This is a genomic window from Moorena bouillonii PNG (assembly GCF_001942495.1).
Taxonomy (GTDB): domain Bacteria; phylum Cyanobacteriota; class Cyanobacteriia; order Cyanobacteriales; family Coleofasciculaceae; genus Moorena; species Moorena bouillonii.
Map to the genome: position 1 here is coordinate 5478008 of NZ_MKZS01000001.1, position 43320 is coordinate 5521327.

At 44.2% G+C, this 43320-nt stretch carries 33 protein-coding genes and 1 tRNA gene; 18 read left to right on the forward strand and 16 right to left on the reverse strand.

Annotation, left to right across the window (positions count from 1 at the left end; genetic code table 11):
• Positions 1 to 52: 52 nt before the first annotated feature.
• The 5 genes from BJP37_RS22295 to BJP37_RS22315 all read right to left on the reverse strand — a co-directional run bounded on the left by BJP37_RS22295 (position 53) and on the right by BJP37_RS22315 (position 6342).
• Positions 53 to 823 (reverse strand): hypothetical protein, encoded by a 771-nt coding sequence (locus BJP37_RS22295; protein ID WP_075902060.1) that lies wholly within the window; start codon positions 821 to 823, stop codon positions 53 to 55.
• Between the two features lie 60 nt (positions 824 to 883).
• Positions 884 to 1261 carry a Mo-dependent nitrogenase C-terminal domain-containing protein gene (locus tag BJP37_RS22300; RefSeq protein ID WP_075902062.1) on the reverse strand — a complete coding sequence of 126 codons (378 nt, stop codon included), beginning with the start codon at positions 1259 to 1261 and terminating at the stop codon, positions 884 to 886.
• 913 nt (positions 1262 to 2174) lie between these two features.
• Positions 2175 to 3935 (reverse strand): ribonuclease J, encoded by a 1761-nt coding sequence (locus tag BJP37_RS22305; protein ID WP_075902064.1) that lies wholly within the window; start codon positions 3933 to 3935, stop codon positions 2175 to 2177.
• A gap of 370 nt (positions 3936 to 4305) precedes the next feature.
• A complete protein-coding gene (gene dapA / locus BJP37_RS22310; protein WP_075902066.1) occupies positions 4306 to 5190 on the reverse strand; it encodes a 4-hydroxy-tetrahydrodipicolinate synthase in 885 nt (294 codons plus the stop codon).
• Positions 5191 to 5304: 114 nt separating this feature from the next.
• The gene (locus BJP37_RS22315; protein ID WP_075902068.1) at positions 5305 to 6342 is read right to left on the reverse strand and encodes an aspartate-semialdehyde dehydrogenase; all 1038 of its coding nucleotides are present in this window, start codon (positions 6340 to 6342) and stop codon (positions 5305 to 5307) included.
• 925 nt (positions 6343 to 7267) lie between these two features.
• On the opposite strand from BJP37_RS22315, the gene tig reads away from it, so the two are divergent.
• The 9 genes from tig (at position 7268) to BJP37_RS22365 (ending at position 16842) form a co-directional block, all read left to right on the forward strand.
• Positions 7268 to 8701 (forward strand): trigger factor, encoded by a 1434-nt coding sequence (gene tig / locus BJP37_RS22320; RefSeq protein ID WP_075902070.1) that lies wholly within the window; start codon positions 7268 to 7270, stop codon positions 8699 to 8701.
• Positions 8702 to 9023: 322 nt separating this feature from the next.
• Entirely contained in the window at positions 9024 to 9713 is a 690-nt protein-coding gene (gene clpP, locus BJP37_RS22325) for an ATP-dependent Clp endopeptidase proteolytic subunit ClpP (RefSeq protein ID WP_070396835.1), read from the forward strand.
• A gap of 13 nt (positions 9714 to 9726) precedes the next feature.
• The gene (gene clpX, locus BJP37_RS22330) at positions 9727 to 11073 is read left to right on the forward strand and encodes an ATP-dependent protease ATP-binding subunit ClpX (protein ID WP_070394328.1); all 1347 of its coding nucleotides are present in this window, start codon (positions 9727 to 9729) and stop codon (positions 11071 to 11073) included.
• A gap of 130 nt (positions 11074 to 11203) precedes the next feature.
• Complete coding sequence (locus tag BJP37_RS22335) at positions 11204 to 12043, forward strand: alpha/beta fold hydrolase (RefSeq protein ID WP_075906352.1); 840 nt, start codon at positions 11204 to 11206, stop codon at positions 12041 to 12043.
• Between the two features lie 506 nt (positions 12044 to 12549).
• On the forward strand, positions 12550 to 13662 hold the full coding sequence (locus tag BJP37_RS22340) for a tetratricopeptide repeat protein (protein WP_158069713.1): 1113 nt from the start codon (positions 12550 to 12552) through the stop codon (positions 13660 to 13662).
• 273 nt (positions 13663 to 13935) lie between these two features.
• The gene (locus tag BJP37_RS22345; protein WP_070394331.1) at positions 13936 to 14292 is read left to right on the forward strand and encodes a HesB/IscA family protein; all 357 of its coding nucleotides are present in this window, start codon (positions 13936 to 13938) and stop codon (positions 14290 to 14292) included.
• Between the two features lie 223 nt (positions 14293 to 14515).
• Positions 14516 to 15385, forward strand: a complete 870-nt coding sequence (locus BJP37_RS22350) for a M48 family metallopeptidase (RefSeq protein WP_075902074.1) — start codon at positions 14516 to 14518, stop codon at positions 15383 to 15385.
• Positions 15364 to 15447 (forward strand) — tRNA-Leu (locus BJP37_RS22355). Before BJP37_RS22350 ends, BJP37_RS22355 begins: the two co-directional genes overlap by 22 nt.
• A 747-nt stretch (positions 15448 to 16194) precedes the next feature.
• On the forward strand, positions 16195 to 16842 hold the full coding sequence (locus BJP37_RS22365; RefSeq protein ID WP_075902078.1) for a class I SAM-dependent methyltransferase: 648 nt from the start codon (positions 16195 to 16197) through the stop codon (positions 16840 to 16842).
• 122 nt (positions 16843 to 16964) lie between these two features.
• Here BJP37_RS22365 and BJP37_RS22370 read toward each other — a convergent pair whose 3' ends face one another.
• Positions 16965 to 18059, reverse strand: a complete 1095-nt coding sequence (locus BJP37_RS22370) for a RuBisCO accumulation factor 1 (protein ID WP_075902080.1) — start codon at positions 18057 to 18059, stop codon at positions 16965 to 16967.
• A 475-nt stretch (positions 18060 to 18534) separates the two neighbouring features.
• Between BJP37_RS22370 and BJP37_RS22375 the strand changes: the two genes are divergently transcribed.
• On the forward strand, positions 18535 to 19773 hold the full coding sequence (locus BJP37_RS22375; protein ID WP_198954145.1) for a DUF445 domain-containing protein: 1239 nt from the start codon (positions 18535 to 18537) through the stop codon (positions 19771 to 19773).
• 83 nt (positions 19774 to 19856) lie between these two features.
• On the opposite strand, the gene BJP37_RS22380 is transcribed toward BJP37_RS22375, so the two are convergent.
• Both BJP37_RS22380 and BJP37_RS39785 read right to left on the reverse strand, forming a co-directional pair.
• Complete coding sequence (locus BJP37_RS22380) at positions 19857 to 20864, reverse strand: glycosyltransferase family 2 protein (protein ID WP_075902084.1); 1008 nt, start codon at positions 20862 to 20864, stop codon at positions 19857 to 19859.
• Positions 20861 to 21025, reverse strand: coding sequence for a hypothetical protein (locus tag BJP37_RS39785; RefSeq protein ID WP_158069714.1), 165 nt, complete (start codon positions 21023 to 21025; stop codon positions 20861 to 20863). Before BJP37_RS39785 ends, BJP37_RS22380 begins: the two co-directional genes overlap by 4 nt.
• A gap of 1015 nt (positions 21026 to 22040) precedes the next feature.
• Here BJP37_RS39785 and BJP37_RS22385 point away from each other — a divergent pair.
• Both BJP37_RS22385 and chlP read left to right on the forward strand, forming a co-directional pair.
• Positions 22041 to 23849: a serine/threonine-protein kinase gene (locus BJP37_RS22385; RefSeq protein WP_075902086.1), complete on the forward strand. Its 1809-nt coding sequence runs from the start codon at positions 22041 to 22043 to the stop codon at positions 23847 to 23849.
• Between the two features lie 368 nt (positions 23850 to 24217).
• Positions 24218 to 25453: a geranylgeranyl reductase gene (gene chlP / locus BJP37_RS22390; RefSeq protein WP_198954146.1), complete on the forward strand. Its 1236-nt coding sequence runs from the start codon at positions 24218 to 24220 to the stop codon at positions 25451 to 25453.
• A gap of 135 nt (positions 25454 to 25588) precedes the next feature.
• Here chlP and rpaA read toward each other — a convergent pair whose 3' ends face one another.
• Positions 25589 to 26326 carry a two component system response regulator RpaA gene (rpaA, locus tag BJP37_RS22395; protein WP_070394338.1) on the reverse strand — a complete coding sequence of 246 codons (738 nt, stop codon included), beginning with the start codon at positions 26324 to 26326 and terminating at the stop codon, positions 25589 to 25591.
• A 332-nt stretch (positions 26327 to 26658) separates the two neighbouring features.
• Positions 26659 to 27480 (reverse strand): acyl-CoA desaturase, encoded by an 822-nt coding sequence (locus tag BJP37_RS22400; protein WP_075902088.1) that lies wholly within the window; start codon positions 27478 to 27480, stop codon positions 26659 to 26661.
• Positions 27481 to 27556: 76 nt separating this feature from the next.
• On the opposite strand from BJP37_RS22400, the gene BJP37_RS22405 reads away from it, so the two are divergent.
• Positions 27557 to 28792, forward strand: a complete 1236-nt coding sequence (locus tag BJP37_RS22405; protein ID WP_075902090.1) for a methionine gamma-lyase family protein — start codon at positions 27557 to 27559, stop codon at positions 28790 to 28792.
• A 76-nt stretch (positions 28793 to 28868) separates the two neighbouring features.
• On the opposite strand, the gene BJP37_RS22410 is transcribed toward BJP37_RS22405, so the two are convergent.
• Positions 28869 to 30161: a tetratricopeptide repeat protein gene (locus tag BJP37_RS22410; RefSeq protein WP_229415412.1), complete on the reverse strand. Its 1293-nt coding sequence runs from the start codon at positions 30159 to 30161 to the stop codon at positions 28869 to 28871.
• A 124-nt stretch (positions 30162 to 30285) separates the two neighbouring features.
• A complete protein-coding gene (locus BJP37_RS22415; RefSeq protein WP_075902092.1) occupies positions 30286 to 31965 on the reverse strand; it encodes a S8 family serine peptidase in 1680 nt (559 codons plus the stop codon).
• 318 nt (positions 31966 to 32283) lie between these two features.
• Between BJP37_RS22415 and BJP37_RS43800 the strand changes: the two genes are divergently transcribed.
• The 3 genes from BJP37_RS43800 (at position 32284) to BJP37_RS22425 (ending at position 34226) form a co-directional block, all read left to right on the forward strand.
• Positions 32284 to 32415: a hypothetical protein gene (locus BJP37_RS43800; RefSeq protein ID WP_269087045.1), complete on the forward strand. Its 132-nt coding sequence runs from the start codon at positions 32284 to 32286 to the stop codon at positions 32413 to 32415.
• A gap of 20 nt (positions 32416 to 32435) precedes the next feature.
• Positions 32436 to 33041, forward strand: a complete 606-nt coding sequence (locus BJP37_RS22420; protein ID WP_075906358.1) for a DUF4340 domain-containing protein — start codon at positions 32436 to 32438, stop codon at positions 33039 to 33041.
• 387 nt (positions 33042 to 33428) lie between these two features.
• The gene (locus BJP37_RS22425; RefSeq protein WP_070394341.1) at positions 33429 to 34226 is read left to right on the forward strand and encodes an SPFH domain-containing protein; all 798 of its coding nucleotides are present in this window, start codon (positions 33429 to 33431) and stop codon (positions 34224 to 34226) included.
• Positions 34227 to 34543: 317 nt separating this feature from the next.
• Here the strand turns inward: BJP37_RS22425 and folP are convergent, their stop codons facing one another.
• The 4 genes from folP to BJP37_RS39790 all read right to left on the reverse strand — a co-directional run bounded on the left by folP (position 34544) and on the right by BJP37_RS39790 (position 38865).
• Positions 34544 to 35404, reverse strand: a complete 861-nt coding sequence (gene folP, locus BJP37_RS22430; RefSeq protein ID WP_229415413.1) for a dihydropteroate synthase — start codon at positions 35402 to 35404, stop codon at positions 34544 to 34546.
• Positions 35405 to 35531: 127 nt separating this feature from the next.
• Positions 35532 to 36257 carry a triose-phosphate isomerase gene (gene tpiA / locus BJP37_RS22435; RefSeq protein ID WP_075902094.1) on the reverse strand — a complete coding sequence of 242 codons (726 nt, stop codon included), beginning with the start codon at positions 36255 to 36257 and terminating at the stop codon, positions 35532 to 35534.
• Positions 36258 to 36542: 285 nt separating this feature from the next.
• Positions 36543 to 38693, reverse strand: coding sequence for a polyribonucleotide nucleotidyltransferase (locus tag BJP37_RS22440; protein ID WP_075902096.1), 2151 nt, complete (start codon positions 38691 to 38693; stop codon positions 36543 to 36545).
• Positions 38662 to 38865: a hypothetical protein gene (locus BJP37_RS39790; protein ID WP_158069715.1), complete on the reverse strand. Its 204-nt coding sequence runs from the start codon at positions 38863 to 38865 to the stop codon at positions 38662 to 38664. The genes BJP37_RS22440 and BJP37_RS39790 overlap by 32 nt, the downstream gene beginning before the upstream one ends.
• A gap of 312 nt (positions 38866 to 39177) precedes the next feature.
• On the opposite strand from BJP37_RS39790, the gene BJP37_RS43805 reads away from it, so the two are divergent.
• Complete coding sequence (locus tag BJP37_RS43805) at positions 39178 to 39303, forward strand: hypothetical protein (RefSeq protein ID WP_269087046.1); 126 nt, start codon at positions 39178 to 39180, stop codon at positions 39301 to 39303.
• Positions 39304 to 39489: 186 nt separating this feature from the next.
• Positions 39490 to 42771 (forward strand): sll1366 family intein-prone helicase, encoded by a 3282-nt coding sequence (locus BJP37_RS22445; RefSeq protein ID WP_075902098.1) that lies wholly within the window; start codon positions 39490 to 39492, stop codon positions 42769 to 42771.
• Positions 42772 to 43320: the final 549 nt, after the last annotated feature.

Sequence of the window (43320 nt, forward strand, 5' to 3'; positions counted from 1 at the left end):
GCTCGCGATTGCAAATCTCTCTAACCTAAATTATTGGGTTTGCAGACACGCCCTAGGTTGATAAATTAAACCGTTTCAACAAATTTTCCATCACCGTTGGCAACATTTGGCGCAGTTCCTGTGGATTTTGCCAGATCAGCTGCTGGTAGCTAGGCAGATCAAAAGGGAACTGTCCTGGTAAATCTGGTCGTTCCATCTTCATCAGCAAAATCTGTTCCGTCGGCTTAGCCGTTAAAGCATAGCCGATTTCGACACAAACATAGGGACTAGGGATCAGTAACGGTTTGTTTTCCGTTGCTAGACCAGCCACCGGGGTGCCATCAGCAATGAACACTAGACTTTTGCGGATTTTGCGCATCTGGGTACTCCCCAGGCGCATTGGTTCACCAATTGGGCGTCGGGATTCTTCTAGGGTTAAGGGTAAACGCGATCGCTGATTAAAGGTGTCTAGGGTATCTGATAGGGTGCTACGCAAAGCCTCACTAGAGGCACTGTATTCAGTCTGGTAACTCACAAAGATTATTGGCGACAGTTGTGCCATTACCTCTCGCTTCGTGAAGTAAATCTCGTGAGAAATCAAGTCAATATTGGAAATGGCATAGCCCCCACTACCTTCTATGTAAAACTCGACTGTTTCCCCTGCTAGGTAACGCTTAAACCATTCAGAGTTTTTCACATCCTGGCTATCATCCAAAAAATCTGCTCTTAAGCCTGACTTAAGCAAACTATTTTTGCTTAAACGCAGGTCATGGTGGCGTTTCTCCAATTCTTTGATGGGTTCGTATTTCTGGAGATACCAGGCTTTTAGGGCAATAATGGCCATGATGTTTTCTAATAGGCACGGTTTCCCGACGCCCGCAGCTAAAATTCTCGTTTCGGAATTTTAGCAGTAACAGGTGATATCTTCACCACATTCATCGGCCAGATAAGACAGTGCTCGGAAGCGCAGGGCTACCACTTCATCATAGACAGGATTGAGTTTACACAATGGTGGAATCCGAAGTAGAGTGCGATTGAACAGTTTAATCTGCCGTTCAAAAGGACACTGGGCTGGAATTAGTCGGCAGAGACGGTGGGCGAATTTGGGGTTATCAACCTCAATTTGGTTCAGCCACTCCCGTAATGGCTCCAGCAGATCAAAAGTCTTCCTGGTCTTGCCGGGTAAGGCAGGAATTGTAACCTTGGAGGAATCTGTTCCTGGGTTAATCCAAACCCGGCTTGTAATGATTAGCTTACTTATTGTATAATCAGATACACTCATGTCTTTTACCTGTGATACTACTAGTAGGCGGTAATCCAGTCGCCTGTAATATAACTACACAAGATATCTTTCTCATACCGGATTGACAGAGGATCATTTTTATGTATATCTTGCCAGAGCAAGATAACACCCCCCCTCTGCCTGAGGAGAGCCGATCTTGGTGGTTATTACAGGCATACCGCCTTTTTTTTGTCCTGACCCTATCACTATTGGAATAGGGTCTTTTCGCCGCTGGAAATCAGCAGCTGATCTTAAAATCGAATTAAATATATATAGTCAATCGACACAAACATGGCGCTAGTCAGGAAAAATCCTTCCTATAGATAGCAGTTAGTGTTAACCAGGTAAGGCTAATACCCATTTACGCTACTCAATGGGAGCAACTGGTTTCTATAGTTTCCAGGGACATAAACTGAGCTTTTAGTTTAGTACGACCGCCTCAGCTCCTTCGCACTAAGGAGCATCAGAGTTGATAACTGGCAAGGGCAGCTTTTCAAGTAGCGCGCTTAAAGCATAGTTGACTGTTAACGGTTAAGCATCAACTGCCAACAAGCTGTGATCAATTCCAATAGATCAGTTAAATGTGTACTAGTAAATGTGTACTAGCGTATTTGTTAAATTAGCTGATCAGTGAAATTAACTGCATCTACTGATATGCTGCCAAGATCGGTAATGACCAAGCTTGGTCAGTCTTACGGAACTTTGGCAATTTGGCAATAGGGATTGAGTAATCACACTGATTAGAATAACTCATCATTGATATTAAAATAACTCATCAGTGGCTCTAATGTCATAAAAAAAAAGACTGACTTCAACATTTAGTGGTTTCCTGAGTGTTGAAGTCAGTCTTTTTGGGAATTAAGTACGAAAAGAAGGCAAAAAGGACGCCAAGGGCGAACCTTCACCCTTCTGCTTATGATGCCACCTTGGCAGTAGAGCGCCGACGTCGCGTACCTGTGACCTTAACTGGTGGTTCCTCTGGGGTTTGCAGCAAGAACACCACCAGAGGACGACTCCTGAGTTCCCGGCGAGCTAAACGCTGGAGGTCCGCTTCAATTTGCTTTTGCAAGCCTTCCCAATCAATTTCAGTCGGTTTCTCTGTCAAGGATTTATCAAAATCTGACCAGCGATCGCTTAATGTCCGTTCAATTCTTTTGATCACCAACTGTTGCAGGAGGGATGTTTCTAACGGTGAGACCACACCCCGCAGATGAATTTCTGGCTTGGCAAGGAGTTTGCCATCCCAACTGATTGCTGCAGCTACAGTCACTACTCCATCTCCAGCCAACTGCTGACGTTCTTTCATAACATTGTCATGAACAATACCAGTGCGGTCTACCAGTTCAATACCTGAGGGGACGTTACCTGTAATACTAATGCTGTCCTCAGATAACTCCACCACATCCCCATTGTCGGTAATCACAGTATTTTCCACAGGGATACCCATAGTATGAGCCATCTTGGCATGTTGAACTAGCATCCGATGTTCACCATGCACCGGCATAAAGAATTTTGGTCGTGTTAGAGCCAACATCAGTTTATGGTCTTCCTGAGCACCGTGACCAGAAACATGAATGCCATGCTTACGACCATACACAACATTGGCTCCCAGCTTCATTAACCGATCAATGGTATTCACCACCGCAATTGTATTACCAGGAATGGGGTTGGCAGAGAAGACCACTGTGTCCCCTGCTTGGATTTGAATTTCCCGGTGTTCCCCTTTAGAAATGCGAGTCATTGCCGCTAGCGGTTCCCCTTGAGAACCCGTTGTCAGAATCAGGATTTTTTCTGGTGCTATATTTTTAACGGCTTTTAACGGCTCAAACAAGTTATCTGGGCATTTAATGTAACCCAGGGTCCGAGCGTGGGCAATCACATTCAGCATAGAACGACCCACAATTGCCACCTTCCGGTTTTGTTTTTGGGCGATATCCAGGACTATACTTATCCGGTGAACTGAGGAGGCAAAGGTAGTCACTAGGACTCGTCCTGGTGCTTGGGCAATGGCCCGTTCTAGATTCGGATAAACCGAACGTTCAGATGGAGTATGTCCGGGAACTTCGGCGTTAGTCGAGTCACTCATCAAGCACAAAACCCCTTTTTCCCCATGTTCTGCTAGTCTTTGGAAATCGAATAATTCTCCATCCACAGGGGTATGGTCAACTTTAAAATCACCCGTATGGATAATCACACCCACTGGCGTATGAATGGCAATGGTAAAGCTATCAGCAATCGAGTGAGTGTTGCGAATAAATTCTACAAGGAATGAAGAACCGATACGTACGGTTTCACGGGGCATTACACGTTTCAATTCCGTGTGGTCAGCTACACCAGCTTCTTCTAGCTTGCCTTGAAGTAATGCCATGGCTAAGCGGGGTCCATAAATCACGGGAATATCAAATTGCTTTAAATGATAGGGAATGCCACCAATATGGTCTTCATGACCGTGAGTGACAATCATGCCCTTGATTTTGTGCTGATTTTCCCGTAGATAGGTCATATCGGGGAGGACGATATTAATTCCATGCATCTCATCATTAGGGAAGCCAATCCCAGCATCTAAGAGCAGGATTTCGTCATTGAATTCAAAAACACAAGTGTTCTTGCCAATTTCATGGAGTCCGCCTAGGGGAATAATTTTTAAAGCTGGTTTAGATGTTTGCTTAGTCATTTGAATCCTCTGAGTTTTTTTGCTAGTAAAAACTTGAAAAAAGTGATACCAATTCCCTTTCTTGGGTTCTATATATCAGTCACACAGATAAAGCAATAATAATGTAGAACTTTTTCAGATAAACTAATTATTAGCAAATAAACGTGAAAATAATAGGAAATAAAATAATAGGAAATAAAATAATATGATCAAATTAGGGAGAAAGGAAGCCAAAATTAAATAAACCATTAATAGCTCACTAATCTCCCTCGCAATCCATAACATAGTCTTCGCTAAGCAGTCATTCATCTTTCCTCCCTTACAAAGCGAAGATAGATCTGATGAAATAGATCTGATGAAAGGTAATTGGTACAAAAAAATGAGTACTGATTTAAATTAAATCCAGCTCAATTAGAACCTCCTTTAAACGGGATTTTAATTCAGAGGGTAGCTCGCAAAGCGGTGAGCGAAAACTACCCACCTGCCAACCTTGAAGTTCTAGTGCTGTTTTGATGGGGATAGGATTGGTAGTACAAAAGAGTACTTTAAATAAGGGAAAAAGCTTGAGGTGAATAAGAGTCGCCTCGGTAGTTTTCCCCTTCTCAAAAGCTTTAATCATCTGTTGAATTTGGGAACCAACCATATGACTGGCTACACTAACTACACCTGATCCTCCTAGTGCCAGGGTGGCTAGGGTAAAGGAGTCATCGCCAGAATAGATGGCAAAATCTGGTGGGGTTAAACGCCTAATTTGACTAGTCTGTTCGAAGTCGCTACTAGCCTCTTTAACAGCTACGATATTAGGAATTTGGGCTAAACGAGCAATCGTCTCCGGTTGGAGATTTTGTCCTGTGCGACCCGGTACATTGTAGAGCATCAGGGGAAAGTCAGGACTCGATTTGGCGATCGCTTGGAAATGTTGGTATAGTCCTGACTGTGGGGGCTTATTGTAATACGGTACAACTTGTAATGATCCATCTAACCCTAGTTTAGCAGCTTTTTCAGTAGCAGCGATCGCTTCTTCTGTAGAATTTGAACCCGTTCCAGCAATTACCTTGGCTTTACCTGCAACTGCTTTTTGGACTACTTGGAATAGCTGGTACTCTTCATCCCAGGTAAGGGTAGGAGACTCCCCAGTGGTGCCGCATACCACCAAAGTATCTGTCCCATTGTCAACCAAATGAGCTGCTAAGTGCTCTGCCACAGCATAATTGACGCTGCTATCTTCCCTTAACGGCGTAATCATCGCCGTTAGCACACGTCCAAAATTGACCACCCTTTTCTAACTCCTCATTAATTATTGGTCATTGCTCATTAGCCATTATTCATTAGTCATTGCTCTTTGGTAAAGCTTGCTGTTCCAGAATACTTTTTGCGCTTCTAAAAAGGACTAAGGACTTGGTACTAAGGTCTTTAGCCAATTTTTGGCTACCAATAACTCAGCAATTTGCACTGCATTCAAGGCAGCACCCTTACGAATCTGGTCTCCACTCAACCAAATTTCTAGACCACAAGGGTGAGAAAGGTCTTGTCTAATCCTACCCACTAGTACTTCGTCATTACCGGACGCATCAATAGGCATAGGGAAGTAGTTCGCCTGCCAATCTTCAACTAGTTTTACTCCAGGGGCAGTGGCTAATACTTCTCTTGCCTGAGCCACTGGCATAGGTTGGTCGAATTCTAGGTTAACTGCTTCTGAGTGAGCACGCAGTACGGGAACCCGTACACAGGTAGCACTAATTTTTAACTGTGGAGCATTAAATATTTTGCGGGTTTCATGGACCATCTTCATTTCTTCCTGGCAGTACCCCTGCTCATTTAAGGGGGAGTTGTGGGGGAACAAGTTAAATGCCAGAGGATAAGGAAAGCTTTCTGTTGGTGGCGTTTCTCCTTTCAAAATTGCCTGAGTCTGTAATTTTAATTCTTCCATTGCTTTCATTCCAGCACCACTAGCGGATTGATAAGTAGCTACCACTATGCGTTTTACTGGCTGTACCTGATGTAATGGCCATACTGCCATACCCATTAAAATCGTAGTGCAATTGGGATTGGCAATAATTCCTTGATGATTTGCCGCTGCCTCTGGATTGATTTCCGGAATCACTAGAGGTACTTGTGGATCCATCCGAAAGGCACTGGAGTTATCAATGACCACTGCACCACTTTCTACAGCAATAGCTGCCCAAGCTTTCGACGTTGCACCCCCAGCTGATGCTAAGACCAAATCTACCTGATCAAAAGAGTGCTCTCCCACCGCTTCGACTCGTAACTTTTCTCCCTCAAAGGGGATGACACGACCAGCAGAGCGGGGTGAGGCTAACAGCTTAAGGTCAGCCAGTGGGAAGTTTCGGCTTTGCAAGAGTAACCGTAGTTCTTCACCTACAGCACCAGTTGCGCCTAAGATGGCAACGCGAACTTGACTAGACAAATGACTTTCCTCCACTCATTCAATTCAACATACTTAATGTTTTAATAATTTAATCAGTGCATTCTTTAAGAGTATCTAAATTTTTTTTCCCTTACTAGGTATTTAACCTCTGATAACGGTTCGGTTTAGCAGGGTAAGCGCAATAAAAATTGAGCTAAAATGTGATATTGCGCAAGGATTATGACCAGAATAAGCCTTGATTATCAGTACTATTGCACTTTTTTATCAATATTGTTGATAATAATCCCTCCTTATTGATTCTTGCCCTGACCCTGTTCCCTATAGCCCCTTGGCGTCTTAATAAAATGCCTGGAATGCCCACATATTAATAAACTTATCAATTAGCTCGAGTGTAATCACTTACAATGCCCTATTAAGCCCAGGCCAGAGTCATCGACTGGCGTGTTAGGTAGACTTGAAAAGCTCTGATCGACTAAGAGCTTGCTTAAAGGCTGCAGTAACCACCTATATATAGTTGTCTCTACTGCCATAAAGGAACTGGTAGATGTGCTTCACGCTTAACTGGTTGTTAGGATCAGCATACCATAATTGCTTAATTGCTTTCGATGCTCCTGTCTAGTTCCATCGGAGGTAGAGGTTGTCCATGTGTATCGATACTTGATAACGGTTAGTTTTACCCTCTACTCCTTTGGAGATCGGGGTTTTGAGTCAAACCCCTTGAGAAATTAGTCAAAGGGACTTTGTTGCCAAACCCCTTGATGGCAAAGCGTCGGCTAGGGCAACTAGTGCATGTGGATAAATACCTTGGCTGAAACAATGTAAATCTTTTTGGTGAATTTTGTTGGTCCAAGCAGGCAACACCTAAAGTAATATAGGAGTCCCCAGGTGGAATCTTTGATTAAGCCAGGTTGACTATCCATTGTCCCAACTAATTAAACAATTAACTCTTCACACCCAAGCGTCAATGAAAGTAACTCAGGAAAAACTTCCCGCTAGCCAGGTTGCTCTGGAAATTGAAATTCCGGCTGAAACGACCAAACAAGCCTATGAAAAGGTTTTACAGAACCTTTCCCGCACAGCCAGAATTCCTGGGTTTCGGCCAGGGAAGGTACCCCGTCAGGTTTTGCTACAACGTCTTGGTTCCCAACAGGTAAAAGCTGCTGCCATCGAAGAGTTGCTCGACAGTAGTCTAAAGCAGGCGATTGAGCAAGCCCAAATTGAGGCACTAGGAAACTATAATTTAACCTCTACCTTAGAAGATTTGCTCAGCCAGTTCAAACCAGGAGAACCCCTAACCTTCACCGCATCGGTGGATGTGCCACCAGTGGTCAATTTAGGGGAATACAATGGCTTAAGTGTGAAAGCTGAGGAAACTAAGGTTGAACCGGATGCCGTCGATAATTTTCTCGAACAACGGCGTGTTGATCAGGCTACCCTAGTACCAGTGGAATCACGCCCAGCCCAGATGGGAGATGTGGTCGTGGTGGATTATGTCGGTCGATTTACTAGTGATAGCGAAGAGGATGAAGGCTCAGTAATACCTAACGGTGAAGCTAAGGATTTTGAAATTGAACTTGGGGAAGGCAAGTTCCTAGAGGACATTCTTCAAGGGATTGTTGGTATGAATCCTGATCAGAATAAAGAAGTAGCAGTGACGTTTCCTGAAGATTACCCCCTAGAAGATTTAGCTGGCAAGTCGTCGGTCTTTAGCATCACCCTAAAAGAAATCAAGGAAAAAGAGCTGCCAGAATTAGATGACGACTTCGCTCAAGAAGTTAGTGATAAGGAAACCTTGGCAGAGTTACGGGAATATTTACAGCAGGAGTTTCAGGAAAAAGCTGATCAAGAAACGCAAGCCAGCAAGGAGGAGGCTTTAATCAACGCGCTCCTGGAAAAGGTTGAAGTTGACTTGCCTGAAACGCTAATTGACCAGGAACTCCAAACAATTTTGACCCAAACAGCAATCCAGATGCAACAGTTGGGCATGGATGTTAAAAGGCTGTTTACTGAAGAGAATCTACCACAGCTGCGAGAGCGATCACGTCCTGATGCTATCCAAAGCCTCCGACAATCCCTAGCTCTTAAGGAAGTAGCTAAACGTGAATCCCTAACCCTTGAAGATTCGGAAATAGAAGCGAAAAGTCAAGAATTGATGAAGCAGTTGGCTGGTCAAGAGGTAGATCCGGATCGCCTGCGGGAATTTGTCGAGTCCGATTTGCTCAAACTCAAAGCCATTAAATGGTTAGAAGATCACGGTACTATAGAGCTGGTTCCCAAAGGAACCATTACCGAAGAAGAAACTGAAGCAGAAGACACGGCTGTTACAGTAACTGAACTAGAAACAACCGATGCGGCTTCCCAGACTATTGAAGTACCAGCTGAACCAGTTTCTGAGTAAATCGTAGGGTTGGTCTTGTTGGTGATCTTCCCAGGGGACTTGGTAGCGAGTGGCTAAGGTGTTACGGATTTAACTTTTAGAATTATGAGGCTGAAACCCAAGGCTCAGCTTAGATCGCTTTTCAACACTAGATCCTCAACAGCTTAGGCTTATAGATAAGCCTCAACTCTCTAACCGTCAACTCTTGCACCAACAAGCAAACAGTTAAGGCATAATAGTTTCTATAGAGACTTTGACTTTATGCCTATTCGTGCCCTTGTTAGATAGCACCTTTATTAATAAATCGAGAGGTCTTGGCAAATTGTATCCTATGCTGCAATCTATGCTGCAATCTGTGTCCCCTCATTGCTCAATCACCAGCTTAAGTTCTATAGATAAATACCAAATCACCTCCAGTAGTGTTGTACCAATGGTGGTAGAGCAGTCTGGAATGGGAGAACGGGCATTTGACATTTATTCGCGGCTGCTGCGAGAACGCATTGTGTTTTTGGGAACCCAGGTCGATGATGTGGTAGCTGACTCAATTGTTGCCCAGCTGTTATACCTAGAAGCTGAAGACGAGGAAAAGGATATCCAATTGTATATCAACTCCCCAGGTGGCTCGGTAACTGCAGGGATGGCAATATATGATACTATGCAGCAAGTGCGCCCAGATGTGGTTACCATATGCTATGGCTTAGCTGCTAGTATGGGCGCATTTCTCCTAGCAGGGGGAGCTGCTGGTAAGCGGATGGCATTGCCCAATTCTCGGATTATGATTCACCAGCCCCTTGGCGGTGCTCAGGGACAAGCGGTGGATATAGAAATTCAAGCTAAGGAAATTCTATACCACAAGCAAACCCTTAACGAATTACTGGCTAATCACACCGGTAAACCGGTGGCTCAAATTGCCGAAGATACCGAACGCGACTTTTTCATGTCAGCGGCGGAAGCTAAAGACTATGGTTTAATTGACCAGGTGATCTCCCGGCAGAATCTTCCTAACCAGGAAGCAGCTGTCGCTTCTATTTAGAAAGAGGCTTCTTATGTCTAAATACGACTCCCATCTAAAATGTTCCTTCTGCGGTAAGTCTCAAGAGCAAGTACGCAAATTAATTGCTGGCCCCGGAGTCTATATTTGTGATGAGTGTGTTGATTTATGTAATGAAATTTTAGATGAGGAGTTACTCGATTCCGGTGCGCCTGCTCCCCAGCCTGCTCCTCGACCAGAACCTGCCAAGAAACGTCGTCCCCGTGCTAACCGCATTTCTATGAATCAGATTCCCAAACCCAGGGAAATTAAACGGTATCTAGATGACCATGTGATTGGTCAGGAGGAAGCCAAAAAAGTTCTGTCAGTTGCTGTGTACAACCACTACAAGCGCCTAAGCTTGCTCCAATCTAAAGCTCAGGGTCAGGGTCAGGGAATAATGGATGATGGCATAGAGCTACAAAAGTCCAACATTCTTCTAATTGGTCCTACTGGTTGTGGTAAAACATTACTCGCCCAAACCTTAGCCAAAATATTAGATGTGCCTTTTGCTGTGGCAGATGCCACAACCCTGACAGAAGCTGGTTATGTTGGGGAAGATGTAGAAAACATCTTACTGCGACTATTGCAAGTGGCAGATCTGGATGTAGAGGAAGCCCAGCGAGGGATTATCTATATCGATGAAATCGATAAGGTAGCCCGCAAGAGTGAAAATCCCTCCATTACCAGGGATGTTTCTGGGGAAGGAGTCCAGCAAGCATTACTGAAAATGCTAGAAGGCACCATTGCTAATGTGCCCCCTCAAGGTGGACGCAAACATCCTTATCAAGACTGCATTCAAATTGACACCAGCAATATTCTGTTTATTTGCGGTGGTGCGTTTGTTGGTTTGGATAAGGTGGTTGAGCAACGCCTAGGCAAGCGTTCCATGGGATTTATTCAGCCTGGAGAGAATCAGTCGAAGGAAAAGCGCACAGCGGATATTCTGCGACACTTGCAGCCAGATGACTTGGTGAAATTCGGCATGATTCCTGAGTTCATTGGTCGGATACCAATGGTAGCGGTCATTGAACCCCTGGATGAAGAAGCCCTGATGGCAATTTTGACAGAACCCAAGAATGCACTGGTCAAACAGTATATGAAGCTGCTGAAGATGGACAATGTTAACTTGGAGTTTATGCCAGATGCAATTCGAGCGTTGGCCCAGGAAGCTTACCGTCGTAAAACTGGTGCTAGGGCGTTAAGGGGCATTGTGGAAGAATTGATGCTGGAAGTGATGTACGAGTTGCCTTCTCGTAAGGATGTCACTCGCTGTACAATCACTAGGGAAATGGTAGAGAAGCGTTCAACTGCTGAACTATTGGTTCATCCTTCTTCATTGCCAAAGCCGGAATCAGCATAGTAGTAATTTGTCATTGGTCAAAATCAAATTTATTGGTTGTTGATTGTTAATTGTTAATTGTTGATTGTTGATTGTTGATTGTTGATTGTTGATTGTTGATTTTCAATTAACAAAGGACAAAGGTCGAAAAATGCCTTACATTCAAATTCGGGGTGTAGAACACTACTATGAATGGGTAAAGAAGTCAACAGCTTCTGGAAATAAACCTGTGATGGTCTTTATCCATGGCTGGTGTGGCTCGTCTCGCTACTGGGAAAGTACCGCTAAAGCTCTATCCAATACCTTTGACTGCCTCCTATATGACCTAAGGGGGTTTGGTCGGTCAAAATTACCCCAACAGGGGACAAAATTGACCTATGAGATGGAGGACTATGCTGAAGATTTAGTGGTGTTGTTAGATACCCTGGGACTTGGTCGTATCTATATCAATGCCCACTCCCTAGGGGCATCTGCTGCTACGATGTTTCTCAATCGTTATCCTGGGCGGGTTGAGCAGGCAATTTTGAATAATAGCGGTATTTTTGATTATGACGAGAAATCCTTCACCGCTTTTCACAAAGTTGGTGAGTTAGTAGTTAAGTTCCGCCCCGGTTGGTTGTTAAATATTCCCTTGGCCGGTACCGTGTTCATGATGCGATTTTTGCACCATCCCCTACCTAGGGCAGTGAGCCGGGTTTTTTTGGCAGATTACCTAATGGCAGATTATGAGGCAGCTTTGGGAACAATGCTGACTGCGGTTAGTAAGTATGCGGCTGAGGTAATGCCTAATAAGTTCGCTCAGTTAAAGGTGCCAACCCTGCTAGTTTCTGGTGAATACGACAAAATTATTCCTTCAGCACTAGGGCGTAGAGCTTCACAATTAAGTCAAAACGTGAAGTATGTTGAAATTCCTGATACAGCTCACTTTCCGATGTTGGAGGCTCCAGGGGTTTATCTAGAGCAGCTGCGGGAGTTTATTTGTCTTAGCTGAGGCTTAAAGAAATTACTACTCTTCGAGGAAAATAAGTGGTTAGTGCTCAAAAGACTGAACCACAGAGGAATAGGTAAAAAAATCAGGAAACCCCCAACCTGTAAAAGCTGGGGGCGGTGATCAGGGTGCATCTACTACTTCCTTATTCGAGTAGGTGTGACCCTTCTCCGGACAGATTTTGAGAGTGAGTTTGCTTCAAGAAGCGCATCCTCGGCAACTGCCTAACGGGGAGATCGGGAAAGAAGCTAGTATGTATGACGGCAACTAGGTTCTTCGAGATTAGTGTGCATAGGCTACTGATGTTAATTTTTATAAATAGCTCAATAATTTCCTTAACTTACTGAAAAATATATTTAGGAATATACAGCAAGTTGTGAGGAATCTTATCTCTGGTAACCGAGGTAAAACAGAGACATAACTGCTGAAAATGAGCAATGGAGATGGGCTACTCAAGTTTCTTGGGTTCCATCATCCCCCCTCCATCTACATCAGGGAGCAATATTACTATGGCACATCTGGTTCAGAATCTAGTTGAAACTGAAGTCGATCAACACCAAAACAAGACTGCAGGAGATGACCCTGTCCAGCCTCAATCTCGTAAGTATCGCAAAAATCAGTTACAAAATATACTAAAAACACTGCAAAACACCTTAGCAATTTGTCAAACTAACGAAGATTTGGCTGGTCAAGTGGATACTCTCAAACGCATTGGGTTAGTTCATTGCCGTTTGGGAGAGTATGCCTGGGGAATCAAGTGTCTCGAGCAAAGTTTACAAATGGCCAATGATGTTGGTTCACCCAAGAGTTTAGGGGTCATTCTTCATCATCTCGGCATGGCTTATTCCCAGACTAACCAGGATGATAAGGCATTTAAGGTTTATCTAAAAGCATTGAGGATTTTCCAAAAAACTCAAGCTCACTCAGAGATTGCTAAAATCCTTAATCACCTAGGGGAAATTCACAATAGCTGGCATCAACCAGTACTGGCTCTGAGATGCTTTCGCCAAGCGATGAAGATTTTTCAAAACTCAGGCAATTCAATTGAGGGCGAAGGCAGAGCACTGGCAAATATAGGGGAAGCTTATACCCAGCTTGGAAGATACCGTCAAGCTCTTGCTGTCTTGGAGCAAGCCCTAACCATTCACGAAAAAAAAACATCCTCTCGTTACTCTAGTCGCAAGTTAACTACTCTTGAGAGGATTGGCACAGTTTACTTCCGACTAGGTGAGGAACTACGGGCATTGGATTTCTATCATCAAGCTTTGGAGATTGGTCAGGAACTGAGTAAATCACTTCATGGTAACACCAGAAGCTTAGATTATATCGGAGCGGTTCACTACCACTTGGGAAATTACCCCCATGCCTTAGCGTATCACTTACAAGCCTTAAGACTTTGGCAAGAAATCTCCCATCCTGGCCAGGGGGAGAGCTTGTTCCATGAAAAGCTTGAATTCTCTCAACTGAGAACAGTTTATAACTGTCTGGGTATATCTGAGCAAGGAGTGCAGTGCAGCAAACAAGTACAGAAGATGATCATTAACTGTGGTTACCGAGTTAGTGAAGAAGAGATTAGCCAGTATCTGAGTCACGGTGGAAGGTTAAACCATAACTTAGATTGATAATGCAACGTAGAATGATTAATGCCTGGTAGCCTAAAGACTCGTTACAATAAAGATTCAAACCCCCAATAATTTCCATTTAACGACAATTAGATAATTATCGATAAACAGCAAAACTGTGAACTGGCAGAGCCGATTTAGGTATAAGCTGTGAAGCATCTAGTTTGATGAGAGCGTATAAGCGTGCATCTAAGATTAGAGGCTGATAATTATCTTTCTTGACGATGCACAATAACTTAACACCAAACCAAAATTAGGAGTCACAAGTAAGCAATGGCACAAGCAACTGAGTCACAGCAAAAAGGTATTCAACTGACAGACAAAGCCCTAAAGCATGTTTTAGCCCTGCAACAAAGCCAAGGAAAAGACCTTTACCTGCGAGTTGGTGTTCGCCAGGGAGGCTGTTCAGGACTGTCTTACATGATGGATTTTGAAGAACCTAGTAACATTCGGGAGAATGATGAAATCTTTGACTACGATGGTTTCAAAATAATCTGTGATCCAAAAAGTCTGCTTTATCTCTACGGTCTGGTACTGGATTATAGCGATGCTATGATTGGTGGTGGATTCCAATTCACCAACCCCAATGCCAATCAAAGCTGTGGCTGTGGTAAGTCGTTTAGCGTTTAGGGGATTGTTAGTTGAAAGTCTGTCAGTTCAAGACCACCACCAAGGACTAGAGGAATTAGGCAGTGGCGCTATATAGGTTGGTGCTTATAGGTAGCGCTATATCTAGTTAGGGCGCAAGGCTTGTAACCCTACAATAGATTAGGCTTGAGCCAGAGATTTTGGGGAAGTCCTAGACTAATAAGTAATGACTAATGACTAACGACTAACATATTATTTTCAGCTAATGACTAAAACATCACTATTTGGTCTGAAGGCAGATCATTTTCGTCATCCCCTAGATTTGGAAGCAACCACAGCCCTGAAACAGTTGCCAGGGATAGACTTGGTGGTGCGAAATTTACTAGGTCCTGTAGCGGAACAGTTTTTTTACCTTAACAATATCTCTGCTAGTGTCTTGGTGGGACAAAATCAACTGCCCCATCTTCATAAACTACTCGAAGATGCCTGCACAACTTTAGATTTAGAGCCGCCTCAACTTTATGTGCAGCAAAATCCCTCTCCCAATGCCTATACCTTCGCTATGCGGGGTAAGCAGCCTTTCATTGTCTTGCACACCTCTTTAATTGATCTGCTGACACCAGAGGAAATTCAGGCGGTTATTGCCCATGAACTGGGTCATCTCAAATGCGAACATGGGGTGTACCTGACACCGCTCAATATCATGGTATTAGCTGCTAGTTTAATTCCGAATTGGGGGATGCTCATTGCTCAAAGCATACAGGAGAAGATGTTAGAGTGGCTACGATGTGCGGAATTTAGTTGCGATCGCGCTGCTTTACTGGCTACTCAAAATCCGAGAGTGGTCATGTCTGTATTGATGAAACTGGCTGGTGGTTCCCCAACTCTGGCACCACAACTGAACCTAGATGCGTTTATTGCTCAAGCTAGGGCTTACGATAGCGCTGGTGATACTGAGCTGGGTCAAGTACTCCAACAATTGCAGATCTCTCAACTGAGCCATCCCTTACCTGTACTACGGGCGCGAGAAATTGACCGTTGGGCAAGTTCTCAATCTTATCAGTCCTTGTTAAATCAGCAGCTAATTAGTTATAATAATGGAGATGCCCAAACGGGCGGGTGGCGAAATTGGTAGACGCACCACACTCAAAATGTGGCGGCCTTATGGTCATGAGAGTTCGAGTCTCTCCCCGCCCACTGTAACTAAGGGGCAATATGAATGGTACAACGACTAAAACACAAAAACCATGAGCGAGAGTTAGCCACTTAATTTATTGAGTTGGCGTGGAGCGTACCGGGATTTATCCCGGCTATCGTTTTAAAATAGAAGTGCAAGTAAGAACAAGGTTGGTTACGTTGATTTTTTGCTAGTACGGTGAGACTCCAGCCAGTAAGAGACGGGGAGAATCCTACGACTATGGAACAGGCAAGCAATGCAGCAAAAAGTAGTAATTTATTGCCCTAATTGTTTGGTACAACCGCTCCGAAAGCTATTTAAATCAAAAGTAAATCCACAGGTTAACTTCTCGTGTTAATCCGAGGGAGGTAGGGCAGTTTTGAATCTGCCACAACGGTACAGACTGGACTTACTCAAAGCGTCAGTACTGTAAGCGTCGTGGAGCGCGGTTTCAACCCGCGTAACGACACGACTCTTAGAATCCACGCGGTTTCAACCCGTGGAGAATTCAAAGACTCAGATGCTGCGCCGGAAGCTTAAGGAAACTCGGAAAGCACTCCAAAACCAAAATCAATACCAAAATCAATACCAAAATCAACGATGGGGAAGAGATATCAATGCTCTTCCCTATTTTTTTTGTAGAACCCTGTCTAAGCGGATCAAAATATTCCTTGAAATAACCCAAACTCAGAAATACTTACCATAAGCTTCATAAATCTTTATAATATTCGTGAGGAAGCTTAACAAAATAGATATTAGCTCATACAATGATCGACCAGCGCCTTCAACGCAGTAAATTGGATGAGAGCGATGATGCTCTGTTCTATTCATTTCCACGGTTTGTGACTCATGTCGATGAGGGCTTTATTGATCAGCTGGTAAACCTCTATCGGGAGCGACTACAACCCAACACCCGCATCCTCGATCTTATGAGTAGTTGGGTTTCTCACTTACCAGAAGACATGGAGTTTGCTCATGTTGAGGGGCATGGGATGAATGGCGAAGAATTGGTCAAAAATCCTAGACTTAATCACTACTTTATCCAAGACTTGAATCAAAATCAGCAATTGCCATTGCCTGAACAAGACTTTGATGCTGTCCTGATTGCTGTTTCAGTTCAGTATCTTCAGTACCCCGAAAAAGTTTTTGCTGAGATTCATCGCGTCTTAAAACCAGGGGGAATAGCAATTGTTAGCTTTTCTAACCGAATGTTTTTTCAAAAGGCGATTCAGTCTTGGCGAGATGGTAGCGAGCAAAGTCGAGTGGAGTTAGTGAAAACCTATTACCAGTCTATTCCTGGATTTAGTTCCCCTGAGGTTGTTGCTCGACCATCGCCGCTTCCTACTTTTCTGCTACAGCTTGGGATCACTTTAGGCGATCCATTCTATGCAGTACTGGCTAATCGAACTACCTGAGCCTTTTTATGAAGGGTTTTGTTGATGGTAATTTTTAACAGTCAATAGTCAAAATTCAACAAAAAAGCAACAGTCAAGAGTAAACAAAAAAGCAATTAACTAACTTAATAACTAATGACTAATTACTCATCAATTTGCCAGACATCTTGACTCAAGGCTTCATCCAGAATTTTTTTCGGTCGTAATACTAGGATGAGGCGTCCCAAAAAACTAACATCAGGAGAATCTGGAAACCACTTAATCTCCAACTGTCCTGATTCTTCAACCAAAAAGTAGCTGTCCCCATCCCACTGCTGCTGTGAGCGGTCAATAATAAGCAAAATCTCTTCAGATTTGTTATTCTGTTGAATAGGCAGCTGATTACTGTTACACAAAATCACCACTGGATCTTGTGCCTTCAAAACTACCTGCCAGCCGGGTACTGCCACGAACGTCTGCTCTCGAAGCCCTTTAACTATATTGAAAGCACCGGTATAGTCAGTTTTAGGAACCTGGTTGAGATCAGCTATTGTCAGGGGTAAGGATCCTACTACGGGAAGCAAGCGGGGTAAATCTTCTTCAGCTTCGAGGCGGTATATAGGTAATCTGGGAGCTGGACGCTGAGTGCTACCAAACGCTCCTGTGAGTAATTCTTCGATTTGTTGCCGAGCTTGTTGAGTATGAGCAAACATCAAGCCTCGGGCAATCAAACGAGAACGTTCTTGCAAATCATTGTGTTGTTTGGCAAGTTTCCAATACTGATAGGCAACAGCATCACCAGGATGATTGGTGAATCCCTCGGGTGGACGGCTTCTGCGGGAAAATGACTTAAGTGCTTTGGCAACTTCATGGGCTCCTTCGGAGTTCAAGTTTCTAGTAACCAGAAATTCAGCAGCAGCAGCTCGTTCTTCTTGGGTGAGAATCCGCAACTCGTACAGGGAATCGCTACCAGTACTCTCAAAACGCGATCGCACTTGATCGGACACTCCAACTGTAATCAAACTTGTGTAAACCTGAGATGCCACCATCACTTGATTCTGTTGAATTGGCTCAAACCCAGTTTCTTCAAAAATTACCTGAGAACTGTAGCCAGCTTTTTGTAGCTGCTGACAGGCTTTACCCCACTCCACCCAGTTGCATTCTTTGCGCCGCAGTAAGGTTAATAAATCTTCAGCATTTATCTGTTCTGAATTGGTTTGAGTGTGACTTTCAGGAGAGCCTGGTGGTACTTCAGTCATGGTTTAAAGAAAAAGAAAACGAACAGTGCCATCAACGGCAATGTGTATTATATCCCGTGAGGGTTTAGTGTGGCAGGATGTCACTTTTGGAAAAAGCCTACAATAGAGATTGGGCATTAAAGCAATTTTTGAAGTATAAAAGATGAAGATAGCAAGTGTAAAGGCAGCAATGATAAAGGTGAGGGATGGTGCATCTTTAAAATAATCCTCAAACCTAATAATTGTTAAGGAACCGCAGCCATATATAGCGCTTCTACTAGTAATGAGGTACACAGGATTTTTTCCCTATTACCTGATCTGAAGTTCCCTATTCCCTATTCCCTATTCCGTATTGTATACTCCCTAAACCCCCAAGGGCGTCGTACTTCACCTATTTAATAAATGCTATTACTAGTGTAAACTTCTGACTTTTTCCATCATACTTTAAACTTGCCGATTACCTGCTTTTTAAGTTCTACACAACTCGATTTTTGTTTTGGATCTGTTTAACTTGTTCTTGTTGTTTGTTCCTCCTATAGCTGGGGGAATTATTGGCTATTTCACCAATGATTTAGCCATAAAAATGTTGTTCCGTCCCTACAGACCAATTTACCTCGGTAAGCGTCAGCTACCTTTTACACCAGGTTTAATTCCCCGCAACCAGGAACGGCTGGCTAAGCGAGTGGCTGACACTATTATGGGGTCTTTGCTGACGCCAACAGAGTTACAGCGTTTGGCAAAGCGTCTGCTGCATACTGAACGTGTGGAAGCAGCGATCTTGTGGCTATTAAACTTAGCGCTAGATCAAGTCCGGTCGGATAAGCAACAGAAAACAGCTCATATTCTTGCTGGGATTCTCCGAGACTTGATCGGGGAATCGTTGCCACGTATGCTAAAAGTCTTAGCCCGTCGTAAGGATTTTCTAGAAGCCCAACTTAATCATGTTTTTGACCAGATTTTATTGGAGTTTCGACTGGATCAAGAACAAGCTCGGAAGCTTTCTGAGTGGATCTTAAAAGTAGTACTCCCCCCAGATATTTTGCGACAGGCAGTTATTGATTTCCTAACTGACCGCAACATTCAAATCATTGATGAAGACTTTCGGGAAAAGTCCAGTGGGACATACTGGGTAGTGGCAAATTTATTTGGTCTGCGCAATGCTTTGATCCGCCTGCGAAGCTTTTGCCTTGACGAAAAAGAAGCGACTAATGCTCGCATCGAAGAGTTAATTGTGGCTCTAGGAACTCGCGATCGCTTGCGGGAATGGTTGCAAAATGTTTCATTGCAAAATCTGCCTTTGTCAACAGTGAGACAGCTACGGAAAACTATGCGGGATTCGGTGCGTGCTTATATTCAAGAGGGTGGTGCTGGATTTATACAAGGATTAAATCAATCTATTGACTGGGAAAAGGTGTCTGTGTTAATTGTTAATCGGCTCCGAGAGTCAGCAATTATGACTACATCGTTAACAATGATTAGCAAGGAACTGGCTTTAGTTATAGAGCGCTACCTGGAGGAGGATTTGGAAAAAATCATGACTGAAGTGATTCCGATTTTATCTATTGATGAGGTGATTGTTGAACGGGTAAACGCTACTTCTGCAAAAGATATGGAAATCACAATTCAGACTTTAGTAAAAAGTGAATTACAAGCTATTGTAAATTTAGGGGGTATTTTAGGGGTAATGGTAGGACTATTTCAAACAGTGTTGCTGCTGTTGACAGGAGGAATTTAATCAGGAATTTAATCAGGATACTCTCTAGAATTTATCCTGAGCCTGATCCTAAGGAAGAAACGGGACGTTTATCCCAGTTTATGCTAAGCTCGACGGCTAATGATGGATAAAAGTTTACGAGAACGGGGACCTCGGTATCTTTCGTATAGTAAAAAGTTTGGTATCATCGTTCTGAGCCAATAAATTAAATTTAATAACCAACGATGATTAACTTTAATTTTGCCATTGAGCAGATACACTGGTAATTCCACTAAGTTAGCCAGTCTGGTAAAACTTTCTTGGTCTTTTTCTTCAAAACTTTTTTCTATCAAGTATTTAATACTTTTCTGGCAAAAGCTAACTAATTTTTGATGATTTGTCAACACAATTTCAAAATACTTAATGTAAGACTCCCGCATCAGTGAGCTATTATCGGTGAGATTGAAGCGGTGTTTTCTATAATAGGCTCCGATGATTGGAGTATGGATAAATCTGACGTTCCGTTGCAGAAGTTCTAATACCCATTCTCGATCCTCACAGGCTTTCAGGCGAGTATCAAAATTCCTCTGGTCTAAGAGTTTTTTCTTGAACAGCATCGATTGCTGTAACAAGGGAAAAGGAGAGTCTGCCAGAAAATCTGGACAGATTAGTAGTCGTTGGATTAGCTGTTCTTTGGTGAGAGAACCAACAGGATTAGGCTTGGTTTCAATAATGTTTTCGTTTTGATCAACATAGACCCGTTCATAGTCTGAGTAAAATACTATATTATCACCATTATCACCAGTTACCTCTAAACAGCTCAATTGGAATCTGATCTTATCTTCATGAATCCAATCATCAGCATCTAAGAATTGAATCCATTCTCCAGTGGCTTTATCAGCGCCAAAATTACGAGCAGATGATATACCTCCATTGTCTTTATAAAAGTACTGTATCTGTGGGTGGTAGTGGACTAACTGATCAGCAACTTTGCGGGTATTATCGGTAGAGCCATCATCTACAATAATGCATTCAATCTGGTAAAATGTTTGCGCTAGTACACTCTTTACTGATTGTTCGAGGTACTGGGCTTTATTAAAGGTGGTGATAACTACTGAGACAGATGTATTCATGAAATAAATTCTTTATACCATAGATGGAAATCTAGTAATGACCAAAGTTTGCTGGCATTATCCGGTTGGTAGTCTTGGATTAAGTTATAAACGTTTGCTTCTATAAACGTCTGGTCGGGAAATACTGGTTTCAGGTAATGATTTGATCGACTGACATACATCCTCCCAGAGGTAATCTCTGAGCTAAGAGCTAAAAGGCGATCGCCAGCCGTACTTTTTACGCTTTGTCTTGATGCAGTCGCTCATTGGGGAAACCCTCAAGACCGCGCTGCATCGCTTGCACGACTTTTAGAAGAAGATCTCAGAAAGTAGACCTCAGCAACCGCTTGTCTTGCGACCAAGCTACTTTCCTGGCAAAAGGCTATAGCCATAGCATACTCGACGAACTGGTAATTTTAAAAGGGGGTAGGGGGTTTTAAGGCTGGTTTAATACTGGTCTTATGGGGTATTATGCACTCTGATGGGATTTTGTTCAGCTATGGTCAATTTCAAATCCATGTAGAGCAGCGCATCTTGGTTGGTGATGGGTGCATCTGATGTTTGTCAAAACATCATCGATAAAGAATCCCAGGAAGTATGAACAGATAATTAGCAGTATTTTTTGGTTAGTGAGATTAAGATTTGGGGCACTAATACACCCAATATAATGGCGTTATAATAATTGATTGCGTTTTTTGTAGAACTAAAAAATGAGTATAACCCTCTTAAAAAAAAAGGCTGATTTATTAACATCAATTAGCTCAAGTACCTATTTTTAGCTAGAAACTGACTGGTAATTGAAATTGGCGATCGCGTTTTTAGAGCTAGTTGCACAGAGGTATTGAGTATTTTCCGCAGAGCTCTATTGAAATTTCCCATGGAGCCACTTGTGCAAAAGCCGGTCTACCCTCTGACCATCTCCCCATCTGACCATCCCCCCATCAGCCCCCATTCACAATTTAAATGGGTGACAGCTTACTCCCTCATTTGAGTCACTTATCCTTACTTTCCCTTATTAAGGGACAAGTCTATTAATGTCCGATAGTCAAGGAAAAAGTTAACGTTGAGGAAGTTGAGGGCGAATTCAACAATCGGTAATGTTAACTTTCTTTGTGATCTAACTAGCTCTAGGATCCAAATCAATGGTATATTAGCTAAATTTGGAATCATAATTAGGTAGTCATCACTAACCCCTCGATGAGCCCCTTATCTGGAGAGACAAAACCCGCAAAAGCCCTAGTAGGCGGACGCTACAAAATTATCAACCAACTGGGAGCTGGTGGGTTTGGTCGAACTTTCCTGGCACAAGATATACATTTGCCAAATCAACCCCAATGTGTGGTTAAACATCTTTTGCCCCAAACCGAACAGACGGCAACGCTGCAAATGGCAAGACGCCTTTTCGATAGAGAAGCTCGATTTCTCTACCAGCTAGGTAATCATGACCAGATCCCCCGCCTACTGGCGCATTTTGAGGAAGATCAGCAGTTTTATCTGGTTCAGGAATTGATTGAAGGACAACCTTTGAATCGAGAACTTGTCAAGGGTCATCCGTGTTCACAAGAGCGAGTGATTGCTTTATTAATAGATATTCTACAGGTATTGGCCTTTGTCCATCAACAACAGATTATCCACCGGGATATTAAGCCCTCTAACCTGATCCGCCGCCAAGGGGACGACAAAATCGTGCTGATTGACTTTGGTGCTGTTAAGCAAGTCAGTAGCCAAAACATTAATCCTGAAACTGGGGAAACTCATTTAACGGTTTCTATAGGCACCCAGGGCTATATGCCCCATGAGCAATTGGCAGGAAGGCCCCGCTTTAGCAGTGATATCTATGCTGTCGGGATGGTTGGTATCCAGGCATTAACTGGGGTTCATCCCAAAAACTTGAAGGAAAATCCCACAACTAGTGAAATTGATTGGCAACACTACGCAAAGCAGGTTAGCCCAGAGTTGGCCCATATTCTTGACATTATGGTGCGCTATGATTTCCGTGACCGCTATCAGACAGCAGCTGAGGCTCTAGAGGTACTGGCTAGTTTACCAAGACAGCAACTGTTGTCATTAGCTGAGGAAGAAATCCCTACTCAGGAAATTACCGGTGAAAGCCAGTCTGGGATGGAACTCCCAATTCCCGACATTAGGAAGCTAGCAAACACTACAGTCCCCTCGTCAATGATCACCAGGAGTCAAAGTAGAACTACGCCTCAACTTGACATCACCGAACATTCGAGAGGTTCAGCAACTAACCGGACAACACTATCTATTCCGCAACGATTGGTGAAGTTGGGCTTAATTACTGTATCGATAACTATCTTGGGGGTGGGCTTGGTGCTGTTGAAAACTTTTCTATCTGCCCAAGCAACTGGTGAAAATACTGACTATAAGGCTGACTATATCACTGAATATAAGACTGACTATAGTACTGAGGCTAAGGTCACAGCGGAGCAACTTTTAGACGAAGCTGACCAATTGCGGAAATCTCGACAGTACCAGGAAGCTCTAAAACTATACGACCAAGCGATCGCTAAAAAAGCAGATTTTGCGGAAGCCTATTGGGGCAGATGCTACAGTCTGAATAAACTCCAACAGCCGGAGATGGCAGTTGTTGCTTGTAATGATGCCTTATATTTCAAACCTAACTACCCAGAAGCTGTGTGGAGCCTTGGTCAAGCCCTTGACCAACAGCAACGGTCTGTAGAAGCCCTCAGACTCTATAACCAAGCCCTTACCCTTAAGCCAGATTTAACGGAAGCTTGGCTTTCACAGGGAATAACCCTCCAAAAGTTGGGTCGTTCTGTTGAGGCGATTACGGCTTTGGAGAAAGCGATCGCACTTCAACGAGATTTGGCAGAGGCTTGGATGATTAAGGGGGAAGCTCAGATAACACTAGGACGCTTTAATCAGGCAATCACTTCTTTAAATAAGGCACTCCAGATTGAACCTAACCACCGGAATGCCCTGAAGCTACGTCAGCAGGCACGGAAGAAACTGAAACGCTAAATTCAGTAGTTCCAAAACTCGACTCTCGGACCATCTGCATCTGTAGTCCTACTTTGACGAATTGGTATTACTTTACCGAGTTGCCTACACTATAGATATTTTCTCTTATTTCCCAACAGGTCTAAGGTCGGTCTCATTAAGAATTAACCATTAACAATAACAATTACTAAAAATTACACAATAATTAACAATTAATAATTCACCTTAACAATTAACCAGTAACGATGAAAATGACCAATCACAGCAGGACTTGTTAAGTAATGTTACGGACTTTTGTTAAGGTGTATTGCAACTTGACCCCAAATATTAGGGAAGGTTCAGATCACAGGAAAGTCCATGATAGGATTCATTCCGTAGCTTAAAAAACCATGGGAGAAAACATGCCAGCACTAAGGGTTGCAGTAGTTGGTTCGGGACCAGCAGGCTCTTCTGCTGCCGAGACGTTAGCTAAAGCAGGAATCGAAACCTATTTGTTTGAGCGTAAGCTGGACAATGCTAAGCCCTGTGGTGGTGCGATTCCACTATGTATGGTGAGTGAGTTTGACCTGCCACCAGAAATTATTGACCGGCAAGTGAGAAACATGAAGATGATCTCACCATCTGATATTGAAGTTGATATCCATATAGAAAAGCAAAACGAATATATTGGAATGTGCCGTCGCGAGGTGCTTGATGGGTTCATGCGCAATCGTGCGGCTGAGTTGGGGGCTAACTTAATTAATGGCACCGTTTATAAACTCGATATTCCCACCAGTAACTCTCAACCCTATACCATCTATTATTCTGACCATTCTGATGGCAGTGTCAAGGGAACCCACAAAACCTTGAAAGTAGATGTGGTAATTGGAGCTGATGGGGCAAATTCCCGGGTTGCCAAAGCAATTGATGCTGGGGATTACAATTATGCGATCGCGTTCCAAGAGCGAATCAGTCTGCCAGATAACATGATGAATTACTACCAAGACCTGGCAGAAATGTATGTGGGTAATGATGTCTCTCCTGATTTCTACGCCTGGGTCTTCCCTAAATACGACCACGTTGCTGTTGGTACCGGCACTATGAGGGTCAACCAAGCCCTGATCAAAAAGCTACAAGCAGGGATTCGTGCCCGTGCGGCTAAGAAACTTGTGGGTGGGAAAATTATCAAAGTGGAAGCCCATCCGATTCCTGAGCATCCGAGACCTAGACGTGTAGTTGGTCGGGTAGCTTTGGTAGGTGATGCTGCTGGAACAGTCACTAAATCCTCTGGCGAAGGCATTTACTTTGCGGCTAAATCAGCTCGCATGTGTGCTGAAACCATTGTGGAAACCTCTAACAGCGGTAGCCGTATCCCCACAGAGAATGACCTCAAGCTTTACCTTAAGCGCTGGGATAAGAAATACGGCATGACCTACAAAGTCCTAGATATTCTACAACGAGTTTTCTATAACTCCGATGCTAGCCGGGAAGCCTTTGTAGAGATGTGCGCTGACAAGGATGTGCAGCGGCTGACCTTCGATAGCTATCTCTACAAAACCGTTGTACCTGCTAATCCTCTTATCCAAATGAAGATTACAGCGAAGACAATTGGTAGCTTGTTGCGGGGCAATGCCTTGGCTCCCTAGAAGTTGATTAATTTTTGATGAGATGTAGCCAACTGACTAACGGCGATAAAGCTTACCCCCGCCTTAAGGGCGGGGGCTTTCCCCTCTAGCTTCAGAAAATAGATTTGTAGTAGCTCTGACATCACCAAGTTCATCCTAGGCAGTCGCCGAATTCACTTCTAGGGTCTTTTCTGTATTAGGTAACTCTAAGCAATAACCTGCTCCATAAACCGTTTTGATGTACTTAGGATGGCGGGGATCAGGTTCTAGCTTGGTTCTCAGGTGACGAATATGCACTCGAATTGTTTCGATATCATCGTCAGGGTCATACCCCCAAACCTCTTTAAGGATTTCGCTGGGAGAAACAGTTTGACCATGCCGCTGCAGTAAACAGTGCAGTAGTTCAAACTCCAGATGGGTCAGTTTCACGGTTTTATCAAACCAAATCGCCTCAAACCTTTCTGGAACCAGGGTCAAAGGACCATAGTTCAGGATTTCTGTATGCTTAGCAGCTTGGGGAATTCGGTCTGTGCGCCGTAGTAATGCTCGCACTCGCGCCAGCATTTCTTCGAGTTCAAAGGGTTTGGTGAGATAATCATCGGCACCAGCATTAAAGCCTTCTACCTTATCTTGGGTTTGACCTAGGGCAGTCAACATCAATACTGGAATATCGGAAGTGCGTTCATCCCGACGTAATCGTTGGCAGACGGTGAAACCATCTACCTTGGGTAGCATCAAGTCTAGCATAATCAGGTCTGGCTGCAGTTGCAGAGCTAGAGCCTGACCCTTGATGCCATCCATTGCTTGACTAACATCGTAGCCAGCCATCTCCAAATTGATGGTGACTAATTCTGAAATTGCGGGGTCGTCATCGATGACCAGTATCCGGGGCATCACTAAGGAGTTGTTGCTAAGGTGTATCCGTTAACGTTCGATAAGAACAATTTGAGATTAGTAACAATACTTATACGATTATAAAGGCAGACTTTACGTTTTTTGTAAACAAAAGCTAAGAATTTTTAAGATTTTTTAATTTTACCAGAAACTCCCTAAACCTCAGTGCTAGAGTCATAAGTCCTGAGTAGACAGGATAAATCCATGGTGCTTGCACTGTGGAAACGGGAGTATACTCTGCTGCTCAGGAGGTTTTACCACTAAGCCGCCCTCAGAACTGAATCCGCTCGGCAATCACCAGGGTAGTACTCAAGGTACTACCCTAGGGGAACTTACGTCTGTTCAGGACTAATCAGTTTCACGTTTTTGGCTAAACCCAGCTGTTGTAGGAACTGAATCGTCATCCAAGTCAGGTCAATTTCCCACCATTTAATGCCATGCCTTGCAGAATACTGATAAGCATGGTGATTGTTGTGCCAGCCTTCACCATAGGTGAGTAGGGCTACCCACCAACAGTTTTTTGAGCTATCTTTAGACTCATAGGTGCGATAACCAAATTTGTGAGTAGCACTGTTGACAAACCAGGTACAGTGAAACACAAGCACTAGGCGCACAAAAATCCCCCACACCACAAATGGCCAGCCACCGAGGGCATACAGCAACAGTCCTAGAACCACTTGAATAAGCACAAAATACTTGTCCAAAAACTGATAAACCCGATCTTCAGAAATATCTTTCGTGAATTTAGGAATGTCCTGATCAGCAGGAATTTTATGCAACATCCAAGCCATGTGACTCCACCAAAACCCTTGATGGGAGTCATGAGGATCCGGTTGGGTGTCAGAGTGCAAATGATGGATGCGATGTAGTCCTACCCAATCGATCACTCCTCCTTGACAGGAAATGGTACCACATAAAACTAGGAAGTATTCTAACCACTTGGGTGTCTGAAAACTGCGGTGGGTCACTAAGCGATGCCATCCCAGAGTTACCCCCAAGCCCCCTGTCACCCAGTGGAAAAAGATCATTAAGCCCACTGCTGTCCAGTTAAAGTTGCTCGGAAGTAAGGCAAACAGCGCTGTTAGGTGAATAAAGGCCATATAGGTAATAACGACCCAATCTAAACGATGATTATCTGAAGTAGCAATTGTCATGCAGTAAGTCTAATAGGATACAAATTGTAATAACCCGCTCTCTTTGATCTAAAATTTCGAGGCGCGAATTTTGGGAATGAACAGCTCTCAAAGGCTGCAAGCAGCAGAAAAAGCACTATTTCCGATCTTTTATGGTATTGACACCGCCGTCAAGCAAAATCTCAAAAAGGTACTGAATTCTTTTCGAGCACATCGTGTAGGAGTGCATCACTTTGCTAGTGTTTCAGGCTATGGACATGATGATTTAGGACGTAAAACTCTCGATCAGGTATTTGCTGATGTCATGGGAGCTGAATCTGCGGCTGTTCGCGTACAATTTGTATCCGGAACCCATGCGATCGCATCTTGCCTGTTTGGGGTATTGCGTCCTTCGGATGAAATGCTAGCGATTGCCGGTGCCCCTTACGATACCTTGGAAGAGGTGATTGGTTTACGAGGTGATGGTCAAGGTTCCCTACTAGAATTTGGGATTCGTTACCGCCAGTTGTCCCTAACTAGTGAGGGAAGTTTAGATTGGTCAGCCTTGGCAACAGCGGTAGGAGAGAATACCCGCCTGGTTTTCATTCAGCGTTCCTGTGGGTATTCTTGGCGAAAGAGTCTTTCAATATCAGAAATCGAAAAAATTGTCAAGCTTGTCAAACAACAAAATCCTGATACTATCTGTTTTGTCGATAACTGTTACGGGGAATTTGTAGAAGAGCGAGAACCAACAGCAGTAGGAGCAGATTTGATGGCGGGTTCCTTGATTAAAAATCCTGGGGGAACGATTGCTACTGCTGGAGGCTATGTCGCTGGAAAAGCTGACTTAGTTGAAGCGGCGACCTGTCGTCTGACTGCTCCAGGGATTGGTAGTTCAGGTGGGGCGACTTTCGATCAGAATCGATTGCTGTTTCAAGGATTATTCCTAGCTCCCCAAATGGTTGGTGAAGCCCTCAAAGGGAGTCATTTAATCGCTCATACTCTTTCAGAACTGGGTTATCCTGTCAATCCCCCACCGATGGTACCCCGTCGGGATGTGATTCAAGCAGTTGAGTTGGGTTCACCGGAAAAATTAATCGCTTTCTGTCGAGGGATACAACGGCATTCCCCGATAGGTTCCTACCTCGACCCTGTGCCAGCAGCAATGCCGGGTTATGAGAGTCAGTTAGTGATGGCTGGGGGGACTTTTATTGATGGCAGTACGTCGGAATTTTCTGCAGATGGTCCTTTAAAGGAGCCTTATATTGTGTTTTGTCAGGGCGGAACCCATTGGACTCATATTGCGATCGCATTAGAAGCTGCCATTGAAGCAATCGGAATAGCTGATAGCTGATAGCTGTTGGCGTAGCCTGCACGTAGCGCATATGATTCTTGTCGCTAGTCTTATCCATAGTTAAATTACTATAGCACTATCGTTCTAAATCCTTGATCACTTTCTCCCAATACCACTTTTCTGGCATTCCTGGGTATTTTCCTTTAGCCAAGTCAAGTAGGCGTGTTGCGATATCCGATTGTCCTCCTACCAGTCTCAGTAATCTTTGTTGCAACTCCCTACTAGGTTTAGTATTTGATGGTGCTTGTGATTCTTGATTGCTCGACCCCTCGGTCAGTTGTAATGGCTGTAGCTGTTTGAGTTTATCGAGTAGTTTCCGATAATTAGTCCAGTCTTGTTGATCGAAATACAGGTTTGCCGCTTGTTGATAATCTTCAAATGCTCCCCGTAGATCCTCAAACTTTTCACGAGCGGTTGCCCGATAACGATATGATTGAGCATCATTGGGTTTAAGAGTAATAACTCGGGAATAATCTTCGATGGCTTGCCGATAGTCTCCCATCTGGATATAGGCATTACCCCGATGAATCAAGACATCCCGATTTTCCGGATTGCTTTGTAGTAACTTGGTCAAGTCATCAATAGCTCCCCGGTAATCTCCCAGTTCAATGCGGACTAATCCTCGATGGTAACGGACCTGAGCATCTTGGGGATTTAGTTCCATAGCTTGACCAAGGTCTTGAATTGCTCTGCTGTAATTACGAAGTTTGCAGTGAACAATACCTCGATAGCAATAGGCTTGAGCATTTTTTGGGTCAACCTCAAGCAGCCAGTTGAAATCCTCCAAGGCTTCTCGGTATTTGCCTGTGTTAACTTTATTTATTGCTTGATGACAGAAATCTTTAGTCTGTGATCGACCTAAAGCTAGTATTTGCTGTTGTTGAATTTGATTGATACTCTCAAGACAACGACGACAATTTAATTTATCTTTTTGGTCTAGGTAGAGCTGAGCTGCTTGTTTAAATGATGCGATCGCAGCCTGATTATCTCCTAACTTACGGTAGGCACTACCTTGAAGCTTACAAGCAGCAGGCTGGTTAGGATTAATTTTAAGTATTTGATTGGCATCTTCTATTGCTCCAGTGGCATCTCCCAGTGCCAATCGAGCCAAACCTCGCCCGAAATAAACTTCAATACTTTCAGAATTGATTTGTAAAGCCTTAGTATAATCAGCGATCGCCCCTTGTTTATCCCCTAAGTCAAAGCGAGCCATAGCTCGTTTATAGTAGGCTTCGGCGAAGTTCGGATTAATCTCTAAGGCTTTGTCAAATTCCTCAATTGCTTCGTTCAAGTCTCCTTGACGAATTTTATCTATTCCTCGGTAGTAAAACTCTGCTTCCATTGCTTCTGACTCTGAATCAACTACCATTCCTACTTTAGTTGGTTTATTATTGTTTTTTTTGTAATGTTGATGAGTAAAATTTGAGAAAATTCATGAGTTTCCCGGATGTGAGTAAAGTTTCCAACTTTCCCTATCTTCTCCATCTTGCTTCTCATTGGGGATCTGGAACTGTCCACCAAGCCAAAGCATAAGCTTGAGACGGCTGATTAACCTGTTGTTGATACTGAACCCGAATTTTGTAGCGACCCTGAGCAGGGACTTGGCAGAAAATATGTTCCACAGCATCCGCTTCACTGATAGAAGCACAGACACTTTTGGTAATGTCCTCTTCTCCCACTGGCATTAAATAGAGGTCAAGATTATTCAAACCGCGATCGCGAAAACTCTCCCCAAAATCATAAGCATCATTATTATTCTCATCCTCTAACTCCACCAAACGGTCCCAAGCCAGAGTCAAGGAGATAAAACTTCCTTCTGCTAGGGGTTTTGTCAACACATAGTCCCGATAAGATGATTTCTCCACAGCACGGTAATCCCAACCCACTGGTGGCACTCCAATGCCACTGGGACTCCATTGGCCTAGTTTAAATTGCTGGTAAGCTCGAAACCCATTTAGATGTCCTGTCCCCATCTGCATATCCAGAGGAATTTTAGGGTCTTGGTAAGCATCAGACTCTAACCAGTGGTGATTATCCTTTGCGCGAATCGTGCGGCTCATGCCTAGTAGCATCCCATCACCGAGATCTTGGATTTTGTCAGCAGAATTAAGCAACACTGCCTTCATCACTTCATGGCGTCGGGAATCTGTACTCCAATTCATCCACAAGCGATGCAGCCCGGTATTGGGGGTTTCCGCCCTGAGGGACTGCATCAAGAATAGTTTTTGTTGTCTTGAGCGCAGCTTGCGCAAAGCGGAATCACCAAATTCCTGTAGCAATGCTACAGCACCAGTGATATGGGGAGCAGCAAAACTGGTACCACTGACCTGAGTCACTTTACCTTTGAGGTCATACAACGATATCTTGTTGCCAGGAGCTACCAAATTAATCGAGCGGCGGGAACCAACATTAATTTCTTGCCGAATCAGACGACGACCAATGCCAACTGGTAAAGCACTCAAGTTAGCAAAGTCTACCTTATTAAAAACTCCCTGACGCTTGGCTGTGTATGCTGCATTGATACCATTAAAATTATCTGTTGGGATCGGAATGCCCCCTTTCCCTTGGTTGCCAGCAATCACATACAAGACATCATGCACCCTAGCTGACCAATCGATACATAGAGTTAACAGCGCATTGCCATCCAGCACCGCTTCCTCCCTCGGGTCCCGCTGTAGGGATTCACCAAAACTAAAATTAATTGCCCGCACATCTGAGCCATTTTGCTGAGCAATATGCTGAGCCGCCAGGCACTCTTCTGGTTGTCCACTCCTAGACAGGGAGCCAACTGCTGAAGCGTAGAGTTTTGCATCAGGTGCTACTCCCCGCAAGGCTTTGTCTCGACTAACCATCACAGCTGCTACCATAGCCGCATGTTCATCAACATGGGTATTAGGTTTTGCGGGGGTGTTGCGATAAAATACTCCGGCAGGAGTTACTGTCCGATTCTTGATAGCGGCCTTATCCTTACCAAATAATCCAGGTCTACCAATTTCTACTTGCCCAATGGCAATTTTGCGACCGGTTAAATTATAGGGAGGTTGGTGTAACCGATAGACATTAATACCAGCTTCTGAGATTGATGTATCTAATCCCAAGGCTGGCGCGATTACCCCTGAGATACTTATACCACCCAATAGCCATACCAGTGTTTTTTGGATCGGAGTTTTCATAATTGTTTACACAGAGCGCTTTTATTGATCTCTTCCCTCTTTTCCCCTCCTGGGAGGGGTTAGGGGCTCACAGGGGTATTTTTTACATTTGGGTCGGGAGTCGGGAGTCGGGAATCGGGAATCGGGAGTCGGGAAAAGCGGGAAATGGGGAGAATTATCCCGGAAATCATGGTGTATTTTGATACATATGGGGATAAATTTACAGAAATTAATGGTGTATTTTGATACATATGGATAGAAGTTGATACCTAATAAAAGTACCTACTCGCCTCTTTATAAAAAACCTACCCTTGTAAGGGGGTTAGGGGTGGGTTCCTGTTGCCTGTTGCCTGTTGCCTGTTGCCTGTTGCCTACTCCCTACTCCCTACTCCCTACTCCCTACTCCCTACTCCCAAGGGCGGCGTACCTCACCCAATTGAGAATCCCTATAAAGTATTAAGCTGTGTTTAGCATCGATGCAGTTTAATCCCATGAAACTACAACGGACAACTCTGATTTTAGTCATTTCTGCCATCCTCCTCGGGGGAGGTGTATATATTTATGAAATTCAGGGTTCTGAAAAGCGAGAAGCTGCTAAAATCCCTAAAAAACCTATATTTAATTTCACTCAAGACGAGATTCAATCGTTTACTGTTAATAGTGATGACAAGACCTTAGTATTTGAGCGAGCCAGTGAGCCAGAATCGGGTTGGCGGATGAAAAAGCCGAAAGAGGGGATAGCTAGTGATGCGGTTGTTTCCTTTTTGTTGAACTTGCTGGCTCAGGGTAAAAGCGATCGCATTCTTACGGTTAGCCCTGACCAACTTCCAGAGTATGGATTGGACAAGCCCTCAGCAACTATAACAGTGAAACTGAAAAATCAGGACACTCCGAAGCTGATCTTAGGCAACTTGGACTTTACTCGCAGTTTCCTATATGCTCAAGTTTTACCACTGGATTCCAAATCTGAGCAGTTGGATGTACTGTTAGTGCCCGTGGACTTTCAGTATGCGGTCTCACGCCCCCTCTCAGAATGGCTGGTTAATCAGGAAAAGGCTGAAGAAGACAAGCCATCTGGTGGTGAAAAAACTGACTAGTACCAAATCGTAAGCAATCAGCAATCAGCATTCAGCATTCAGCTATCAGTTATCAGTTATCAGCCTTTGGCCTTGGCTCACGGCTGAATGGTTACACCAAATCGACTTTGATAACCTACTTTTTTAGTTCTTGCGGATCTTCCCTTTGTTGTCTTATCAGTTTCTAACTATAGGTGAGGGTAATGGTGAGGGTAATACCCCTCATCCACAGAAGTTAGGTTCTCCGTAGTTTTGATAACAGCTTTGACAGTCAACCCAGGGGTCGCTAGAGTGAAAGTTATCTATTATACACACATTTTGTGCTGTTCTATTGATAAAGTTATTTCTAGCAAACGCTAGCCGCAACATCAGTTAATTGATTAATCTCCTAATAGGAGCTCAAACACTATGGATATTCTTCTGAGCATACTTGCCCCAGTTGTTTTAGTAGCTTTTGGATACAGCGTCGGTACCACAAAAGTTGTCCAAGAGGGAAATGAAGCTCTAGTAGAACGCTTTGGTAAGTATCGTAAAAAACTAGACCCTGGTCTTAACTTCAATGTAGTTCCGTTTATAGACAAGATTGCTGTAGAAGAGAGTACCCGTGAACAGATTTTAGACATTGAACCTCAGCAAGCAATCACGAAAGATAATGTTCAGGTAGAAGTCGATGCCATCGTGTATTGGCAAATTTTAGATATGTACAAAGCGTTTTATGCTGTAGACAATGTTCATGAGGCGATTGAAAATTTAGTCATGACCACCCTGCGTTCTACCATTGGTCAGTTGGAACTAGATGAGACTTATGCCTCTCGAGACAGAATCAATCAGAACTTATTGCAACAACTAGATGATGCCTCTGCTGATTGGGGAGTCAAGGTGATGCGGGTTGAGGTGCAAGAGATTAAACCACCCCAGACTATTATCGATGCCCTAGAGAAGGAGCGAGCTGCTAAGAGTGAGAAACAAGCCAAAATTTTACAGGCTGAAGGTACAGTGGAGTCAATCCAAATGATCTCCAAAGCTCTTCAAGAGCAAGCTAATACTCAGAAAGTCCTACAGTTTCTGATCGCTCAACGCTATGTAGAAGCCAATGAAAAATTAGGTGAAAGCAGCAATTCTAAAGTCGTCTTTATGGATCCAAAAGCACTGAGCGAAGCCATGACTGATTTGCTTCAAACTGAATCTGTGGGCGAGAGTAATTAGGGCAATAATAATGTAAGCATTCAGTCGTCAGCTGTCAGCCGTGAGCTAAAGGCTCACGCGTGCGCGTTCAGCAGACGAAACAGAGATTAAACCAATGCTTACCTCTTGTCTTGATACAGTCGCTCATGGGGGAAACCCCCTGTTCCGAAGCTGCATCGCTTATTCAAAAGCACCGATCTAGTAGCGTGGGCGTAGCACATTAGCACCGATCTAGTAGCGTGTGCGTAGCACATTAGCTGAATGCTGTTCGCGTAGCGTGCGCGTAGCGCTTTAGCTGAATGCTGATAACTGATAGCTGAATGCTGATAACTGAATACTTACACACGCCAAATCGCATCAGCAACACGGCAGACATCATGGAGCTGGCGAACATCGTGTAACCGCAGGATGTCTGCTGAACCGGCAATGGCACTGCAACAAGCCGCAGCAGTTCCCCAAATTCTACCCTTGGGGTCTGGTTGATTGATGATTCGTCCAATAAAGCTTTTCCGAGATACTCCGACTAACATCGGTACACCAAGGGCATCAAACCTAGGGAGTTGCCGCAGAATCTCTACACTTTGCTCAGCGGTTTTGGCAAAACCAATGCCTGGGTCAATAATAATATGCGATCGCTTAATTCCTGCTGCGATTGCGGCATTGACCTGCTCCTCCAGAAAGCTATAGATTTCCCCAATTAAGTCTTGATAATCAGTTAGTTTTTGCATGGAAACGGGGGTGCCTCGGATATGCATTAAGACAATGGGTACCCCCAACTGGGCTACGACTGGAAACATGTCTGGGTCAAATGTGCCACCGGAAATATCATTGACCATATCCGCACCAGCTTCTACCGCAGCCTTAGCCACAGATGCTCTAGTGGTATCGACAGAAATGGGTATCTTCAGCACTAAACCCATTGCCTCTACCACAGGCAGAACTCGTTTCAGTTCCTCGGCTAGGGAAATTTGCTCAGCACCAGGTCGAGTCGATTGACCACCAATATCGATAATATCAGCACCAGCATTTACCAGATCGTAAGCTTGCCTTAAGGCAGCTTCTAGGGTATAGTGTTCACCGCCATCACTAAAACTATCGGGGGTAACGTTCAAGATACCCATGATATAGGTTCGTTTACCCCAGTCGAAAGAATAGTTCTGGATGGTTAATTTTCCTTTATCCATCACTATATAGATCATGGCTAATTGCGAATTAAAAATTGCCCATTGCAATTAACCAATTAACTAACTAATAATAAGCTAACTAACAATTAACAATTAACAATTAACAATTAACAATTAACAATTAGCCAATGACTAATCACAACTACTGATAATTGACAATCCTGGCAAAGCTCGCAGGTTCCAAGCTTCCTCCGCCCACCAGTACTCCATCAATTTCTGATTGAGCCATAATTTCATCAATATTCTTGGGTTTGACGGAGCCACCATATTGAATTGGGACATTAGCTTCCTTTAGCTTAGAGCGAATCAATCCAATGATTCGATTCGCTTCTGATGCATCACAAGTGTCGCCAGTACCAATTGCCCAAATCGGTTCGTAAGCAATCACTAAATTTTGCTGGTCAACGTTGACTAGGTCTTTTTCCAACTGCTTGGTAATAATGTCTTCTGTTTCACCAGCATCCCGTTGTGCTTTCGTTTCCCCAACACACAGAATCGGAATCAAACCATGACGCTGAGCAGCGTGAAGGCGTTTATTAACGGTTTCATCAGTTTCGCCGAAGTATTGACGCCGTTCACTATGACCAACAATGACATAGCGCACACCAATTTCCTTGAGCATCCCACCAGCAATTTCACCAGTGTAGGCTCCAGCATTTTCCCAGTGGATATTCTGAGCCCCGATCTGTACAGGAGTATTTTGTACATGCTCAGACATCACACCCAAGTCGGTGAAGGGAGCACACAGAACAACCTCCCGTTCTATGGGAGTTTGCTCCAGCTCAGGCAAAAATCCCTTTAAAAACTCAGCGGTTTCCGCTTGAGTTTTGTACATTTTCCAGTTACCAGCTATAACAATTTTCCGCACAGCTTAACTAAATCATCTCTAAACCATAATGCATTATTTAGTTTAAAGCTTTTACTTACGCCAATATCAGAAATGTTAGACTTTTGCTGGTCATTGACCTGATCAGACGATACTCCTAGGGTAAATTCAGGGAAGCATCATCAGAGTAAGGTCAATTTATTCCCCCAACTCCCCAGACGCTTCTTACATCTGTTCTGTGACATCTCCCGACATTGATACAAGCAGCAAAAGCTGTCGGTGTTAACTTTTGCCTCTTGCCTCTTGCCAATGCCATTGCCCGTAGCGCTATAACGCTGCTGCTTCCCTTGCTGCGGCAGCTTCGTCGGGATGAATGTTCAAACGGGTTAAATTAAGACGACCCTTGTTGTCAATTTCCCGTATTTTGACAACTACCTCATCTCCTACCGCTAACTCATCTTCCACTTTGCCAACTCGGTAGTCAGCTAGTTGGGAAATGTGAATCATACCTTCTTTGCCAGGAAGTATTTCCACAAAGGCACCAATGGGAATAATTCGGGTGACACGACCAACATAGACATCCCCTTCATTCAGCTTGCGGGTTAAGCCTTGGATGATACTGATAGCTTTTGTAGCTCTGTCCCCATCCATAGCAGATACGGTAACTGTACCGTCATCTTCAATATCGATTTTTGCCCCAGTTTGCTCGGTAATTCCTTTAATTGTCTTACCCCCTGGACCAATCACGGTACCAATGAACTCTGGATCAATCCTCATGGTTAAGAGGCGAGGAGCAAAGGGTGACATGTCTGTGGAGGGTGTGTCAATCACCGCCAGCATCTTTTCTAGGATATGCAGTCTGGCCGGTTTGGCTTGCTCAATGGCCTGGGCTATGGTATCCATGGACAGACCAGTGATTTTCATGTCCATTTGCAAAGCCGTGATGCCAGTATCGGTACCAGCGACTTTGAAGTCCATGTCACCCAAAAAGTCTTCAATACCTTGAATATCGGTGAGAATGCGGACTTCCTCTCCTTCTTTGATCAAACCCATGGCTGCACCACTAACGGGTTTGGTAATGGGTACACCTGAATCCATCAAGGCCAGTGTTGAACCACAAACCGAGCCCATGGAGGTGGAACCATTGGAGGAGAGCACTTCCGATACCACTCGGATCACATAGGGAAACTCGTGTTGAGGGGGCAACACGGGGACTAATGCTCGTTCAGCTAAGGCTCCGTGACCAATTTCACGCCGTCCGGGCGATCGCAATGGCTTGACTTCCCCGACAGAAAAGGGTGGGAAATTGTAGTGGTGCAGATAGCGCTTCTCATCTTCTGGGTTAAGGTCATCTAGAGTTTGGGCATCTCCAGGTGTTCCCAAGGTAACTGTGGATAGGACTTGGGTTAGTCCTCGGTTGAACAAAGCGCTACCATGAACTCGCTGAGGTAATAAACTGGTTTGACAAGAGACAGGACGCACTTGGTCTAGCTTGCGACCATCTACGCGCACTCCGTCTTCAACAATCTGAGTACGCATCAGTTTTTTGGTGAGGCTTTTGAACAGCTTATCGACTAATGCGCTATCTTCAGTAACCGCTACACGGATTGGGTCATCCTCTTTGAGTTCGACAATTTCTGCTTTGACAGCAGTGTCCTTAACTTTATCTAAGGCAACATCCCGACCCTTTTTGTCCAGGTCAAATTGCGAGAGGATAGCTTTAATTTTTTCAGTGGCGCGGACGCGGATAAATTCTTCTAGATTCGAGTCTACGGCTGGGGGTTCGCCAATCACTATTTCAATTCCCAACTCCTCAAGCAGGTCTTGCTGGGCTTTGATCAAGTCTTGTACCGCTTCGTAGCCGAAGTCAATGGCCTCGATTATATCTTGTTCCGGTAATTGATTGGCACCGGCTTCTACCATAATTACCCCTTGTGGGGAACCAGCCACGATTAAGTCCAAGTCACCGTTTTCGATTTCTTTGTAGGTGGGATTAATCATAAAATCATCCCCGAGTAAGCCTACCCTTACAGCTGCCATCGGTCCATAGAAGGGAATCTTACCCTGCAACACCGCAATCGATGCACCAGTAACTGCCAAAACATCTGGCGGTACTTGTTCATCCATAGACAGGGTAGTTGCTACAATCTGTATATCATCTCGTAGCCAACTGGGAAATAACGGACGCAAGGGACGGTCAATTAGACGGCTAGTTAGGATAACTTTTTCTGGAGGACGGCCTTCCCGCCTGAGGAAACCACCTGGAATCCGACCTGCTGCGTAGAGTCTTTCTTCGTAGTCAACTACCAAGGGCAGAAAATCGACCCCTTCTCGACCAGGGGCACGAGTTGCTGTCACTAAAACTGCTGTATCCCCCGACTGTATCATTACTGAACCACCAGATTGAGGGGCAAGTAGACCTACTTTGAGTCTAATATCCCGTCCATCAAAGGATATTGACTTGTCTATCTCTACCATTTCGGTACTTTTTCCTTCTTTGTTTGATCACTGTTCTCGTTCTGTCGCAATCGTAGCATTTATCACTCGGGGGGGTGGTAAGTAGGAAAGGGAGTAGGGAGCAGGGAGTAGGGAGTAGGGAGTAGGGAGTGGGGAGTAGGGAGTAGGGAGCAATGAAAAAATTTCTATGCACCTGATTAGACTAGTAAACGCTATACTTCTTTATGGTGTTTGACTAAGGGATCAACTCCTTGACGCCTGCGGTTACTTTATTTTTGAAAGTGGCCAAGTTTGTTGTGGAGTCACATCAGCGGTTTTTTAGAGTTTGAAGACTACTGAATACTCTAAGTAAAAGCCATGGCTTTTACTTCAGGTTTTACCGTTTTTTGTTATTGCAAAATCGAATTAAGGTAGTCTCTATCAAGTTTTTTGATAAGCGAATATTTTTTATGTAATGGTTGAAATAACTGGAGAGAATCTCCCCTAATCAGCTAAAAAAATAAGTTTGCTTACTTCAATTAATATAGTAATCTCAAGGAATTATGATAATTTGTGTTTCTCGATTCCCGATTCCCGATTCCCGATTCCCGATTCCCTTTGTTATATAGCAATTCTATATCCCATAAGGTAGAAATTGATCCCCCTAAATCCCCCTTAATAAGGGGGACTTTGAGATTAAAAAGCTTACCTAATAACTGCGAGAAACGCTATACAATCTATTAATCAGATAGGATAGCTGTTCATCCTAAGGGATAAATTCAGCAAATTTGATCGACAAAACCTGGACTAGATAACAGAAAAAGACACAAAAATTATTATGGCAACGTTACATGGCAGTTGGATACCTAGGGAAACTAATGGTCATCTATTTATTTGGGGAGAAACCTGGCGCACGAAGGCGCAGATATCAACTACTGCCAATGAGATGTCATGTCACCCGTTTGCCATGACTGAGGAAGAATTGACGTCTTTTTTAGAGTCTCGTAGTCTGTCCATTGGTCAATTTTTAGAGGTGTCTGAGAAGTCCCGTTCAGGTAGTCGTAAGCGTAGTGCTCAACCGCATCACCATTCCTGGCAGTCTCAAATTGTTCTGTTACCTACTGAAGCATCATCCAAGGGTGAGCCAGGTTATCCAGTGCTGTCTAGCAAAGTGTTTTTAGATACTGCAGACGATAGTGCAGAGGCTGGCCAGTGGGAATTGCAACCATGGCAAGTGCAAGGGGTAAGTCTGGAACCGATGGCAGCGGTAAGATTCCTGCAAGCTTTACCCCTGGGCTCTTTTGAAGGCTCAGACGCTTACCTGGGAGGGGAGTTGCGTTTTTGGTCTCAGGTGATGCGGTGGAGCTTGGATCTGCTGAGTCGGGGTAAGTTTTTACCAGGAGTGTACCGATTGCCTGATGGTAAGGTAAGGGCTTGCTGGCAACCTCTGCTTGATAGTACTACCGATCAAGTCCGTCTAGAAACCTATATCAAGCTCATGCCCTCGGCTTGCTGTGCTTATCCACAACAGGAACAGGTTACTTCTCCACAGTTGACCCTTCAACCTACAACCGATTTGGTTAAGGCTCAGGAATTGCTACTGGGATTCTTGAGTAGTGTGGTTAATACACAGGTACAAAATTTTGTCAAGGGTGAGTCGGTGCCAGTAGTAGATTCACCGATGGTGGAATGGTTGCGATCGCTTTCTTCTAATTCAGATAATTCAGATAATTCAGATAATTCAGAAACCCTAGCCCTAGAGTCAACAACCCTAGGTCGATTAGCCGCAGCCCTCTCGACTTGGAACACTCCGGTGCAACAGAATTTAGTCACACCGACGTCCAAGAGGTTGAGCCACAACCTGTTTCGCACTTGTTTTATCCTGAAGCCTCCTACGTCTGACCAAGAGAGTTGGGGCTTGGCCTATGGCTTACAAGCGGTTGATGACCCAGACCTGGTGGTGGATGCTGAGACAATCTGGAATTACTCAGGAGAGCGATTGGAGATTAAGCAGCGAAGCATTGAACAACCTCAGGAAACGTTCCTGAAAGGGTTAGGATTAGCGACTCGACTCTATCCTCCCATTGAACCTAGCTTACACCAACCCCGTCCTGAGTTTTGTGAGCTAACCATAGTAGATGTGTATGAGTTCATTAGGGCGAGTGCATGGCGGTTGCAAAACAATGGCTTGGGTATTGTCTTACCCCCAGGATTGAAACCAGGCACGGGAGCCAAACGCTTGGGGATTAGTCTTGTGGCGGAAGTGCCACCACAAAAGAAGAATCAACGGTTAGGACTCCAAAGCTTACTGAAGTTTAAGTGGCAACTGGCGATTGGAGATAAAACCATCTCGAAGCGGGAGTTTAATCGCTTGATGGCACTGAAATCTCCCCTAGTGGAGGTGGATGGGGAATGGATGGCGTTACAACCGTCTGATGTCCGTGCAGCTCAAGAGATGTTTAAGGGTTCGACAGATAACATGACTCTGTCGGTAGAGGATGCTTTGCGGATCACTACTGGTGATAATAATACCTTGGCAAAACTACCGGTAGTAAAGTTTGAAGCATCGGGAGCGTTGCAAGAGTTAATTACTAACTTACAGGGGAATCAATCCCTGGAGCCGATTCCTCAACCTGCTAGTTTTCAGGGGCAATTGCGACCCTATCAAGCTAGAGGTATGGGCTGGCTGGCGTTTCTGGAACGTTGGGGTTTGGGTGCTTGTCTGGCGGATGATATGGGCCTTGGTAAGACGGCACAACTGATTGCGTTTCTGTTGCATCTTCAGGAAGAAGGTACCCTCAATGGACCCTGCTTAGTGGTATGTCCGACCTCTGTGCTAGGAAACTGGGAACGGGAAGTAAAGAAATTTGCGCCATCCCTGAAAACTATTGTCCATCACGGGGATAAACGCTCGAAAGGGAAAACCTTTGCTAAGGCAGTGAAGACTAAGCAGGTGATCATTACCAGTTATTCTTTAGTACATCGGGATGCGACTACCCTGGATGGGGTGGAATGGCAGGGGGTGGTGCTGGATGAAGCTCAGAATATTAAGAATCCTAGCGCTAAGCAATCCCAAGCGGTCAAGCAACTTTCCACTAGCTTTCGGATTGCCTTAACCGGTACTCCCGTGGAAAATCGGTTGTCGGAATTGTGGTCAATTATCGATTTTCTCAATCCTGGGTATTTAGGCGATCGCCAATTTTTCCAACGTCGATTTGCTGTACCCATTGAGAAGTTTGGCGACCGGGATTCGTTGCAGACCATGCGATCGCTAGTGCAACCGTTTATCCTCCGTCGCCTCAAAACCGATAAGTCTATTATTCAAGATTTGCCCGAAAAGCAGGAAATGAATGTTTTTTGTGGTCTTTCCGCAGCCCAAGCTACGGTTTATCAACAGTTGGTGGATGATTCTTTAGCACAAATTGAAGAGGCTGAGGGGATTAAGCGCAAGGGCATGATTTTGACCTTGTTGTTGAGACTCAAGCAACTGTGTAATCATCCCGCACTGTTGGACAGTAAAGGGAAAAAGACTAAGGGGAAAACAGGAGATAATTCGTTAATGTCTAGCCAGCAGTCGGGTAAGTTACGACGGTTGGAAGAAATGTTAGAAGAGGCGATTTCTGAGGGAGACCGTGGCTTAATTTTTACCCAATTTTCGGAATGGGGTAAATTGCTGAAACCCTATTTAGAGCAAAAATTCGGCAAAGAAGTTTTATTCCTCTATGGCGCAACTCGTAAGAAACAACGGGAGGAAATGATTGATCGGTTCCAGAATGACCCGGATGGTCCATCGATATTTATTCTTTCTCTGAAAGCCGGTGGCACTGGATTGAATTTAACGAGAGCTAATCATGTGTTTCATGTGGACCGCTGGTGGAATCCAGCCGTGGAAAATCAAGCCACTGACCGCGTCTTTCGGATTGGTCAAAAACGCAATGTTCAAGTCCATAAGTTTATCTGTACTGGTACTGTGGAAGAAAAGATTAATGACATTATTGAAAGTAAGAAACAGTTAGCGGAACAAACTGTAGATGCTGGAGAAGATTGGTTGACGGAAATGAATACGGAACAATTGCGGGATTTGGTGTTGCTTGACCGGAGTGCGGTTATTGATGATTAATTTGAGGGAATCGGGAATCGGGAATCGGGAATCGGGAATCGGGAGTAGTTGCGTAGGGTGGGCAAAATTCTATGATCTAGAATTGTTACAAGCACCAAAGGGTTTTTGCCCACCTGACCAGCCTACTGATCCCCCTAAATCCCCCTTAATAAGGGGGACTTTTTAAGACTTATACTGATACTTTTACCAGAGTGCGTAGGGTGGGCAAAATTCTATTATCTAGAATTGTTACAAGCACCAAAGGTTTTTTGCCCACCTGACCAGCCTACTGATCCCCCTAAATCCCCCTTAATAAGGGGGACTTTTTAAGACTTATACTGATACTTTTACCAGAGTGCGTAGGGTGGGCAAAATTCTATAATCTAGAATTGTTAAAAGAATCAACTGGTTTTTGCCCACCAGCAGTTGCGTAGGGTGGGCTGAATTAAGGAATGAATAGGAGTAGAGTGGGCATCCTGCCAGCCCGAAAATATATTGAAACTGGCAAGATGCCAGTGTCTTGATGCAGTCGCTCATGGGGGAAACCCCCAAGACCGCGCTGCATCGCTG

What these genes read in the sequence shown, in the direction of transcription:
- BJP37_RS22295 (WP_075902060.1), bottom strand. Translation starts at nt 823, where the DNA reads ATGGCCATTATTGCCCTAAAAGCCTGGTATCTCCAGAAATACGAACCC.
- BJP37_RS22300 (WP_075902062.1), bottom strand. Translation starts at nt 1,261, where the DNA reads ATGAGTGTATCTGATTATACAATAAGTAAGCTAATCATTACAAGCCGG.
- BJP37_RS22305 (WP_075902064.1), bottom strand. Translation starts at nt 3,935, where the DNA reads ATGACTAAGCAAACATCTAAACCAGCTTTAAAAATTATTCCCCTAGGC.
- tig (WP_075902070.1), top strand. Translation starts at nt 7,268, where the DNA reads ATGAAAGTAACTCAGGAAAAACTTCCCGCTAGCCAGGTTGCTCTGGAA.
- clpP (WP_070396835.1), top strand. Translation starts at nt 9,024, where the DNA reads ATGCTGCAATCTGTGTCCCCTCATTGCTCAATCACCAGCTTAAGTTCT.
- clpX (WP_070394328.1), top strand. Translation starts at nt 9,727, where the DNA reads ATGTCTAAATACGACTCCCATCTAAAATGTTCCTTCTGCGGTAAGTCT.
- BJP37_RS22335 (WP_075906352.1), top strand. Translation starts at nt 11,204, where the DNA reads ATGCCTTACATTCAAATTCGGGGTGTAGAACACTACTATGAATGGGTA.
- BJP37_RS22340 (WP_158069713.1), top strand. Translation starts at nt 12,550, where the DNA reads ATGGCACATCTGGTTCAGAATCTAGTTGAAACTGAAGTCGATCAACAC.
- BJP37_RS22345 (WP_070394331.1), top strand. Translation starts at nt 13,936, where the DNA reads ATGGCACAAGCAACTGAGTCACAGCAAAAAGGTATTCAACTGACAGAC.
- BJP37_RS22350 (WP_075902074.1), top strand. Translation starts at nt 14,516, where the DNA reads ATGACTAAAACATCACTATTTGGTCTGAAGGCAGATCATTTTCGTCAT.
- BJP37_RS22365 (WP_075902078.1), top strand. Translation starts at nt 16,195, where the DNA reads ATGATCGACCAGCGCCTTCAACGCAGTAAATTGGATGAGAGCGATGAT.
- BJP37_RS22370 (WP_075902080.1), bottom strand. Translation starts at nt 18,059, where the DNA reads ATGACTGAAGTACCACCAGGCTCTCCTGAAAGTCACACTCAAACCAAT.
- BJP37_RS22380 (WP_075902084.1), bottom strand. Translation starts at nt 20,864, where the DNA reads ATGAATACATCTGTCTCAGTAGTTATCACCACCTTTAATAAAGCCCAG.
- BJP37_RS39785 (WP_158069714.1), bottom strand. Translation starts at nt 21,025, where the DNA reads ATGTATGTCAGTCGATCAAATCATTACCTGAAACCAGTATTTCCCGAC.
- BJP37_RS22385 (WP_075902086.1), top strand. Translation starts at nt 22,041, where the DNA reads ATGAGCCCCTTATCTGGAGAGACAAAACCCGCAAAAGCCCTAGTAGGC.
- chlP (WP_198954146.1), top strand. Translation starts at nt 24,218, where the DNA reads ATGGGAGAAAACATGCCAGCACTAAGGGTTGCAGTAGTTGGTTCGGGA.
- rpaA (WP_070394338.1), bottom strand. Translation starts at nt 26,326, where the DNA reads ATGCCCCGGATACTGGTCATCGATGACGACCCCGCAATTTCAGAATTA.
- BJP37_RS22400 (WP_075902088.1), bottom strand. Translation starts at nt 27,480, where the DNA reads ATGACAATTGCTACTTCAGATAATCATCGTTTAGATTGGGTCGTTATT.
- BJP37_RS22405 (WP_075902090.1), top strand. Translation starts at nt 27,557, where the DNA reads ATGAACAGCTCTCAAAGGCTGCAAGCAGCAGAAAAAGCACTATTTCCG.
- BJP37_RS22410 (WP_229415412.1), bottom strand. Translation starts at nt 30,161, where the DNA reads ATGGTAGTTGATTCAGAGTCAGAAGCAATGGAAGCAGAGTTTTACTAC.
- BJP37_RS22415 (WP_075902092.1), bottom strand. Translation starts at nt 31,965, where the DNA reads ATGAAAACTCCGATCCAAAAAACACTGGTATGGCTATTGGGTGGTATA.
- BJP37_RS22420 (WP_075906358.1), top strand. Translation starts at nt 32,436, where the DNA reads ATGAAACTACAACGGACAACTCTGATTTTAGTCATTTCTGCCATCCTC.
- BJP37_RS22425 (WP_070394341.1), top strand. Translation starts at nt 33,429, where the DNA reads ATGGATATTCTTCTGAGCATACTTGCCCCAGTTGTTTTAGTAGCTTTT.
- folP (WP_229415413.1), bottom strand. Translation starts at nt 35,404, where the DNA reads ATGATCTATATAGTGATGGATAAAGGAAAATTAACCATCCAGAACTAT.
- BJP37_RS22440 (WP_075902096.1), bottom strand. Translation starts at nt 38,693, where the DNA reads ATGGTAGAGATAGACAAGTCAATATCCTTTGATGGACGGGATATTAGA.
- BJP37_RS22445 (WP_075902098.1), top strand. Translation starts at nt 39,490, where the DNA reads ATGGCAACGTTACATGGCAGTTGGATACCTAGGGAAACTAATGGTCAT.